This window comes from Stenotrophomonas sp. FR010 (assembly GCF_047520755.2).
GTDB lineage: Bacteria > Pseudomonadota > Gammaproteobacteria > Xanthomonadales > Xanthomonadaceae > Stenotrophomonas > Stenotrophomonas sepilia.
The window spans coordinates 34,303-91,302 of sequence record NZ_JAXBQT020000012.1; the positions used below are offsets into that span (position 1 = coordinate 34,303).

51 protein-coding genes and 1 pseudogene (1 of these 52 only partly in view) are annotated in these 57,000 nt (G+C 67.0%); 12 read left to right on the forward strand and 40 right to left on the reverse strand.

Annotated features, from left to right (window positions below; all coding sequences use genetic code 11):
- Positions 1-95: 95 nt before the first annotated feature.
- The 3 genes from ACM0PK_RS12300 to ACM0PK_RS12310 form a co-directional block, all read right to left on the reverse strand.
- Complete coding sequence (locus ACM0PK_RS12300) at positions 96-1,004, reverse strand: manganese catalase family protein (protein ID WP_414607256.1); 909 nt, start codon at positions 1,002-1,004, stop codon at positions 96-98.
- A gap of 39 nt (positions 1,005-1,043) precedes the next feature.
- Positions 1,044-1,565: a ferritin-like domain-containing protein gene (locus ACM0PK_RS12305; RefSeq protein ID WP_414607255.1), complete on the reverse strand. Its 522-nt coding sequence runs from the start codon at positions 1,563-1,565 to the stop codon at positions 1,044-1,046.
- Positions 1,566-1,723: 158 nt separating this feature from the next.
- A complete protein-coding gene (locus tag ACM0PK_RS12310) occupies positions 1,724-2,065 on the reverse strand; it encodes a hypothetical protein (RefSeq protein WP_080376901.1) in 342 nt (113 codons plus the stop codon).
- A 205-nt stretch (positions 2,066-2,270) separates the two neighbouring features.
- Here ACM0PK_RS12310 and ACM0PK_RS12315 point away from each other — a divergent pair, with 205 nt between their 5' ends.
- Complete coding sequence (locus ACM0PK_RS12315) at positions 2,271-2,663, forward strand: response regulator (RefSeq protein WP_072167057.1); 393 nt, start codon at positions 2,271-2,273, stop codon at positions 2,661-2,663.
- A gap of 15 nt (positions 2,664-2,678) precedes the next feature.
- On the opposite strand, the gene ACM0PK_RS12320 is transcribed toward ACM0PK_RS12315, so the two are convergent.
- The 8 genes from ACM0PK_RS12320 to ACM0PK_RS12355 form a co-directional block, all read right to left on the reverse strand.
- Positions 2,679-3,077: a BLUF domain-containing protein gene (locus ACM0PK_RS12320; protein WP_414607254.1), complete on the reverse strand. Its 399-nt coding sequence runs from the start codon at positions 3,075-3,077 to the stop codon at positions 2,679-2,681.
- Positions 3,078-3,215: 138 nt separating this feature from the next.
- Positions 3,216-3,644 carry a BLUF domain-containing protein gene (locus tag ACM0PK_RS12325; RefSeq protein ID WP_111201027.1) on the reverse strand — a complete coding sequence of 143 codons (429 nt, stop codon included), beginning with the start codon at positions 3,642-3,644 and terminating at the stop codon, positions 3,216-3,218.
- Positions 3,645-3,822: 178 nt separating this feature from the next.
- Positions 3,823-4,512: a glycosyltransferase family 2 protein gene (locus ACM0PK_RS12330; protein ID WP_414607253.1), complete on the reverse strand. Its 690-nt coding sequence runs from the start codon at positions 4,510-4,512 to the stop codon at positions 3,823-3,825.
- Positions 4,509-5,096 (reverse strand): class I SAM-dependent DNA methyltransferase, encoded by a 588-nt coding sequence (locus ACM0PK_RS12335; RefSeq protein WP_414607252.1) that lies wholly within the window; start codon positions 5,094-5,096, stop codon positions 4,509-4,511. Before ACM0PK_RS12335 ends, ACM0PK_RS12330 begins: the two co-directional genes overlap by 4 nt.
- Positions 5,093-5,851: a PIG-L deacetylase family protein gene (locus ACM0PK_RS12340; protein ID WP_414607251.1), complete on the reverse strand. Its 759-nt coding sequence runs from the start codon at positions 5,849-5,851 to the stop codon at positions 5,093-5,095. The genes ACM0PK_RS12335 and ACM0PK_RS12340 overlap by 4 nt, the downstream gene beginning before the upstream one ends.
- Positions 5,839-6,780 carry an acyl-CoA dehydrogenase family protein gene (locus ACM0PK_RS12345; protein WP_414607250.1) on the reverse strand — a complete coding sequence of 314 codons (942 nt, stop codon included), beginning with the start codon at positions 6,778-6,780 and terminating at the stop codon, positions 5,839-5,841. Before ACM0PK_RS12345 ends, ACM0PK_RS12340 begins: the two co-directional genes overlap by 13 nt.
- Positions 6,781-6,889: 109 nt before the next feature.
- On the reverse strand, positions 6,890-7,387 hold the full coding sequence (locus ACM0PK_RS12350) for a hypothetical protein (RefSeq protein ID WP_111201024.1): 498 nt from the start codon (positions 7,385-7,387) through the stop codon (positions 6,890-6,892).
- Between the two features lie 10 nt (positions 7,388-7,397).
- Positions 7,398-8,561, reverse strand: coding sequence for a zinc-dependent alcohol dehydrogenase (locus ACM0PK_RS12355; RefSeq protein WP_111201023.1), 1,164 nt, complete (start codon positions 8,559-8,561; stop codon positions 7,398-7,400).
- 148 nt (positions 8,562-8,709) lie between these two features.
- Here ACM0PK_RS12355 and ACM0PK_RS12360 point away from each other — a divergent pair, with 148 nt between their 5' ends.
- The 3 genes from ACM0PK_RS12360 (at position 8,710) to ACM0PK_RS12370 (ending at position 10,191) form a co-directional block, all read left to right on the forward strand.
- Positions 8,710-8,898: a hypothetical protein gene (locus ACM0PK_RS12360; RefSeq protein WP_053496592.1), complete on the forward strand. Its 189-nt coding sequence runs from the start codon at positions 8,710-8,712 to the stop codon at positions 8,896-8,898.
- Between the two features lie 99 nt (positions 8,899-8,997).
- A complete protein-coding gene (locus ACM0PK_RS12365) occupies positions 8,998-9,636 on the forward strand; it encodes a DUF6766 family protein (protein ID WP_227836715.1) in 639 nt (212 codons plus the stop codon).
- Between the two features lie 3 nt (positions 9,637-9,639).
- Complete coding sequence (locus ACM0PK_RS12370) at positions 9,640-10,191, forward strand: cysteine hydrolase family protein (RefSeq protein WP_111007730.1); 552 nt, start codon at positions 9,640-9,642, stop codon at positions 10,189-10,191.
- Between the two features lie 15 nt (positions 10,192-10,206).
- On the opposite strand, the gene ACM0PK_RS12375 is transcribed toward ACM0PK_RS12370, so the two are convergent.
- From ACM0PK_RS12375 to ACM0PK_RS12385, 3 genes are all read right to left on the reverse strand, one after another.
- On the reverse strand, positions 10,207-10,440 hold the full coding sequence (locus ACM0PK_RS12375; RefSeq protein ID WP_111007731.1) for a metallothionein: 234 nt from the start codon (positions 10,438-10,440) through the stop codon (positions 10,207-10,209).
- Positions 10,441-11,027: 587 nt separating this feature from the next.
- Positions 11,028-11,714 (reverse strand): hypothetical protein, encoded by a 687-nt coding sequence (locus ACM0PK_RS12380; RefSeq protein WP_414607249.1) that lies wholly within the window; start codon positions 11,712-11,714, stop codon positions 11,028-11,030.
- 54 nt (positions 11,715-11,768) lie between these two features.
- Complete coding sequence (locus ACM0PK_RS12385; protein ID WP_088497165.1) at positions 11,769-12,752, reverse strand: LacI family DNA-binding transcriptional regulator; 984 nt, start codon at positions 12,750-12,752, stop codon at positions 11,769-11,771.
- A gap of 157 nt (positions 12,753-12,909) precedes the next feature.
- Here ACM0PK_RS12385 and ptsP point away from each other — a divergent pair, with 157 nt between their 5' ends.
- From ptsP to ACM0PK_RS12405, 4 genes are all read left to right on the forward strand, one after another.
- Positions 12,910-15,423 (forward strand): phosphoenolpyruvate--protein phosphotransferase, encoded by a 2,514-nt coding sequence (ptsP, locus tag ACM0PK_RS12390; protein ID WP_414607248.1) that lies wholly within the window; start codon positions 12,910-12,912, stop codon positions 15,421-15,423.
- Complete coding sequence (locus ACM0PK_RS12395) at positions 15,420-16,376, forward strand: 1-phosphofructokinase family hexose kinase (RefSeq protein WP_065186396.1); 957 nt, start codon at positions 15,420-15,422, stop codon at positions 16,374-16,376. Before ptsP ends, ACM0PK_RS12395 begins: the two co-directional genes overlap by 4 nt.
- Positions 16,377-16,462: 86 nt before the next feature.
- The gene (locus ACM0PK_RS12400; RefSeq protein ID WP_414607247.1) at positions 16,463-18,169 is read left to right on the forward strand and encodes a PTS fructose transporter subunit IIC; all 1,707 of its coding nucleotides are present in this window, start codon (positions 16,463-16,465) and stop codon (positions 18,167-18,169) included.
- Positions 18,170-18,183: 14 nt separating this feature from the next.
- Positions 18,184-19,437 (forward strand): carbohydrate porin, encoded by a 1,254-nt coding sequence (locus tag ACM0PK_RS12405; protein ID WP_111201016.1) that lies wholly within the window; start codon positions 18,184-18,186, stop codon positions 19,435-19,437.
- 113 nt (positions 19,438-19,550) lie between these two features.
- Here ACM0PK_RS12405 and ACM0PK_RS12410 read toward each other — a convergent pair whose 3' ends face one another.
- From ACM0PK_RS12410 to ACM0PK_RS12440, 7 genes are read right to left on the reverse strand one after another with little or no spacing between them, the layout of a single operon-like run.
- Positions 19,551-20,396: an aldose epimerase family protein gene (locus ACM0PK_RS12410; protein WP_111201015.1), complete on the reverse strand. Its 846-nt coding sequence runs from the start codon at positions 20,394-20,396 to the stop codon at positions 19,551-19,553.
- Positions 20,386-21,423 (reverse strand): glycoside hydrolase family 43 protein, encoded by a 1,038-nt coding sequence (locus tag ACM0PK_RS12415; protein ID WP_111201014.1) that lies wholly within the window; start codon positions 21,421-21,423, stop codon positions 20,386-20,388. Before ACM0PK_RS12415 ends, ACM0PK_RS12410 begins: the two co-directional genes overlap by 11 nt.
- Positions 21,424-21,439: 16 nt before the next feature.
- Positions 21,440-22,924, reverse strand: a complete 1,485-nt coding sequence (locus ACM0PK_RS12420) for an MFS transporter (protein ID WP_065196305.1) — start codon at positions 22,922-22,924, stop codon at positions 21,440-21,442.
- 59 nt (positions 22,925-22,983) lie between these two features.
- Positions 22,984-25,677, reverse strand: a complete 2,694-nt coding sequence (locus ACM0PK_RS12425; protein WP_414607246.1) for a glycoside hydrolase family 3 protein — start codon at positions 25,675-25,677, stop codon at positions 22,984-22,986.
- On the reverse strand, positions 25,674-27,368 hold the full coding sequence (locus tag ACM0PK_RS12430) for a glycoside hydrolase family 43 protein (RefSeq protein WP_414607277.1): 1,695 nt from the start codon (positions 27,366-27,368) through the stop codon (positions 25,674-25,676). Before ACM0PK_RS12430 ends, ACM0PK_RS12425 begins: the two co-directional genes overlap by 4 nt.
- Positions 27,369-27,421: 53 nt before the next feature.
- Positions 27,422-29,374: a sialate O-acetylesterase gene (locus ACM0PK_RS12435; RefSeq protein WP_235646174.1), complete on the reverse strand. Its 1,953-nt coding sequence runs from the start codon at positions 29,372-29,374 to the stop codon at positions 27,422-27,424.
- A gap of 32 nt (positions 29,375-29,406) precedes the next feature.
- Positions 29,407-31,581, reverse strand: coding sequence for an alpha-glucuronidase family glycosyl hydrolase (locus ACM0PK_RS12440; RefSeq protein WP_414607245.1), 2,175 nt, complete (start codon positions 31,579-31,581; stop codon positions 29,407-29,409).
- A gap of 92 nt (positions 31,582-31,673) precedes the next feature.
- Between ACM0PK_RS12440 and ACM0PK_RS12445 the strand changes: the two genes are divergently transcribed.
- On the forward strand, positions 31,674-32,732 hold the full coding sequence (locus tag ACM0PK_RS12445) for a LacI family DNA-binding transcriptional regulator (RefSeq protein ID WP_414607244.1): 1,059 nt from the start codon (positions 31,674-31,676) through the stop codon (positions 32,730-32,732).
- An 8-nt stretch (positions 32,733-32,740) separates the two neighbouring features.
- On the opposite strand, the gene ACM0PK_RS12450 is transcribed toward ACM0PK_RS12445, so the two are convergent.
- The 8 genes from ACM0PK_RS12450 to ACM0PK_RS12485 form a co-directional block, all read right to left on the reverse strand.
- The gene (locus tag ACM0PK_RS12450) at positions 32,741-35,299 is read right to left on the reverse strand and encodes a glycoside hydrolase family 3 protein (protein WP_414607243.1); all 2,559 of its coding nucleotides are present in this window, start codon (positions 35,297-35,299) and stop codon (positions 32,741-32,743) included.
- A complete protein-coding gene (locus ACM0PK_RS12455) occupies positions 35,296-36,705 on the reverse strand; it encodes a sugar porter family MFS transporter (protein WP_072167080.1) in 1,410 nt (469 codons plus the stop codon). The genes ACM0PK_RS12450 and ACM0PK_RS12455 overlap by 4 nt, the downstream gene beginning before the upstream one ends.
- A 31-nt stretch (positions 36,706-36,736) precedes the next feature.
- A complete protein-coding gene (gene xylA / locus ACM0PK_RS12460; protein ID WP_414607242.1) occupies positions 36,737-38,071 on the reverse strand; it encodes a xylose isomerase in 1,335 nt (444 codons plus the stop codon).
- Positions 38,072-38,114: 43 nt separating this feature from the next.
- Positions 38,115-39,608 (reverse strand): xylulokinase, encoded by a 1,494-nt coding sequence (xylB, locus tag ACM0PK_RS12465; RefSeq protein WP_414607241.1) that lies wholly within the window; start codon positions 39,606-39,608, stop codon positions 38,115-38,117.
- Positions 39,609-39,771: 163 nt separating this feature from the next.
- Positions 39,772-41,301: a tryptophan halogenase family protein gene (locus tag ACM0PK_RS12470; protein WP_414607240.1), complete on the reverse strand. Its 1,530-nt coding sequence runs from the start codon at positions 41,299-41,301 to the stop codon at positions 39,772-39,774.
- 14 nt (positions 41,302-41,315) lie between these two features.
- On the reverse strand, positions 41,316-42,338 hold the full coding sequence (locus ACM0PK_RS12475) for a cupin-like domain-containing protein (RefSeq protein WP_414607239.1): 1,023 nt from the start codon (positions 42,336-42,338) through the stop codon (positions 41,316-41,318).
- Positions 42,339-42,341: 3 nt separating this feature from the next.
- On the reverse strand, positions 42,342-43,100 hold the full coding sequence (locus ACM0PK_RS12480; RefSeq protein WP_095377571.1) for a SapC family protein: 759 nt from the start codon (positions 43,098-43,100) through the stop codon (positions 42,342-42,344).
- 125 nt (positions 43,101-43,225) lie between these two features.
- Positions 43,226-46,354 (reverse strand): TonB-dependent receptor, encoded by a 3,129-nt coding sequence (locus tag ACM0PK_RS12485; protein ID WP_312249936.1) that lies wholly within the window; start codon positions 46,352-46,354, stop codon positions 43,226-43,228.
- A 415-nt stretch (positions 46,355-46,769) separates the two neighbouring features.
- Between ACM0PK_RS12485 and ACM0PK_RS12490 the strand changes: the two genes are divergently transcribed.
- On the forward strand, positions 46,770-47,330 hold the full coding sequence (locus ACM0PK_RS12490) for a fasciclin domain-containing protein (RefSeq protein WP_414607276.1): 561 nt from the start codon (positions 46,770-46,772) through the stop codon (positions 47,328-47,330).
- 97 nt (positions 47,331-47,427) lie between these two features.
- On the opposite strand, the gene ACM0PK_RS12495 is transcribed toward ACM0PK_RS12490, so the two are convergent.
- From ACM0PK_RS12495 to ACM0PK_RS12505, 3 genes and pseudogenes are all read right to left on the reverse strand, one after another.
- Complete coding sequence (locus ACM0PK_RS12495) at positions 47,428-47,640, reverse strand: hypothetical protein (RefSeq protein ID WP_049411161.1); 213 nt, start codon at positions 47,638-47,640, stop codon at positions 47,428-47,430.
- 106 nt (positions 47,641-47,746) lie between these two features.
- Positions 47,747-47,986 (reverse strand): annotated as a pseudogene (locus ACM0PK_RS12500) (penicillin-binding protein); the annotation flags it as partial.
- Positions 47,953-48,144, reverse strand: a complete 192-nt coding sequence (locus tag ACM0PK_RS12505) for a hypothetical protein (RefSeq protein ID WP_072167087.1) — start codon at positions 48,142-48,144, stop codon at positions 47,953-47,955. The pseudogene ACM0PK_RS12500 and the gene ACM0PK_RS12505, both read right to left, overlap by 34 nt.
- A 294-nt stretch (positions 48,145-48,438) precedes the next feature.
- Here ACM0PK_RS12505 and ACM0PK_RS12510 point away from each other — a divergent pair, with 294 nt between their 5' ends.
- Positions 48,439-49,686 (forward strand): arsenic transporter, encoded by a 1,248-nt coding sequence (locus tag ACM0PK_RS12510; protein ID WP_414607275.1) that lies wholly within the window; start codon positions 48,439-48,441, stop codon positions 49,684-49,686.
- A gap of 24 nt (positions 49,687-49,710) precedes the next feature.
- Here ACM0PK_RS12510 and ACM0PK_RS12515 read toward each other — a convergent pair whose 3' ends face one another.
- From ACM0PK_RS12515 to ACM0PK_RS12540, 6 genes are all read right to left on the reverse strand, one after another.
- Positions 49,711-51,144: a porin gene (locus tag ACM0PK_RS12515; protein ID WP_180884347.1), complete on the reverse strand. Its 1,434-nt coding sequence runs from the start codon at positions 51,142-51,144 to the stop codon at positions 49,711-49,713.
- 134 nt (positions 51,145-51,278) lie between these two features.
- Positions 51,279-51,719, reverse strand: coding sequence for an ABC transporter permease subunit (locus ACM0PK_RS12520; protein WP_495498530.1), 441 nt, complete (start codon positions 51,717-51,719; stop codon positions 51,279-51,281).
- Positions 51,617-52,054 carry an ABC transporter permease gene (locus ACM0PK_RS12525; protein WP_414607238.1) on the reverse strand — a complete coding sequence of 146 codons (438 nt, stop codon included), beginning with the start codon at positions 52,052-52,054 and terminating at the stop codon, positions 51,617-51,619. The genes ACM0PK_RS12520 and ACM0PK_RS12525 overlap by 103 nt, the downstream gene beginning before the upstream one ends.
- A complete protein-coding gene (locus ACM0PK_RS12530; RefSeq protein ID WP_053496569.1) occupies positions 52,038-52,871 on the reverse strand; it encodes an ABC transporter ATP-binding protein in 834 nt (277 codons plus the stop codon). The genes ACM0PK_RS12525 and ACM0PK_RS12530 overlap by 17 nt, the downstream gene beginning before the upstream one ends.
- Positions 52,872-52,885: 14 nt before the next feature.
- Complete coding sequence (locus ACM0PK_RS12535) at positions 52,886-53,944, reverse strand: ABC transporter substrate-binding protein (protein WP_134970759.1); 1,059 nt, start codon at positions 53,942-53,944, stop codon at positions 52,886-52,888.
- 75 nt (positions 53,945-54,019) lie between these two features.
- Entirely contained in the window at positions 54,020-55,141 is a 1,122-nt protein-coding gene (locus ACM0PK_RS12540; RefSeq protein WP_088497594.1) for a 4-oxalomesaconate tautomerase, read from the reverse strand.
- A 109-nt stretch (positions 55,142-55,250) separates the two neighbouring features.
- On the opposite strand from ACM0PK_RS12540, the gene ACM0PK_RS12545 reads away from it, so the two are divergent.
- The gene (locus ACM0PK_RS12545; protein ID WP_010485668.1) at positions 55,251-56,153 is read left to right on the forward strand and encodes a LysR family transcriptional regulator; all 903 of its coding nucleotides are present in this window, start codon (positions 55,251-55,253) and stop codon (positions 56,151-56,153) included.
- A gap of 68 nt (positions 56,154-56,221) precedes the next feature.
- On the opposite strand, the gene ACM0PK_RS12550 is transcribed toward ACM0PK_RS12545, so the two are convergent.
- Together ACM0PK_RS12550 and ACM0PK_RS12555 are read right to left on the reverse strand one after the other, a co-directional pair.
- Positions 56,222-56,602, reverse strand: coding sequence for a hypothetical protein (locus ACM0PK_RS12550; protein WP_414607237.1), 381 nt, complete (start codon positions 56,600-56,602; stop codon positions 56,222-56,224).
- A 108-nt stretch (positions 56,603-56,710) separates the two neighbouring features.
- A protein-coding gene (locus tag ACM0PK_RS12555) for a DUF6622 family protein (protein ID WP_414607236.1) crosses the window boundary here: on the reverse strand, positions 56,711-57,000 show its 3' portion. The gene runs 238 nt beyond the window's last position; only the last 290 of its 528 coding nucleotides appear in the window; the start codon falls outside the window, past its right edge — the gene reads right to left on this strand; it ends in the stop codon at positions 56,711-56,713.

Here is a 57,000-nt window from a genome sequence, read left to right on the forward strand (position 1 = left end):
GGGGGGGGGGCGGTCCGGCCCCCCCACTTTCGTGCGCCCTCGCGTCACTCACGGGCGTTTCAACTGGGGCGCCGCAGGCGCGCGCCCCAGGTTTTTCATGGCTCGCGTGGCGGCAGGTCCAGTGCGCCCGCGCCCGGGCCGGCCCCCAGCTCGGCCCCGGTGGTCGGCCGCGCTTCCGGGTCGGAGAGCGTGCGCAGGGTCATGGCCTGCACCGCGGCCTGTTCGCGTGGATCGAGGTCCACCGTGCCGCTGCCGTCGCCACCGTCCACCGCACCCTGTGCCTCGCGGTCGCTGACCCGCTCCCAGAGCTCGCCGCTGTTCCAACTGCCCTGCAGGTTGTCGGCGCCGTCGCCCTGCGACATGTCCATGTACAGATCGGTGAACGCGGGATCCCCCGGCAGCTTGCCCGGTGGGAAGTTGGGCTGGATGCTGTGCAGCGCCTTCTCGAACGACTTCATGTGCGCGATCTCGCGCGTCATCAGGAAGCGCAGCGCGTCCTTGATGCCCGGGTCGTCGGTGACGTTGATCAGGCGCTCATACACCAGCTTGGCGCGCGCTTCGGCCGCAATGTTCGAGCGCAGGTCGGCGCTGGGGTCACCAATCGAGTCGATGTAGGCGGCTGTCCACGGCACCCCGCTGGAATTGACCAACGCCGGGCCGCCGCCGTACAGGATCTGTTCGGTGTGGCTGCTGCTGTTCTGCCCCAGCAGCCGCATGTCCTCGGCCTCGGCAAGCCCTTCGGACTGGATTGCCTTGGGCCCGCGGTTGAGCATGGCGATGATGGTGCCGATGATCTCCAGGTGGCTGATCTCCTCGGTGGCGATGTCCATCAACAGGTCCTTGCGCCCGGGATCGCATTCGCCAAGTCCCTGGGTGAAGTAGCGCATCGCAGCGGCCAACTCGCCCTGCGGGCCGCCGAACTGCTCAAGCATGAGGCTGGCGAGCTGCGGATTGGATTCGCGGACGCGCACGGTGTACATGAGTTTCTTGTGATGAAAGAACATGAGGATTTCTCCAGTGGCTGGCGTGGGCTGGCTTCGCGGTCAACGCTTGGCCTGGGCGCCAGGCGTTTCGTCACGGTTGAGGAACGCACCGACCAGGCCGTCCTGGTGGTCCTCCAGCCAGCGCGCCATGGCAACCTCTTCCTGCAGGATCTGGCCACACACCGCCGCAATGTCGGGCGCGCCGGCGCGCTCGGCAGCGATCACCAGCGCCCGGTACGTGGCGATCTCGGTGTTCTCGAAGCCGAACGAAAGGCCCACGCTCTTGACCACCTCGTCTTCCATCAGCGTGTTGCCAGCGGCGTGGATGACGGCGGTCATGCTGGCGAACAATCCCTTTGCGGTGGGCACGCTTCCTCCCAGCGCCTCGATGCACTCCCGCAGGGAAGCGGCCTGCCCCTGTGTCTCCTGGACGTGCTGGCCTATCCGGGCAGCAAGCTGGGGGTAGTTCTCGATCCGCGAAGCCATGGCCTTCATCATGGTTTCCGCTTCCTGTTCCATGGCGTAGGCATCCTGCAGCCATTTCAGCAGGCGTTCGCGTCGGGTGTCGTTGTGGTCCGCCATCTCGATCTCCGGTCTGGGGCGACATGCCTCCGGAGAACATGGTGGAGCGCTGGCAGTCACCGCCTTGTCGGGCGGTGTGAACCGCTGGAGGTGGCCGCTGCACGCGGCCCTGATGCGGCGATAACATGCAGGGACTGCGGGTTGGCCCCGCTCCGCGGTCAGGGCATCGGGCTGGACAGTGCCGCGCCGCCGGCTCGACCTTGCAGGCTGCCACCCGACGCGCGCGGAGCGTCCGTCGCCACCAGTGCCTGTACCACACGGTGTTGCATACGATGAGCACCGCCCTCCACGCCCACGACATACACGAAGCGCCCATCGAACTTGGCGTGCGCGCCCTCAAGGAGATCGTCGGCCTGCAGGGCTCGCTTGAGCGACTTCATCCACGTGCGCTCAGGCATGCGGTCCAGTTCCACCACGATGGCAGTGCCACCGCAGTCCAGCGGCATGCACTCGACACGCAGCACGCGTGGAGAAGCAGAATCGGTTCCAGATAGCGGCATGAGAGAAGCTCCAATGCGGGGGACGGCGGCAGTATCCATGCCACGTGCCAAGGCGCCGTCAACGAGCTCCATGCGGCCCTGCACGCTGCCTCGACGGTGCTGGAGGCGCGCTTCACGGGCTTCGCGCCGGGCTGACAACCCGCACGCACCATATTGATGCTGCACAGCACAGACTGGCACTCCCGAAGCAATACAGGCTGCACACATGCAATCCGGAATGAGCCAGCGCAGATGCAACCTGCTGCTGGTGGAAGACCAGCTCGACCTGGCAGCACTGATGGAACATGCACTTGAGGACGCCGGCGACCAGGTGACGCACGCGTACAGCGTGTTCGACGCGCTGGGACTGCTGGACACCCAGCGATTCGACGGCGCCGTGCTGGATGTCGAGCTTCGCGACGGCGTGGTGTTCCCAGTCGCTGATCGCCTGGCGGAACTTGGCATTCCCTTTCTGTTCGTCTCTGCGGTCTATGACCAGCTGGTGCCACAGCGCCACCGCCGCGCCGCCTTCGTGGCCAAGCCGTTCCACGTCGACCAGCTGCAGGAGACTGTGCGGCGCGTGGTGGGCGACGCCTGCGCACCCTCTTCGGCACGCTGACCCCAACCGCAGCGGTCAACCCAGGTGCGGGGCCACCACCAGGCTCAGCTGGCGCAGCGCACCACCACGGGAGAGCCCGTCCCAGTTGCCACGCGCCACGCTGCGGATCTCGGAGGCCTCAACCCACAGCAACCGCATCGACCAATCAGGAAAGAAACGGCCTGAAACCCTGCCACGGCCCAGTTCGATCAGCTCGCGATGGCTGCGGGCACTGAGAATGCGGCTGTACACCACGTTGATGCTGTCTTCCGGTCCCTCGATGTACTGGAGGAAGCGGAGCCCATCGTAAAGAAGCACACCGGTAACGCCGGATTCGAAGTTGAAGCCGGCGGCGGCCCAGGCGAGGTCGTCCACATGGTCCATGGAAAGCCCCGGTATCGCCTCACTTGCGTAGGCGATCGCGCGGAGGGGCACATTCGTTCCTTCTGGCGCAGGAGGTTTCCTGCACGGCAATGATCGCTGCCCCGTTGTAGGCGGCGATGAGGGCCTTCAGGCGCTGAGGCACCGCCGCCTCTCCTCGGCTGCACACTACGCTAACACCCGTCCCGGACTTCAAGCGGCGTTCGCGTAGGGCTCAACGATTGCAAGCAGCTTCTGCATCGCTTCGTCTTCGTCCTGGCTGGTTACCGCCCGCTGGATGAAACGGCTCCAGTCCGCAAGGGCGATCATCTGCAGCTCGCCCGCGCTGACCGACAGGCAGCGCATTGGCCAGAACGGCAACCGCCGCTGCCCGACACGGCCACGCCCGAGTTCGGTCAGTTCGGTGTGGCTGCGGGCGCCGTTTACGCGGGAGAAGGCAACATCCAGCCCGTCGGCGGGGCCTTCCATGTATTGCAGGAAGCGCTGCCCGTCAAACAACAGGACCCCGGTCACGCCCGCTGATCGATTGAAGCGGGCCGCATCTTCCATCAGTGCAGCCAGGCGTTCCGGCGTGAACCCGGGGGCAGCCCGGCTGGCGTAGACAATCGCGCTGTTCGGCATCGGCTGCTCCTGCTCTCCCAGCCGATCAATGTAAGGTAGGCAGCGTTCACGCGCCGTAAACGCGTACAGGGCACGCGTCACACATCGGCCGATGTGCCCGGGTTTCATGGGATTCGGCCTGGATCGGAGACGCCTGACGGCGCGACCGCATGCTGCGGTGCGGCGAAATGGCCGGTGTTTACACAATGACCGGCCCGGTCAGCACGGCAGGGGCACCCGCCGCCCCAATCTCCGCCAGATAGGCTGAAAATCCCCCTGCGGCGCGCCCTTCCAGACGCGCACTGGTGAAGACGACGGGAGCACCGGCCCAGCGTACATCCGCGCCGCAGGCCTGCAGCGCCCTCACCATCTGAACGTCTTCCCCGCAGCGCAAGGCAGGAAAACCGCCGACCGCACGATAGAAATGGGCAGAGACACCCAGGTTGGCACCATGGATGCGCCCGTGACCTTCCCCCCACTGCTGCCGCCCCTGGAATACCCTGCGCAGGCGATGTTCGGACGGGCAGCGCGCCGCAATGTCCACCAGTCCGCAGAAGGCGTCACACGGCTGCTCCAGTTGTCCAACCAACCAATTGCCAGGGACCTCGCTATCGGCGTCGGTGCTGGCCAGCCACCTGGCGCCGCGACCCAACAGCTCGACGGCGGCCGCTGCGCGGGCAATCCCCACGCAGCGTGCATCCAGCCGCACAATGCCGACGCGCTGTTGGTGGCAGATGGACGCCGTCGCATCCGAGCAAGCGTCCAGTGCAACCACCACTTCGACCGGTTCGCCGCCCAGGCCCGGGTGCAGGGCCGCCCTTCGGATCGATTGCAGGCAGCGCGCCATGCTGGCTGCCTCGTTGTGCGCGGGGACCAGAACGCCTATCACCGCAGGCCCTCGTTGCGGGCCAGTGACAGCGTGCCGCGCGTCCAGCCCTGCAGCACGAAGTCCGCATCGCGATAGTGGAAGGCTTCGTGCAGGCCGTGGCCCAGGCACCGATGCGCGACTTCGGTCCGGCTCACCCGCCCGGGGAACGAGGGCAACCAATGGCACGCGACCAGCAATCCGTCGTCACGAAGTGCTTGATCGATTCCGGCACGCAGCTCGCGAAGGGCGCTCGTCCCCAGGTAGTAGCCCATCTCACCGCAGACGATCAGGTCGAAGCGCCCCGGCGGCCATTGCTCGGGGTGGCTGGCGCAGTGGACCTGCACGTGCGGCAGGTGGGCCAGGTTGCGGCGGGCCCGGAACGCTGCGCGCGGGCTGATGTCGGTGGCCAGCAGGCGCTCACAGCGGGCCGCCAGGGCCTCGGTCAGCACGCCGTTGGAGCATCCCAGCTCCCAGCCACGATTGAACTGGCGCTGGCTCAGGCTGGCCAGCAGCAACGCACGCTTGCGTTCTTCATACCACCGGCTGCGGTAGCCAAAAGGGTCTTCCTGCTCATGCAGTTCATCGAAGTACGGTTGCGCGCTCATGCCAGAAATACCTCGTAATCGCGGAAAAATCGGGCCAGTACATGGGAAGGCAGCACCGGCGGGCTGTTCAGGCCCGGCACGTTGCCCGTCTGCGTCCGGAACCGGGCGATCGCACTTCGTTTCACCGACGCCACTGCGGAAATGTCGACAAGCTGCGGGAACTCCCACGCCATATGCGCGCAGGCCGGATCCAGCCAGTGCCAGCCCCATACCGGGTACTCCAGGCGACGGCAACCCACTGCGCGCGCGGCGCGGCAGGCTGCACGCCCTGCCGCTTCGTGATCGGGATGCCCATCGAAGCGCCAGGGCGCCAGTACCAGATCGCCCGGCTGCAGGTGCTGCTGCAGCCAGTCCTGCAAGCCCTGTTCGTGCTTGCTGACCGCGCCATCGCCGATGCCGAGATGAAACGTCGCGTCGGCCGCAATCCCAAGTTCCGCCAGCGCCGCTGCAAGCTCTGCCCGACGCGCCGACCGCAGGCGGTCCGGTGTCCACCACGGCTCACCCGGATAACACGCTTCACCATCGGTCACGGCAATGACGCCAACCTCCATGCCCTGTGCCGCGGCATGATGGAGCAGCCCACCACAGCCAAGAATCTCGTCGTCGGGATGCGGCGCAACGACCACAAGGCGGTCGTGGCCGGCGCACAGTGAACGGGCGGGCGTGGACGGTTGCTGCCAGAGCCAATCGCAGCGCAGCCAGGCCTGTTCCTGAGTTCCCTGTCCTTGCAGGGGTGTGCTGGCTACAGCGCCCATGCGGTCTCCTCGGCTGCCCGCTGCTCACCCAGCCACTGCCAATCGCGATCGGCATGGCACTGCCTGAGGAACACCGTCAGGTCCGCCCAGCGGCGGGCGTGACCGTCTTCCAGGCACATCGGCGCCGGACCGAGCGCCCGGCCTGCAAGGTCCAGGACGCGCGTCGCCGCCCGTTCGACCACGCAGCGCAGCCGCACTACGTCTTCCCGATGCGCCGATTGAGGCGCGTCGTCGATGCGTGCGGCCACTTCGCGAAGCAGCGCCGCAGCCGGCCCCAGCACAAGGTCCGCTGCACCCAGCAGCCGTGCGCGGTTGCCGTCGCTGCAGGCCGGCCGCATGCGTTCAGCCAGTGCCACCGCTGCGCCAAACCAGACCGCCGCGATACCGGCTCCGCCATGCCAGAAGCCCGGCCGTTGCAGGTAGGCGTCGCGCGGTCCCAGAATCGTCATCGGTGCGCCGTCGAAGCGCACCGTCGTGGACGGAATGCCGGCCATGCCAGCCGCCGGCCAGGGCTCACCCGAAAGCGTGCACCAACGCTCCGCCGGCACATGGCACAGCCACACGCCGTGTGTGTTCCGCACGGTTACCAGTGCCGCATCCACCCACGCGCTGCCTGAACACCAGGGCTTGTCACCATATAGTCCACCGCCGGCGTCGATGCGCAGGGTGTTGGCTGGGCCTTCTGCGGCCCACACCGCCAGCAGCTGCCCTTCAGCAACCCTAGGCGCGTTCAGCTCGGCAATGATCGACTGGGCGTCGTAATGCGCTTCCAGTACCTTGGCCAAGCAGAGGTCCTCTGCCCCCCACGCCGCCAGCGCCCGCCAACGCTGCAGCGTGTGGCCACTTCCGGGCGAAGGCAGTGCGGGCTGCTGGGCGAGAACCTGGCGCGCGCGGTTGAACAGCGAAGAAGGCGACGTCACATCCTGCATGGCCGGTCTGCAATGAAGATAGGTCATGAACGTAGGCGCCCTGCGGTCACATCACTGTCTTGGCGATGTGGCGGCCACATGAATACCTGGCGCAGTGTTCCTCACGCGGTCACCGCTGGCGCTGTTCGCTTGCACGCACGCACTGGCGCAGTTCCCATAGCCACGGCAACACCACCAGGCCAAGCGCCGGCAGCAATACAAACCCCCACAGCGCCGGTGCTGCCGGTGCCACATTGACTGCCCAACGAGGCTCGGCCTGCCACGCCACTCCGCCCAGCAGCACCCAGGGAGCGGCGTCGAGCACACTGTGCACGTGCTGCTCGGCCGGGCTGATGCGTCGCCGCCCGTCCGCGCTGACGGTGTCGAGGTAGCCGGCGATTGCATGCGCGATGACCAGGACTGCCAGCAGCGTGACGAGCAACCACGTGCTTTCCAGCACGAGCCACGCCAGCACGCCGCTGCCGATGAGCAGCAGCTGCAGCCCATGCAGCAGGCTCTCGCGCATCGCGGACGTGTGCGGCAGATCGGTACGCCGGTGAAAGTGGAAGTCCAGCGCACCGGCGGCCAGCCAGACTGCGTAGACACCGGCCATGACAATCCAACTCATGACGGCCTGCTCAGGGGGTCAATACGATCTTGCGGCAGTCGTCGTCCTTGGCGTCGAACATCGCATAACCTTGCGCCGCGTCGGCCAGGCGCATCCGGTGCGAGATGATGTCCCCCGGATCCAGCTTTCCTTCCAGGATTGCGTCCAGCAGCTCCGGCATCAGTCCCTGCACGTGAGTCTGCCCCATCTTGAATGTCAGGCCCTTGTCGAACGCATCGCCCAGCAGGAACCCGTGGATGAAACCGGCATAGACACCGGGAATGCTGACCACGCCGCCGCGGCGGGCGGCTGCGATGCACTGACGGATGGCCACGCCGCTGCTGCCTTCCAGTTTCACGGCGGTCAGCGCTGACTCCAGGGCACTGCCCTCGGCCTCGAAACCGACGGCCTCGATGCAGGCATCCACGCCGCGTCCACTGGTCTGGGTCAGGATGTAATCGGCCGGGTCCTCGATCTCCTTGAAGTCGATCGGCGTCACACCATATGCACGGCGCGCGTAGTCCAGGCGGTAGCGAAGATGGTCGACCATGAAGATGGTCTCCGCTCCCAGCAGCCGGCAGCAGGCCGCGCTCATCAGCCCAACCGGACCGGCACCGAAGATCGCCACTGTCGAGCCCGGCTTGACCCCTGCGTTCAGCGCGGCCTGATAGCCGGTCGGCAGAATGTCCGACAGGAACAGAACCTGTTCGTCGGCCACGCCTTCCGGAATGCGCAGTGGGCCCACATTCGCCTTGGGCACGCGCACGAATTCGGCCTGTCCGCCTGCCACGCCGCCATACAGATGGCTGTACCCGAACAACGCCGCCGGAGGCAGAAGGCCCTTCTGGTTCAGCGCAGCGCCCTTGCCCGTGTTGGTGGTTTCGCAGGCGGCATACTCGGCCAGCCGGCAGTGGAAGCACTCGCCACAGGCGATCACGAAGGGGATCACCACGCGATCACCCGGCCTCACCTGCGTTACGCCGCTGCCGACCTCCTCCACCACGCCCATGAATTCGTGGCCCAGCACATCGCCGTCGTGCAGATCGGGAATCTTGCCCCGATACAGGTGCAGGTCCGAACCACAGATGGCGGTGGCGGTAACCCTCAGGATCAGATCGTCCTCAGCCGCCAGCACCGGGTCCGGCACGGTCTCGACGCGCACATCCTTGCGGCCGTGATAGGTCAATGCCTGCATCGTGCTTCTCCAGAAGATCGGAACGACAGCATCGCAGGGACGTCCTCCCGCCCCGGTGACATCCAGGTGTGCACAGCGTTCATTCCGCGGCGTCGTAGCGTTAACCCCGACCGGGTCACGCTGCGAACACCCGCCACAGGAGCCCACCATGAACGACAAGCTGCCTTTCAATCCAACAACAGACGTGGACGATCAATCGAAGGCGCACACCCCGGACAAGCGGCGCAATGATCGAGCGAAGTGGAAGGCGCACGACATGCCGGACGACGGCGATGGCCCCAAGGCCGTACCTGAGGACTACGAACGTCCCGACCCCGATCCGACGGGCAAGCGTTGAGGCCGCCTCACATCCTGGATGCGCCGGATTCACGCGTCATGGTGCGCTGCCGGCGCAAGCTGCATGCACGGTTTCTGGTCAGGCTGAAAGAGGTGTTGCATGTGGAAACGCAACGGTCTCTCGCTGGTACTGCTCGCACTCACTGTCGTCTTCATTGTCGGGCAGGCAGTTGCGGGACATGACGTGCACAATCAGGAGTTGACACAGCACGGGCGCGCGGCGATCGACCTCTGGCACTACCTGGCGACCGGGCATTTCGTGAGCGCTACATTCGAGAACTGGGAGAGCGAGTTCCTGCAGATGGGAATGTACGTTCTTCTGACCGTCACCCTGCGCCAGCGTGGCTCGGCCGAATCCCGGCCCCTGGACCCGGCGCAGGAGCAGAACCGCGTCGAGCCGGGCCCTGCGCCGTGGCCGGTTCGTCGCGGCGGCGCATGGAAGGTGCTTTACGGTCACTCGCTTGCGATTGCCTTCGGGCTGTTGTTCCTGCTCAGTTTTGCATTGCATGCATTGGGTAGCTGGCGCGCCGAGCAGGTCGAGCAGCAGCTGCAGGGGTTGCCGGTGCCGGGTTTCCTGGAGCATCTGGGCAGCAGCACGTTCTGGTTCGAATCGATGCAGAACTGGCAGAGTGAGTTTCTTGCGGTGCTGTCCCTGGTTGTACTTACGATCTTCCTGCGGCAGAAGGACTCACCGCAATCCAAGCCGGTCGAAGCTCCGCACGCGCAGACAGGGGATTGAACCATGGGAAATGCTCCGTCAACCGCCTTGCTGATCATCGATATGTTCAGTCGCTTCGACTTCCCAGGCGCGCAGGCGCTGGCGCCAGCAGCGGAGCGGGCGGCCGCACAGATCCGACGCTTGAGAAACCACTTTGATGGCCACGGATGGCCGGTCATCTACGCCAATGACAATTTCTCGGACTGGAAGCGTGACTTCCGCCAACAGGTAGCACAGTGCCAGCGGGATGGAGGACCGGCCGGGCGGATTGCCGACCTCCTCTCTCCCCTGCCCGGTCACTACTTCGTGCTCAAGCCCAAGCATTCGGCGTTCCTGGCCAGCCCGTTGCCGATTCTGCTGGCCAAGCTTGGCGTGCGCAGCCTTTGGCTCAGCGGGATGACGGCCGATTCATGTGTCCTGGCTACCGCGCTGGACGCCAACGCCAGGGAATTCGACGTAGTGGTGGCACGGGAGGCCGTGGCGGGGACGCCGGCCCGGAAACAGCGTGCGATGGCGCTGCTCGCCGATTCGGGTGCAGCCCGGGTCGCACGGCTCGCCTCGCTGGTCCCGGCATGACCGGCCGGAGCGGGCTCAGGCCCGGTCTGCGATTCCCTTTACACCGGCGTGACCGGCGCAATGTGCGCAGCAGAAGATCTGACCGTTTCCTTCAACGCCATGCCCGATGATCGCGCAGTCGCAATGTGCGCAGCGCGGTGCGAACGCGTGGATGGCGCACTCGAACGAATCGAAGGTGCCGCTGCGTCCACCCTGCTGGAGGGTGAAGCTCTTGTCGTAGTCATTGCCGCAGACATCACAGGTAGCCATGGGGCACCTCATGCGGAGAAAGGAGCATGCAGTGTCGCGGGCGCGGGTGTCGGCGGTCGTGAATGCATCGTGTCGCCAGCGTGCAGAACACCGATGTGTTCATTACGCAGGCTGCAGCCCGCGTTGCCAACGCCCAGCCCACGCGTCTCAGCGTGCCTTGCCGGGCTCGGCACTGCCACCAGGCGATGTGCCGCGACCACAGGGAAACGCCGCGCGCAGCCCTTCGACAACCAGGGGAGACGCATCCTGTTGCAATCGCACGCGGGGCAGCTGCCGGAGATGGGAAGACACCTGCTGGCATCGGCGACACCCAGGATATAGCTGCTGGCCCGGGCGCTGGACAGCCCCCGGCAGTGTTCGCCATCGCAGAACCCGTCAGCGCCTTTGCCCTGCAGCAGCGTGATGAGCTCCGCACCACTGACAAACCAGGTGCGTTCCGGTTGCGTTGTGCCTGCCACGGCGGGTCCCACCAGGGCGCCTAGGCACAGTGTCAGGAGCCAACGCATGCGGCGGTGCGCGCGGCGGGCTTGATGTCCTTTCATATCGGGGTCCTGGCTGTCGTTTTTCTGGATTCCACGCGGCGCCGGTCAGAGTTGATCAAGCTGGTTGCGTGGTTGAAACGCCGGGTCGTCCTCAGCTTCCAGCATGGCATCCACCAAGGCGTCGAAGGGCGCGGCAGCGGTATCCAGGTCCGTGGAAGAAAGGAATCCGGATTCCCCCTGGCCGGCCAGGGCAATCGCGGCAACGGTCTCGCGCTCACCTTCCTCTGCCCAGAGATAGTCGTGGACCAGTGCCACCCCGTGGTCGCCCGCCTTCAGGAAATCGGCCGCGCCCCGTGCCACAGCCAGAAACGCGATGAGATCGTAGAGGCTTTCCGAATACGTCAGCGATCCCGCAACAAAGTGCGTACCAGTGCGGTCATAGGCGGCAACCTGGATATTCTCGGCCTGCGCGGATGCAAGGAAGGCCTTCAATGCGGCGCGATTGTCGGGGTAGCGGGCCAGCAGGGCCTGGCAGTCTATGAGCAGTTCATCCAACGCCTCGTCGCTTGAAGACGCCAGGCATTCACCGTTGCGCAAGCGCCACGGCCCGGCGATGCATCGCCAGTCGGACCATCGGGATGGCGAAGGCAGGGGCGCCGCCAGCCATCTGGAGAGATCTTCGTGGCGCAACTGCAGGCGCAACAGCGCTGAATAAGGCTCTGACAAGGCGATGACCCATCCGGTCTGCGTGTCCAGATGGCTTTTAGCAGACAACGCGCGACCCGCCAACACCCCAGTGCCAGCCTCATGGACTGCGACTGCTACTGCCGCAGACGCGGCGCCGGACTATCGCGCAGCCGTTGACCCTCTCACCACGCATCTTCCCGTCATCACCAGTCTGCGTACCGGCAGCTCCGGCATGCGCAGGCGCTCCAGCAGCAGCGACATCGCGGCCCGCCCCATCTCTTCAACCGGCTGCTCGACCACGGTAACCCCGGGTTCGACCAGTTCGGTCCATCGCTCATTGTCGAAGCCTGCCAGCGCCAGCTCTCCTGGAATCGCAAGCCCAGCGCTGCGGGCCGCTTTCAATGCGCCCATGAGCAGCAGGCTGTTGCTGGCGACCAGCGCATCGGGACGCGAAGGACTGGTCAACCACTGCTCGACCGTTGCGATGGCGGCCTCGGCCGTGGGCTCTACCTCGCGGTAGTCCGGTTCCAGCCCGTGCCTGCGCATTGCAGCGATATAGCCGTCGCGGCGTTCGGCCGCCGTGGTACTGGTGCTGCCGAACAGGCCACCGATGCGGCAATAGCCGCGCTCGGCCAGGTGTTCGACCAGGCCCGCCATCGCCGCTGCGTTGTCGAGGACCACGCTGTCGATCGAGCCACCGGGTGCGGCACGATCGACCAGTACCGTCGGGTAATCCAGCGTGAGCCGGTCCAGCCGCCCCACCGTGGTCCGGGTGGGCGCAAAAATCAGCCCACTGATGCGTTCCTCATGCATCAACTGCAGATACAGCGCCTCGCGCTCGGGGTCCTCATCGGTGTTGCAGAGGGTGACGCGAAGGCCTTCCCGGTACGCGACTTCCTCCACGGCGCGGATCAGCGCGGTAAAGAACGGGTTGCGGATATCGGCCACGATCAGGCCGATGATGCCGGTATGCCGGGCGCGCAGGCGTCTTGCCTGCAGGTTGGGGTGATATCCGGTCTGGCGGATCGCCGCCTCCACCCGGCCGCGCACGGCCTCGCTGACCGGGCCGCCGCCGAGCACCCGCGACACCGTGGACTTGGATACCCCCGCCACGCGTGCGACGTCATTGATGCTGATGCTCACTGGTAACGTTCCCGGAATCGAGCGCTTTTCTGGGCCGGACGGCCCTCCAGCACCATGTTAACGCCAAAGGACTATTGGATTTTTGTGCGCTGCACATTGAAATGGCGAGTGGGAACGTTCCCAATACATCTCAGCCACCCCTTCCGCGGAGCCCCCTTTGTCGCCCCAGACCTTCCCTTCCCCGGCCAGCCGGGAACTGATCCGCCTGGACGCGCGGGCGCAGGACAAAACCGATGCCATTGCCCAGGTCGCGCAGATGCTGGTCGCGGCCGGCTGCGTGGCGCCGGGGTACGAAGCCAGCATGGGGCGGCGCGAAACGCTGGCGAACACCTTCCTTGGACACGGCGTAGCAATCCCGCACGGGCTTGGCGAGGACCGCCATCTGGTGCACCGCGATGGCATCGCCGTGCTGCAGTTGCCGCAAGGCGTGGAATGGAACCCGGGACAGATCACCCGTCTGGTGGTCGGCATCGCTGCCCAGTCGGATACCCACATCACGGTGCTGCGCCGCTTGACCCGGCTGATCCAGGACGAGTCCACGCTGCAGCGGCTGTTCACCACCACCGAGGCGGGCGAGATCGTGAACGCGCTGGCCGGCGATGTTGCGATTGCCGCCACCCACGCGCCAGCGGTGGATCTGGCCGAGCGCTTCGAATGGACCATCGCTTACCCCAACGGACTGCACGCCCGTCCTGCCACGCGCTGGGCCGAGACGGCGCGCGGCTTCGCAGCCCGCGCGCAGGTCCGCGCAGGCGATCAGGCGGCCGATGCCAAGAGTCCGGTAGCGCTGCTTCAGCTCGGGCTGCGTGAGGGCGATGCCGTGCGTGTTTCTGCCGAGGGCGCCGATGCCCCCGCGCTGCTGGCTGCGCTGCGCAAGGTCATGAATGGATTGGTCGCACAGGAAAGGGCTGATGCCGAGCGTGCAGCCCAGCGCAAGGCAGCAGCCCCTGTCGCCGGGTGGAAACCGCCCGAAGCGCAGGCGACGATCATTGGCATCGGCGCCAGCCCCGGATTGGCGATCGGCCCGGTGCATGTGCTGGCCAGCACGCAGACGGAAGTCACTGACCGTCCTACCCCGCTTGGCGAGGGCGGCGCACGCCTGCAGGATGCACTCGGCCGCACCCGCCAGCAGCTGGCCGCCCTGCAGGACGACACCCAGCGCCGCCTTGGCGCTTCGGATGCGGCGATCTTCAAGGCGCAGGCCGCGCTGCTCGACGACACCGACCTGATCACCCGCACCTGCCAGCTGATGGTCGAAGGCCATGGTGTGGCGTGGTCATGGCACCAGGCCATCGAGCAGATCGCCTCCGGGCTGGCGGCGCTGGGCAATCCGGTGCTGGCCGGGCGCGCGGCGGACCTGCGTGATGTCGGCCGACGCGTGCTGGCGCAGCTTGACCCTTCTGCTGAAGGTGGTGGCCTGGCGGATCTGCCGTCGCAACCATGCATCCTGATCGCCACAGATCTGTCGCCTTCGGATACCGCCAATCTCGACACCGGTCGCGTGCTCGGCCTGGCCACCGCGCAGGGCGGGCCGACCTCGCACACCGCCATCCTCTCGCGCACGCTGGGCCTGCCGGCGCTGGTGGCCGGCGGCGCCGGGCTGTTGGCGATCCAGCCAGGCCGCGAAGCGATCATGGACGGCAGCAGCGGACGGCTCTACCTGTCCCCCTCCGAAGCCGATCTCGCCTCGGCACGCGAATGGATCGCCGAACAGCAGCAGATCCGCGAGCGCGAAGCCGCGCAACGCGCGCAACCCGCCCAGACCCCCGACGGCCACCGTATCGACATCGGCGCCAACGTCAACCTGCCCGACCAGGTGCCACTGGCACTGGAACAGGGTGCGGAAGGCGTCGGCCTGATGCGCACCGAGTTCCTGTTCCTCGAACGTGGCAGTACGCCCAGCGAGGCGGAGCAGTACACCACCTATCTGGCGATGGCCAAGGCACTCGACGGCCGCCCGCTGATCGTGCGCGCGCTCGACATCGGCGGCGACAAGCAGGTGGCGCACCTGGAACTGCCGCGCGAGGAGAACCCGTTCCTCGGCGTGCGCGGCGCGCGCCTGCTGCTGCGCCGCCCTGACCTGCTGGAGCCGCAACTGCGTGCGCTGTATCGCGCCGCCAAGGACGGTGCACGCCTGTCCATCATGTTCCCGATGATCACGTCGGTGACCGAGCTGGTCGCACTGCGCGCCATCTGTGAGCGCCTGCGTGCCGAGCTGGAGGCGCCGGTGGTGCCGATCGGCATCATGATCGAAGTGCCGGCTGCCGCCGCTCAGAGCGACGTACTGGCGCGCCATGCCGACTTCTTCTCGATCGGCACCAATGATCTGACCCAGTACGTGCTGGCGATCGACCGCCAGAACCCGGAACTCGCCGCCGAGGCCGACAGCCTGCAACCGGCGGTGCTGCGCGCGGTCCGCGCCACGGTTGAAGGCGCACGGCTGCATGGGCGCTGGGTCGGCGTCTGTGGCGGCCTGGCCGGCGACCCCTTCGGCGCCATGTTGCTGGCTGGCCTGGGCGTGGACGAACTGTCGATGACTCCGAACGACATCCCGGCGGTGAAGGCGCGCCTGCGTGGCACCGCGATGACCGAACTGCAAGCGCTGGCCAGCACCGCACTGGGGTGCGAAACCGCCGAGCAGGTGCGCGGCCTCGATGGAGCGCGCGCATGACTGCCCGCGCCGTCACCGTGACCCTGAACCCGGCCATCGACCAGACCGTGCGCCTGGCCCGCCTGCAGCCAGGCCGCGTGCATCGGGCCGGCAGCTCCCGCGACGACGCAGGCGGCAAGGGCATCAACGTGGCGGCCTGCCTGGCCGACTGGGGCGTGCCGATCACCGCGCTGGGTGTGCTGGGCGACGGCAACGACGGCGTGTTCCGCACGCTGTTCCGTGAGCGGGGCATCATTGACGGCTGCCTGCGCGTTCCGGGCCATACCCGCACCAACATCAAGCTGGTCGAAGAGGCCAACGGCGAAACGACGGACATCAACCTGCCGGGCCTGGCCGTGGACGCTGCCGATCTGGACGCGGTGTCGCGCCAGCTCGGCGCCCTGCTCGCGCCCGGCCTGCCGGTCGTGCTGTCCGGCAGCCTGCCGCACGGACTACCGGCCGATGCATGGGCGCGGTTGCAGGCGCAGGCCGGAACGGCCGGTGCGCGCGTGCTGCTGGACACCAGCGGCGATGCGCTTGCAGCTGCGCTGGACGGCGCGCGGGGCGCGCTGCCCTACGCCATCAAGCCCAACCGCCACGAACTGGAGGCTTGGACCGGCACGTCGCTGCCGGATCGCAGCGCACTGCGCGCTGCAGGCCAGGCCTTGGTCGAACGCGGTGTCGCACTCGTTGCCATCTCCATGGGGACCGACGGCGCGCTGTTCATTGATCGCGCCGGTGCCCTGGTCGCGCGACCGCCGCGTCTGGCCCAGGGCAGCACGGTGGGCGCCGGTGATGCCATGGTCGCCGGCATCGCCGCCGCGCTGTTGGAGCGCTCCCTCGACCTGGCCGCCTGTGCACGACTGGCCACGGCGTTCTCGATGAGCCGGCTGGATAGCGGAGACGCGCGGCGGCTCGATCCGGCGCAGGTGCGCGCCGGGGCCGGCGATGTACTGATCGAGCGGTTGGATTGAAACACCTTCCGGAGGAGCAGCGGTTGGCTTCGGGCCACCCGCGATGCCTCCGGCAAGGACGAACCCGAAGCATTCCAGGAGTTCCCATGCACGCTTCCACCGTAGTCATCGCCGCTGGCGAACGCAGCATCGAGGCGGTACTTGCCGCCGAGGCCCTGCGTCGCGCGGCCCGCCAGCGCGGGCTTGAGCTGATGATCGAAATCCGCAGCGACCAGGGCGTGACCGGCGCGCTGCCCGCCTCGGACGCCGCCTCCGCGACCCAGCTGCTGCTGGTGGGCGATAGCGAGGCAGACATCGCACGCTTCGGCAATGCCCGGATCGTGCATGCCAGCCTGGGCGAGGTATTGGACGATCCGGTCGCCGCGCTTGCACCGCTCGCAGCTGCGCCGGCCAGTGCCCCCGCCACCGGGGCTGGCAAGCGCATCGTTGCCGTCACCTCCTGCCCCACCGGCATCGCTCACACCTTCATGGCAGCAGAAGGCCTGCAACAGGCTGCCAAAGCGCTGGGCCATGCGATCCGGGTTGAAACACAGGGCTCGGTCGGCGCGCAGGATGCGTTGAGCGATGCGGAAATCGCCGCTGCCGATGTGGTGCTGATCGCCGCCGACCGCGAAGTCGATCTTTCGCGTTTCGCAGGCAAGCGCCTGTTCAAGAGTGGTACCAAGCCGGCGATCAATGACGGCCAGAACCTGATCCGCAAGGCGCTGGCCGAGGCCGGCCTGCACGCGGGGACAGCGGCTTCGGGCCGTACCGCAGAAAGGAACAAGAGCACCGGTCCTTACAAGCACCTGATGACCGGCGTGTCGTTCATGCTGCCGTTCGTGACAGCCGGCGGCCTGTTGATCGCCCTGGCGTTCGCACTCGGCGGCATCTATGCCTTCGACGACGCACACAAGGGGACGCTGGCCTGGTCGCTGTTCCAGATCGGCGCCAAGTCCGGTTTCATGCTGATGGTGCCGGCGCTGGCCGGCTACATCGCCTACTCCATCGCCGACCGCCCCGGCATCGCGCCCGGCATGATCGGCGGGCTGGTTGCGGTCAACATGGACGCAGGCTTCATCGGCGGCATCCTGGCGGGCTTCATCGCCGGCTATGGCGTGCACTGGATCAACCGTGCGCTGCGCCTGCCGCGCAGCCTGGAAGGCCTCAAGCCGGTGCTGATCCTGCCGGTACTGGGCACGCTGCTGGTCGGCCTGCTGATGATGTACGTGATCGGCACGCCGGTGGCCGCACTGCTGGCCTGGCTGACCGACTGGCTGCGCGGCATGGAGGGCAGCAGCGCGATCCTGCTCGGTTTGCTGCTGGGCGGCATGATGGCCGTTGACATGGGTGGACCGGTAAACAAGGCGTCCTACGCCTTCTCCACCGCCCTGATTTCCAGCCAGGTCTACACGCCGATGGCGGCGACCATGATCGGCGGCATGACGCCACCGCTGGGCATCGCGCTGGCGACGTGGTTGTTCAGCAACCGCTTCACTGCCGAGGAGCGCGGCACTGCCGGTGCCGCCGGCGTGCTCGGCCTGAGCTTCGTGACCGAGGGGGCTATTCCCTACGCGGCACGCGATCCGCTGCGCACCATTCCTGCGCTGATCCTCGGCTCGGCCGTGGCCGGTGCGATCTCGATGGCCGCAGGCGTCGAGTTGAAGGTGCCGCACGGCGGTGTGTTCGTGCTGCCGATCCCGAACGCGGTCACCCATCTTGGTGTCTACCTGCTGGCGCTGTTGGCCGGCGTGGCGGTCACCGCGATTGCACTGCGCATCCTCAAGAAGCCGGTCACAGCCCCCACCCTGTAAAAGGAACCCCGCCCATGACCTGCCCTTCCTGCCGCCTGGTGCCGGTAGCGATCCTGCTGACCCTGCCCTCACTGGCCGTAGCTGCCAACGCGAGTGATGTCTTCACTCCCAAACTGGCTTACACCGGCGAGGCGGCCGCTACGCTCGATGGTGGCAAGCGCAGCGGCACCGCTTACGCCGGCCAGCTGATGTTCGGCGCCGATGTTGACCTCGACGCTGCGTTCGGCTGGCGGGGGGCCACGATCAAGGCCTATGGCATCAATCGCCACGGCACCAACCTCGCCAACAGCAGCACCGGCAACAGCACCTCGGTGCAGGAAATCTACGGCGGCCAGGGGACCCGCCTGGCCAACCTGACCCTGGAACAGAAGCTGTTCAACGACCGGCTGGTGCTGGAGGCCGGTCGCAGCGTCGCCAACATCCACCACCTCGGGTCGGAGCTGTGCCAGTACTTCCAGGGCAACTCGGCGTGCGGCAACCCGACCTACGTTTTCCGCACCAGCAACTTCACCTGGTGGCCGGTGTCGAGCTGGATGGCCAACGCCACGGCCTGGGTGACGCCCGATGTCTATGTCCGCATCGGTGCCTACCAGGTCGATCCCAGCCAGGCCGAGGATGGCCAGCATGGCCTGAAGTGGAATACGAACCAGGCCACCGGCTGGATCGTGCCCTACACGATCGGCTGGCGCAGCCCGGCTTCGGCACGACTGAAAGCCCGCTACGAACTCGGTGGCTGGCAGGACAACTCGACCTATCGCGATCCGCTGCGCGATGCCAACGGCATTCCCGCGCTGCTCAGTGGCCAGGAGTACACGGCACGCCACGGTCGCTCCGGTGCGTTCGCGCGCTTCGAGCAGCAGCTTACCGGCGATGGCAATGGCCGCGGCCTGACCCTTTTCGGCGCCGCGCTCAAGGGTACCTCCGGGCAGCTGATCGAGGATCACTTCCTGCAGGCCGGGCTTGTGCAGAAGGGCACGTTCGCCCGCCGGCCGCAGGACAGCATCGGCTTCGTCGTCACCCGGCAGAAGTACAGCGGCATCGCGCTGGAGAACCTCCGCCTGGCCCGCGCGGCCGCCGGCGGCAGCGGCACCCCGCACGGAAGCCAGGTGATGATGGAGCTGAGCTATGGCATCCAGCTCACCCCGCAGCTCAGGATTGCACCGAACCTGCACTACATCGTGCATCCGGACCCGTTCAACGAACCTGCGCGGCAGCGGGACCTGCCGAATGCACTGATCGCGGGCATGCGGGTTGACTGGAACCTGTAGCAGATGGCACGTGTCGGTCAGGCGCAGCCCGTGTCAGGCACCAGGGTCCACAACCGGTCCAGGCGGCGTACCGATACTCCGGAACCAGGGCGATTGCGGGCCCTGGCCGGGCTTCAGCTGCTGTCCGCCACCCACGCCAGTTCGAACGTCAACGCGAGGCGCTGGCCAGGCTCCAGCCGGTGCGGTGCCAGCGTGAAGCCGTCCGGCGGGCCACTCTGCGGTTCGACACAGGTGGCGTGCGGCGCAGCGTCGTAGACCACCCAGTGGTCGTGGTCCGACCTCAGCCGCAGGCGTTGGCCTTCGCGTACCAGCGTGATGTCACCGTCGGCAACGAAGCAGTCATCCCAAGGGCCGGTGGTGGGCTCCACGTGGGGCAGCGTGGCAATACCTTCCCTGTCCCGCGGATACATCGCGCGAGGATTGAACAGCAACCGGTCCGGCTTCCTGAACCAGGGGTGCCAGCCCAGCACCGCCGGCATCGCCTGCTCGCCGGCCTGGACCGAAAGGCGCAGCTGCAGGGTGTGCCCCTGCAACCGCAGTTCCAGCATGGCAATGCCACCGAAGGGCCAGTAGCTGTCGCGCGGCAGCTGCAGCGACACCTCGGCTGCGGCCGCATCCAGCCGGTCGATCTGCCAGGGTCGCGAGAAGCCGACCCCATGGATGGCATGCCCGTCGAAGTTGAGCGGCAGCCGATGCGGCATGCCGTCAAAACGGAACTGTCCACGGCGGATGCGCCCGGCCCACGGCACCATCGGGTAGCAGCCCCAGGCGATCGCCGCCGCCCCGGTCTCCTGCGCGTCCACCAGCCATTCCACGCCCCGGTAACGTAGGTGCGCGATGCGCCCGCCCGCCGCTGCGGCGAGCGCAACCTCCAGTTCGCCGCATCTCAGCCAGTGCAGCTGACCGGCCGGCAGCGGGGCCAGCGCATCATCCCTCGGCAACATGCGCTCAGGCCCCATAGGGATTGATCGTGCGGATGCTTCCGTCCGGCTCCATGTGCAGCGGCGTGCACTTGGCTGAGCGCAGGTGGGTAATGCCGCCGGACATCAGCGCATCGTGATAGAACAGGTACCACTGGCCCTGGAACTGGCAGATGGAGTGGTGGGTGGTCCAACCGACCACGGGGGTGAGGATCACGCCAGCATAGGTGAACGGCCCGTACGGGCTGTCACCCACGGCGTAGCACAGCTGGTGGGTGTTGCCAGTGGAGTACGACAGGTAGTAGCGACCCTGGTACCTGTGCAGCCACGGGCCTTCGAAGAAGCGGCGCGCATGGTCGTCCGCACGCAGCGGCTGGCCATGCTCATCCAGGATCTGCACTTCGCGGGTGGGTTCGGCCAGCTCGGTCATTCCAGCATCCAGGCGGCCCACGCGCGGGCCCAGGGCCGGCGCGCTGCCCTCGGGTTCCTCGTGCGCTTCGCTGTACTGGTTGTCACGATACTTCTGCAGCTGCCCGCCCCAGATGCCACCGAAGTACAGGTAGTGGCTGCCATCGTCGTCTTCGAACACGGCCGGGTCGATCGAGTACGCGCCCTTGATCGGCTCCGGCTGAGGCACGAACGGGCCCTCCGGTCGCGCACCGATTGCCACGCCGATGCGGAACCGGCCCCCGGCGTCCTTGGCCGGGAAGTACAGGTAGTAGCGGCCATCGCGACAGGCGGCATCGGGAGCCCACATCTGTTTCCGCGCCCACGGCACGTCGCGCACGTGCAACGCCATGCCGCAATCGACGGCAGTGCCGTTGGGCGTATCCATCTTCAGCACATGGTAATCCTGCATGCCGAAGTGGCCGCCTTCATCGTCGAAGGGCTGGCCACCGTCGATGTCGTGCGACGGATAGATGTACAGGCGTCCCTCGAACACGTGTGCCGAAGGGTCGGCGGTGTAGATGTGGGTCACCAGCGGTTGCGAAATGGCGTGTGCGCTGAGCTGCGCAAGACGGGCTTCGCTGGCCTGGCCGTCTTCACCGGCAGAGAGGTCGATCATGGTTGTCATCTTGGCGTTACGCGGAGGCGTCGGCGGAACGGCGACGCAGGTGGAGATCCTGCTCGATGCGCGTTTCCGCGCGCTTGTCGATCCGGTAGAAGAACAGCAGCGCCACGGCGAGCAGGAACGGAAGGGAGCAATAGACGCTTACGGTCAGGCGGATGCCCTGCACCACGGCCTCAGGCTGCTGCACCAGGCCTGCCTGGTAGCCGTAGTGGGCAAGGATCGCGGCGACCAGTGCGCCACCCACGCTGAGGCCGATCTTCAGGCCGCACAGCATCGCCGAGAAGATGATCGCAGTGGCCCGGCGATGGTTCTTCCACTCGGAGTAGTCCGCGACGTCGGCGATCATCGCCCACAGCAGCGGGATGGTGATGCCATAGCAGAAGCCATGCAGCATGAAGGCTGCGAACGCCACCGCCACCGCCGTGGGTGGGAACAGGTAGAAGGCCAGCAGGAACAGGGTCGAAACAAACAAGGCGCCACCGAAGACATCGCGCTTGCCGAAGCGATCCGCCAGCCGCCGTGATGCACCAATACCCACGATCATGCAGAGGATGCCGCACGCGTTGAACAGGCTGAACGCCGAGGTGGCCGCGTCCTTCGGCCAGGTGAACGCCGCGAAACCGGCGCTGGCGAGGGCGCCATTCAATGCACTGATCAGGCCGTTGAAGCCTGAGTTTTCCAGGAAGCTGGCCAGCGCCGCTTCGCTCATGTAGTACTGGAAGTAATAGATGTAGGTGCCGCCTTTCAACGCCAGGTTGATGAACACCAGCACGGTCAGCGCCAGCATCACCTGCCACGGGCGGTTGTGCAGCAGGTCCGACAGGTCCTGCACTATGCCGCCGGTCTGCTCGCGCGTCGGCACGATGCGTTCGCGGGTGGTGGCGAAGGTGATCAGGAAGAACACTGTTCCGATCAGTGCGAAGGCGGTCATGACCTGTTCGAAGCCGCGCACCCGGTCGCCGTCACCCAGAATCAGCACCAGCGGCATCAGCAGCACCTGGATGATGAACTGCGCGATCATCACGGCCACGAAGCGGTACGCCGAAAGGCTGTTGCGCTGGGCCATGCTGCCGGTCAGCACGCCGCTCAGCGCCGAGTACGGCAGGTTGTTCGCGGCGTAAACGCAGACCAGCAGCGCGTAGGTGCCCAGTGCATAGATCACCTTTCCGCGCTCGCCCAGGTCCGGGGTGCTGAACGCCAGCAGGGACAGTACGCCAAAGGGGATGGCCGTCCACAGGATCCACGGGCGGAAGCGGCCCCAACGGGTGGACGTTCGGTCAGCCGCAATGCCGATCAACGGCGTGAACACGAACGCTCCCAGCAGGCCCACCACAAAGATGATCGTGGCCGCGGTCGCCGCTGGCAGGCGGTAGACGTCGGTGTAGAAGAATGCCAGGTAGGTGATCAGGGTCTGGAAGATCAGGTTGGCAGCGAGATCGCCCAGGCTGTAGCCGAGCTTCTCGCGTACCGATAGCGCGTGTTCAGTGCTTGCCATGCAGCGGACGTCCTGGAAAAGGAATCTGGTCGAAGGGGAACCGATGCCAACGAGGGCGATCAGTCATGCGCGGACACCACGCTGAACCTGCCCTGCGCACGTATATCGGCACTGGACGCCCCTACCCTGACCTCGTAGGCACCGGGCTGCACCGCGTACGCCGCACGCGCTTGGTCATAGTGGCGCAGGGCCTGCGCCGCCTGCAGGGTGAACGTCACCGTGCGGCGTTCGCCCGGGGCCAGCTGGACGCGCTGGAAGCCACGCAGTTCCTGCACGGCATCGCCGCTGCCGGCGTGTTCGCGCCGCACGTACAGCTGTACCACTTCGTCACCGCTGCGTGTGCCCGCGTTGGTCACATCCACCGCAACGCCCAGGCGGCCATCGGCGCCGATGGTGTCCGCATCGAGGCGGAGCGCACCATAATCGAAGCGCGTGTACGAGAGCCCGTGACCAAACGGGTACAGCGGCGTGCCGCGGAAGTAGCGGTAGGTACGGCCCTCCATGGCGTAGTCGTCGAATGCCGGCATCGCTTCGCCGGCCTTGTAAAACGTGACCGGCAAACGGCCGGCCGGATTGACGTCGCCGAACAGCGCCTGGCCGACGGCGGTGCCGCCGCGCTGCCCGGGGTACCAGCTCATCAGGATCGCCGGCAGATGCGCCTGCGCCCAGTCCACGGCGATAGCCGAGCCGCCGGTGAGTACCATCACCACCGGCTTGCCGGTAGCGTGCAGGGCCTCCAGCAGGGTGCGCTGCGGCACGGGCAACCGCAGGTCGGTGCGGTCGCCACCGGCAAAGCCCGGATAGTTGACCGTCATCTCTTCGCCTTCGACATCGCCGGTGAGTCCACCAACGAATACCACCACATCGGCCTCGCGTGCGGCATCGAGCGCTTCATCGAACGGCGCCTTGGCACCGGGCATGCGCCACCCCAGGCGCACGCCGGCATCGCGCTGGTCGTCGTAGTACTCCAGCTTCAGGTCATAGGCACGCCCCGCCTGCAGGTCGAGTTCGACACCCTCGGCATGCAGGCGATCCGTGTTCACCCAGTGATCGATCACACGCTTGCCGTCCAGGTACAGGCGGTAGCCATCATCGCCGGCCACCTCCAGCCGGTAACGACCGGACACGGGGGGCAGCAGTTGGCCGCTCCAGCGGATGCTGAAGCGGTCGTTGGGAATCCCCTGCCCCGGTGCCGCTTCGCCGCGTGCCAGCAGGTTGTCGGTCGGCGAGCCGCGGTCCCAGCGGAAGCCGATCTGCGCATCGGTCCGCACCAGGGCCGGAGTGCCAGACAGGTCGGGCGTGCGGAAGTACTCGCCGCGCAGGCCGCGCTCGGGCGAGTCCGCCGAGGGCCGCAGGAAGGTCGGCTCGATCAACGGCGTGGCACCGGGATCGTCGCGCCCTTCCACCAGGTCCACGCCACGCGCATACCGCACCTCAGCGCCCTTGGCCGCCTCGCGTATGCCCTGCAGGATCGTGACCGGCGCGGCCGGTGTGCCGAAGTAGTTGCCGAGCAGCGCCATGGTGTCGTCGGCGGTGGGTCCAACCACGGCAATGCGCCTGGTGTCGCGCGACAGCGGCAGGATGCCATCGTTCTTCAGCAGCACCAGCGATGCCTGCGCGGCCTTGAGCGCGAGCGCATCATGGGCCGGCGCCTGGCTCACCGAGGCCGGAATGCGCGCCCAGCGCACCCGCTCCGGCGGATCGAACATGCCCAGGCGCATCCGTGCGGTGAACAGGCGAGTCACCGCATCGTCGATCTCCGCTTCGCTGATCAGCCCCTGGCGCACTGCCGCAGGCAGCGTTGCGTACTCCTGGCCGCATTCCAGCTCGGTGCCGTTCCTGACCGCCAGCGCCGCGGCGGCTTCGCGCGTGCCGACGATATGGTGGTGCTTCCAGATATCGACGATGGCCCAGCAGTCCGAGACCACGTAGCCCTTGAAACCCCAGTCGCGTCGCAGCACATCACGCAGCAGGAAACGGCTGGCACTGGCGGACTCGCCGTACACGCGGTTGTAGGCGCCCATGACCGCATCCACTTCGCCTTCCTTCACCAGCGCCTCGAACGCCGGCAGGTAGGTGTCGTAGAGGTCGCGCCGGCTGGGGCGTGCATCGAAGTGATGGCGGTCGGCCTCCGGCCCGCTGTGCACGGCCAGATGCTTGGCGGTGGCGTCCAGCTTGCGGTAGACGGGGTCGTCGCCCTGCAGGCCGCGCACGAAGGCCACGCCCATGCGCGCGGTGAGGTAGGGATCCTCGCCGTAGGTCTCCTGTCCGCGACCCCAGCGCGGGTCGCGGAAGATGTTGACGTTCGGCGACCAGAAGGTCAGGCCCTGGTAACGGCCATGCGCGCCTTCGCGGAGGAACTGGTGGTGCTTTGCGCGGGCCTCGTCGCTGATGGTCGTGGCCACCTGCCCCATCAACGGTACATCGAAGGTCGCGGCCAGGCCGATTGCCTGCGGAAACACCGTGGCCTGCCCTGCCCGTGCCACGCCATGCAACCCCTCATTCCACCAGTCGTAGGCGGGCACACCCAGCCGTTCGATTGCCGGCGCGGCATTCTGCATCTGCGCGGCCTTCTCTTCCAGGGTCATCTGCGCGACGAGTGCGGCGGCCCGTTGCTCGAAGCTTGCCGAGACATCCAGCCAGGGCCGTGGCGCGGCCGCGGATGCGGCGGCCGCCACGCAGCTCAGGACGAACACGGTGGCCCGTCCACGCCACGTACGGCGGCGGGACCTGGACGAAATCGACAGTCTCATTTGCTTCTCCCGGTGCGCTCGTCGCGCGCGAAGGGACCCAACAGTGCGCCCACGAAGCCGCCTGCCCGGTCCGTACTCAGAACGGTGCCGTCCACGTCGCCTGCGAGCAGTTGCCAGCCCTGCCCGTCGCCGATGTCGAACGAGAACGCGTAGTCGCCCTCGTTGCCGGCAATCTTCAGGCGCAGCGCTGCAGACGCCGGCACGTCATGGCTGGCCAGCGTCCGCGTGCTGCCACCCCCGTCACGCGCTTCGAGGAAGAGCGAGAGGCGCCCCCCGCCAAGGTCACGAACGCCGAGGAAGTACCAGTACGCCTCGCTCTGGAACGCCGCCAGACCGGCGGCGACACCGGGGGCTGGCGGGGTCATCGCGGTGCTCGCCTCAAAGCGCAGGTGCTGCTGGCGCCGGCCGAGAAATGCCGGATTGCGCAACGTGTCCAGATCCTCGGCAAGCGGGTGCACGGCCAGCATGCCGGGGCGCTTGTGCAGGTCAGCCCAGGCATGCCTGGGCACGCGCACGCGCAGCCACTGGCGATCGAGCGCTGGGCCATCAAAATTGTCGCGCGCCACGAAATTGCCGGTCGACGGGGCCTGCGATGCCTCGCCCTGCATCCATGACGGCGCCTCGGCCACGTAGGGAATGGCCTGGTCGGTCGGCAGGATCTGCGGCCAGCCATCCTGCCAGCGCACCGGCAACAGGTAGGTCTCGCGCCCGGTGTTGTAGTGGCGCTTCTGATAGTTGCGGCTGGCCAGGAACACCGCCCACCACGAGCCATCCGGGCCTTCGACCAGGTCGGCGTGGCCGGCATTGGTGATCGGAAGCGGACGGTCGTCCGGCAGTTCGCGCTGGGTCAGGATCGGATTGCCCGCATAGGCAACGTAGGGTCCCCACACCGTGCGGCTGCGCAGCACCACCTGCGAATGCTGCGGCCCGGTACCCCCTTCAGCGTCGGACAGGTAATACCAGCCCTCCCGCTTGTAGATGTGCGGTCCCTCGATCCAGATCGGATTCTTCGCTGGCTCCACGCCTCCATCAACCAGCACCCGGCGTGGCCCGACCGGCTTGAATGCCGCCAGATCGATCTGCTGCATCCAGATGGCGCGGTGCCCGTCGTAGCGCGGCGGACCGGGCGGTGCATCGTTGTTGATCAGGTACACCTTGCCGTCGTCGTCGAAAAACAGTGATGGATCGATGCCATCGATGCCGGGCAGCCAGTGCGGATCGGACCACGGCCCGGCCGGGTCGCGCGCAGTGGCAATGAAGTTGCCGCCGCTGTCGGTGGCCGTGGTCACCACGTAGAAGACCCCGTCGTGGTACTCGATTGTGGGGGCAAAGATGCCGCGCGAGACGCTCAGCCCGTCGAAATCCAGCTGCGTGGGGCGGTCAATCACATTGCCGATCTGCTTCCAGTGCACCAGGTCAGCACTCTCGAACACCGGAATGCCCGGGAAGTAGGTGAAGCTGGAATTGACCAGATAGAACCGGCCGTTCGCGCGCACGATGCTGGGATCGGCATGGAAGCCGGCCAGGACGGGATTGCGGTAATGGCCGGCCGGCAGCGGCACTTCAAACGCCTGGTCATCGCCGCGGTACTCGAACCAGTCGAAGTACACCGGCGGAGCGTCCGGCGGCGCGCTGGCCCGGGTGGCAGCGGCCGACAGCAGGAACAACGCCCCCAGCAGGCGGCGCGCCATCGACCTCAGGCCGGCCCTGTCGCGGGCCAGAGGGGACTGCGTGGACAACGTCATCATCGTCGGGCCTCGGCTTCGGCAATGGGAAGTTCGAACGGGCCGGCCGGCGCCCCGCTGCGATCGCGCAGCGTGCACACCGGGCCATCGGCCCAGCAGTAGCGGACGTGCGTTGCGTGCGTCGACCGTGGGCCGCGCAGCAGGATCCGGCGCGCATCCAGTTCGGCGTCGGCGTACTCGCAGTGGCGCGCATGGCCCTTGGCCTCGCACAGTTCAAAGCCGATCGGACGCAGCGAACCGCTTGCGGTGAGCGCGCCTTCGACATCCTCGAACGCAATGGCCACGGCCGTGGGCGTCCGCACGGCCGTTACCGCCCGCGGACCTGACGGTGCCAGATCCTGCTCGCCGTACACCACGTGGCGGGCCACGCGCGCCAGGCGGCGCCCGAGCTCCTGCTTGTTCGGCGGGTGGATGTCGTAGGCATCGCCGATGTCGATGGCGATGGCGAGCCCGCTCTGCGCATCCTCGGCTGCGACGCGCCGCTGCGCCTCGCGCACCTGCGCCCAACCGCTATCGGCGGGCGAAACCGGTGCCTGGCCATAGCTGGCCAGCTGCGCGAGCAGCAGTGGCGTGCGCGCACCGAACTGACGCCGCCAATCGTCGCGCAGCGCACGCAACCGCGCCGCGTACGCCGCGCCATCACCGGTGTTCGATTCACCCTGGTACCACAGCATGCCGCGCAGCCCGAAAGCGCCGAGCGGTGCGATCATTCCGTTGTACAGCGTCGACAACCCGGTGGCGGCCTGCCAGGGGGCGAATGGCGGCGCCTGTTGGCCCGGCGCCACCCGGTACTTCCACGGACCCTGCAGTGCCACCCGATCGCCGTTGTCGAACTGCAGGCCGTATGCCGTGGCGGGGCCAGCCAGGCCGCCTTCACCGTAGGTGTCGAGCACGTTGACCGCAATGCTGTTGGACCCTGCCTTCAGCAGGCCGCTGGGCAACGGGTAGCGCCTCTCGCCGGTGCCGTACTGGCTGCCCACGGAGACGCCGTTCACCCAGGTCACGTCCGCCTCGTCGGCCGATCCCAGCTCCAGGGTGGCGCCGCGTGCAGCCTGTTCAGCGCTCAGCACCACCTGCGTGCGATACCAGACCATACCGTTGTAATCGGCAAGCGCGGGCACGTTCCAACGCTCCCATGCGCCCAGTGTGGCCGGTGCGCGCGACCATCCTCGGTCATCGGCATCCGCGCGCCATGGGGCGTCGCCGGGCAGCGTGCCCTCGCGTGTGGCCCACCAGTGCTGCCAGTAGCGGCCCCAGGCTGCGCGTGCCTCCAGCGGATCACGCGCAGACCGCGCGAGGATATCGAGGGCCTCGTCCAGGCCGCCCTGCCCGCGCAGCGCACCAACGCTGGTCCAGGCCTCGATCCGCGAGCCACCCCACGCTGCCTCGATCAGCCCCATCGGCACGTCGACCGTGCGCTGCAGTTCGCGCGCGAAGTAGAAGCAGGTGGCGGAGAAATCGCGCGCCGTATCAGGCGTTGCCGATGTCCAGGCAGTGCTGCCGTTGAAGCTCTCCTGTGCCTGCACGGCGGCGTGCTGCGGCACGGTGAACAGCCGGATCCGTGGCATCGTGGCTGCGGCGATCTCGCTGGCTGCGTTGAGCGAGCGCCACACCGGCAACTCCATGTTCGACTGGCCCGAACACAGCCATACGTCGCCGACCAGCACATCGCGCGCCATCTCCCGACGTGTCCCGGCGCTTACTTCCAGCGTGTGCGGACCGCCCGCGGCCACCGGGGGCAGCGTTGCCTGCCAGCCGCCTGCGGCGTCCGCCCGGGTGCTTACCGCCTGCCCGGCAAACGTCACGGAAACCGGCTGCCGAGGGCCTGCGTGCCCCCAGACCACAATGGGCCGGTCACGCTGCAGGACGGCGTGATCGCTGAACAGCGGATGCAGCAATCCCGTCGTTTCCCGCGCCGCGGCCGGCATCGCCACCACTGCCGCAGCCATCATCAACAGCGCACACCCGACTGCTCCGAACCTGCTCATCGGCCATCCCCCGGTGCGGACGGAAACTGCAAGGCCTGGTAGTACGACAATGGCTGCGGCGGTGGCTGTTCGCCGGCGGGCAGCGGGCGGCCACTGAGCGACTGGAAGTACGCCACGCTGGCGTCACGCCACCATTGCGCTTCATCGTGCTGGATCTGCAGGAACGCCGCGACGTGCCGATGCCGCTGCGGATCGATCCGGTCGCGCAGGGCTGCCCAGGTGTCCTGCATCGAGCGCACCTGGCGCACACCGCGCGAATAGCGCCCGACCAGCTCATCCCAGAGCGTCCTGCCCGAGCGCATGCGGCGGTCCCACGGCACATGATGGAACCACAGCAGCAGCGACTCGGGCACCCGCGCGGAATCGCCGTAGATCTCGGCGACCTGCGGGGCGTACTGGCCTACTGCGTTGCTTCCGCCGGCGCTGCGGTCAAAACCGATGCCCTGGCTGTCTGCGCGGTGGTAGTACACCGACGTCCAGTCCGCACGTGGGCCTCCGTCCACCCAGGGGCCGGGGCCGTAGTGATGGCCGCGTGCCATCAGGTGGTGCAGGCCCAGCGGCGTCATGTAATCCACTGCCGCCTCGCGCGAGTCCATCATCATCCGCACGATCGGGCCGGTCACCTGCGGGTCGGGCGAGAACGTCAACGCTGCCCAGTCTTCGGCAATCGCGCGCGCGGATTGCTGCGGGTTCCAGGCCAGCCGGCCGAAGGCGTACCAGTTGGCCTGGTCGAAGTGCGAGCCACTCCAGGTACGGTCCATGCCGATGTTGGCGACGCCGGCGATACCGGTCAGTGCGTGGCCCTCCAGCGAACCATCGACCACGCGGGCAACCGTGGAGCCTTCGCCACGGGCATGCGTGTCGGCCTGCAGCACTTCCTCGTAGAGCGTTCCCAGGTAGACCAGGTGCGTCGCAAAACCCAGGTATTCCTTGGTGATCTGCAGTTCCATCATCAGCGGCGTGCGTGGCATCGCGCCGAACAGCGGATGGAACGGCTCGCGCGGCTGGAAGTCGATGGGGCCGTTCTTCACCTGCACGATCACGTTGGGCCGGAAGGCGCCGTCCAGCCCGACAAACTCGCTGTACGCCTGCTTGGCGCGATCCTCGGGGACCTCGTGCGAATACACGAAGGCCCGCCACATCACCACGCCGTTGTAGGGCGCCAGCGCGTCGGCCAGCAGGTTGGCGCCGTCGGCATGGGAACGACCGTAATCCTGCGGGCCGGGTTGCCCCTCCGAGTTCGCCTTGACCAGGAAACCGCCGAAATCCGGAATGCGCGCATGGATCTCATCGACCTTGTCGCGCCACCAGCGCCGCACGTCGGGATCCATCGGGTCAGCCGTCGCCAGGCCGCCGAGCTCGATGGGCGCACTGAAGCGTGCGCTCAGGTAGACGCGGATGCCATAGGGGCGGAACAGGTCAGCCAGCGCGGCGGCCTTGGCCAGATAGCCCGGCGACAGGCTCAGCGCACTGGCGTTGACGTTGTTGAGGACGGTGCCGTTGATGCCGAGCGAAGCGTTGGCACGGGCGTAGTCGGTGTAGCGCGGGTCACGCCATTGCGGCAACGTCTGCCAGTCCCATAGCGAGCTGCCCGCATAGCCACGCTCGACGTAGCGGTCCAGGTTGTCCCAATGGTCGAGCACGCGCAGTGCGACCCGCGGCGACTCCCGCACGTCCAGGCCCTGCAGCGGCATGCCACGCTGCAACAGGCGCAGCAGGTGGAACATGCCATACAGCACGCCGACATCCCGGCGTGCCGCCACCAGCAGCACATCGCGCCCCCCGGTCCGGACCTGCTGGATCAGGAAGCCCTCGTCGCCCAATGTGGCGATCTCGTTGCCGAACGCGGCAACCAGCGCCGAAGACTGCGGCGTACCCAGCACCAGGGCATGGTCAGTAGTGATTGCCGTTCGCATTGGCGGGGCCGTTCCAAGCAATCCAGAAAGGCTCCGCGCAAGCTCGTCGCGGGTGGCGCGCTGCATCGGCGTGCCATCCGGGGCCACCACTTCGGCCAGCTGCCGCCGGTAGTCGGCAGCGACCGTTGTGGCAACCGGCTGGTAGCGCATCCACAGCCTGTAGCCATCCTCCGCCCGTGCCCCGCCAGCACAGGCCAGCAGTGCGAGCACGGCGCACAGGCGCGTGCCGACAGCACGCAACAACGGCGTTAACATGCGCCTTTGTAAACTACGTTCGGGCCCGGGGCAGCGCATCATCGTCCTTCGCACCCGCGCGGCAGCGCCACCAAGAACAAAGGGATCGTGCATTGGACAAGCCGAAGAAATCGGTTCGCCGCAGAACCGCAGGCGTGACGATCGACGAGGTTGCGGCCCTTGCCGGCGTTTCGCCGATGACCGTGTCGCGGGTGATCAACCAGGGCAAGGTGCGCGACGTCACCCGCGAGCGCGTGCTGCGCGCCGTGCGTGAGCTCGGCTATACACCCAATCTTGCCGCCAGTTCGCTGGCCGCCGCACAGCACACGCGCATTGCGCTGATCTACACCAACCCCAGCGGCGCCTACCTGCGCGAACTGCTGGTGGGCCTGCTGCGCGTCGCCTCCAGTTCCGCCATCCAGCTGGTCATCGACTACTGGGACAACCTGGATGCCGAATCCGAACGCAAGGCGGCGCGTGCGCTCGCCGGACGCGTCGACGGGGTGATCCTGCCGCCACCCCTGTGCGAATCGCAGGCCGCCGTAAGCGAACTGGTCAAGGCAGGCATTCCGGTCGTGGCCATCGCATCGGGGCGCCTGAGCGAGGCCCTGTCCTGCGTCCGCATCGACGATTTCAGTGCCGGCAAGGAAATGACCGATCACCTGCTTCGGCAGGGACACACCCGCATCGGTTTCATCCGTGGGCGCGATGACCTGAGCGCAAGTGCGCTCCGCTACGACGGCTTCGTCACCGCCCTGCGCGAGGCCGGGCTGGCGGTGGATCCTGGCTTGGTCCAGCACGGTGACTACACCTACCGGTCCGGCCTGGCTGCCGCCGAAAAGCTGTTGTCCCAACGCCGCCCACCGACCGCGATTTTCGCCAGCAACGACGACATGGGCGCTGCCGCCATCTCCGCCGCGCACCGGCGCGGGCTGGAAGTGCCGCGCGACCTGTCGGTCGTGGGTTTCGATGACACCTCGGCCGCCACCACCGTGTGGCCGGAACTGACCACGATCCACCAGCCCATCGCCTCGATGGCCAACGCGGCCGTCGACATCCTGCTGCGCACCATCCGCCGTCCGGCGGCGGACGCAACGGTGCTGCGCGATCATGTGATGCCGCATCGGCTGATCGCACGCGATTCGGTCGCCGCGCCGCCCCGGCGGCGGTAGCGCAGGCATCATGCTCCGCATCCGAGGGTGACCTCGGCTTCGTTCAGCGCACCCAGCGCGACGCGTGACACGGAGATCGTCATCGCATCGCCCGTCACCACCGACCACGGTCGGTCGATCGCGTCCATCCTTGCACCCGCCCTGGCCAGGCACTTCAGCGGCACGCCGACACGCTTCCACTGGCCCTGTGGAAGCGCCGCCAACGCCGGCCCGATGGCGACGCGCGCCGAGCAGCCCGCACTGCAGCCCACCGACAGCCACGCCTCACCCTTCGGGGCTGCGTCCACCCGTAGCGTGGTCAGCAGCATCAGGTCGCCGTTGGATTCGCGCTGCAGGTCCAGCGCCGTGTGCGACTGCAGTGCAGTGACGGCCTCGCCCTTGCCCGACCAGGCCAGGCGTCGCCCATCCTCCTGCGCCAGATGATCCACGCCGGTGATCTTCAGCCGATCATCGGGCAATGCATCCGGCACGCGGGTCACGGTCAGGCCCTGGCCTGCGGCCTGCTCAAGGCGCAGCGCCATGCCGGGACCTGCATCACCGCGCGCGAAGAACACGCCGGTCGCGCCCTCGTTGCCGGTCACGCCCGATGCTTCCGGCAGCGCGGCCAGGTTGCCGTTGTCGGCGTAGGTCAGGCCGAAGCCGAACGCAAACAACGGATCGTAGTCCTTCTGGCCCACGTTGTTGGCGTACTGGGTGGCAGTGCGCGGCCAGCTGAAACTGAGCTTGCCCTTGAAATCGTGCTGCACGCGGCCATCGCTTCCGCGCAGCAGCACATCGGCAATGCCGGCGCCTTCCGAGCCCGGCAGCCATGCAGCCACGAAGGCATTGGCGGCATTGATTTCCCGGTTCACCCAGAGCGGTCGCCCGCTCAGGAAAACCGCAACAACCGGTATGCCTTCGGCCTTGAGCCGCTTGAGCAGCGCCAGGTCCGTTTCGTTGCCGGGCTTGTAGGCCAGCGTCGGCCGGTCTCCCTGGAACTCGGCATAGGGGTCTTCGCCAAACACCACCACCGCCACGTCGGGCTTCACTGCATAGCGTCCGTCGACGGCAAGCACGGCTTCACCACCCGCCGCGCTGGCCTGGCGCGCGATGCCCTCGTAGATCGTGTCCGCATTGGGGAAGTCCTTGCGGGTGGTGCCGGTGCCCTGCCAGTTGAGCGTCCAGCCGCCGGCCTGCTTGCCGACATCGTCGGCACCGTCGCCGGCCACGAGGATCCGCTGCTTCGGCGACAGCGGCAGGAGGCCGTTCTGGTTCTTCAGCAGGACCAGCGACTCGCGCACGGCCTGCCGGGCAACCGCGCGATGGGCCGGCGCGCCGATCAGTGCGAACTGCCCGCCGACGGCCCGCGTGGATGGCCTGCCGGCCTCGAACAGCCCAAGGCGGAACTTGACCCGCAGGATCCGGCGCACCGCATCGTCCAGGCGTTGCGGCGTGATCCGCCCATCCTTCACCGCAGCCAGCGTCGTCTCGTAGAACCCTTTCCAGCTGTCCGAGGCCATCGCCATGTCCAGGCCCGCGTTGATCGTGGCCGGGCAGTCTGTGGTGGTGCAGCCCTTGACCTGTCCATGACCATTCCAGTCACCCACCACGAAGCCACCGAAGTTCATGCGGCCCTTGAGCACATCGGTGAGGTAATGCCGGTGCCCATGCATCTTTTCGCCGTTGACACTGTTGAACGACGCCATCGCGGTCTGCGCGCCGGCGGCGATTGCCGGCGGATATCCGGCGGCGTGGATGCGCACCAAATCTGACTCGCTGATGTGGGTGTCGCCCTGGTCCTTGCCGTCAGTGGTGCCCCCATCGCCCAGGAAGTGCTTCACCGAGGCGATCACATGGCGGCCATCGAGGAACTCCGGGGTTCCCACCCTGCCCTGCAGCCCCTCCACCATGGCGGCGGCATAGCTGGCCACCACGTCCGGCGATTCGGAGTAGCCTTCGTAGGTGCGTCCCCAGCGATCATCCTGGGGTACGGCAACGGTCGGCGCGAACGTCCACTCCATGCCGGTAACGCGGGTCTCCAGCGCGGTGATGCCACCAATCTGCCGCAGCAGCTCCGGATTGCGCGTGGCGCCCAGCCCGATGTTGTGCGGGAACAACGTGGCGCCAATGATGTTGCTCTGCCCGTGCACGGCATCGATGCCGAACAGCAGCGGAATGGGCTTGCCGCCTTTCGACGTGTCCATCGAGGCGTCGTAGAAGGCGTCGGCCAGCGCCAGCCATTCGGCCGGCGAGGCGTCATAGCGGCCACCGGGATCGGAGTTGCCACCGGCCAGGATCGAGCCAAGCCGGTAGCGGCGCACATCGTCGGGGGTGACGCTGGCGATGTCACCCTGCACCAGCTGGCCGACCTTTTCCTCCACCGTCATGCCGGCCATCAGGTCGGTGATGCGCTTCTCCAGCGCCGGGTCCGCAGCCAGGGGCCAGATGACCTCCGGCCAGGGATCCTTGTCGGTGGCTGCGGCGGCGGCAGCCCGGTCCTGGCCGCGGCAGCCGAGCAATCCCAGCATCAGTGCGGCGACCAGCGCGCCGCTGCGGATGACGAAGGCCTGCGATGTCATGGTGCTCATCCTTCCATCTGCTCCAGTTCCTTGCCCTTGGTCTCGTGCACATGCCGGACGACGAAGATCACCGAGATCACGGCAGCCACCAGGTAGATGCCGTAGGTGGCCGCCAGCCCTGCCGCGGCCAGCAGCATCGGGAACGTCACCGTGACCACGAAGTTGGAGGTCCACTGCGCCGCGCCGGCGACTGCCAGTGCCGAACCGCGGATCTGGTTCGGGAACATCTCGCCCAGCATCACCCACATCACCGGTCCCCAGGACAGATTGAAGAACACGACATAGGCATTGGCCGCCACCAGTGCCAGCGTGCCCATGCGGCCGGGCAGCTGCAGATGCCCGTCGGCCAGCGAACCGCTGGCAAACGCCACCACCACCAGTGCAAGCGACAGCGACATCCCGGCCGAGCCGAACCACAGCAGGGGTTTGCGGCCGATCCGGTCGATCAGCAGCACGGTGACCACGCAGGCACCGATGCTCAGTGCGCCGGACAGCACGTTGATCAGCAGCGCGTCGTTCTCGGAAAAGCCGACTGCCTGCCACAGCACCGCGCCGTAATAGAACACCACGTTGATGCCGACCAGCTGCTGGAAGCAGGCCAGCCCGACGCCGACCCACACAATCGGGCGGATCCGCCCGGTCGCCCGGCTCTTCAGATCGGACAGGCGCGGGCGATGATGGTCGTTGGACAGCGAGGCATCGATCTCCTCGAGCGTGGCCCTGGCCTTGTCGCTGCCCAGCAGCCGGGTCAGCACCCGGAGGGCGTCTTCCTTGCGCCGTTTCACCACCAGGTAGCGCGGGCTCTCCGGAATGGTCAGCAACAGCAGCAGGAACACCAGTGATGGCGCGGCCTGCATCCAGAACATCCAGCGCCAGGCGGCCTGCCCGCCCCACAGCGGTTCGGTCGACGCGCCCGCTGCAGCCGCCAGCAGGTAGTTGGACAGGAACGCGGCGGTGAGCCCGGTGATGATGGCGATCTGCTGCACCGTAGCCAGGCGGCCGCGATAGCGGGCCGGAGCGACCTCGGCAATGTAGGCCGGCGAGATCACGCTGGCCGCGCCGACCGCGAATCCGCCCACCACCCGCGCCGCAATGAACCAGCCCGACGAGACCGCCGCCCCGGCACCGAGCGCCGACAGCAGGAACATCACTGCCGAAAGGATCAGTACGTTGCGACGGCCGAGCCGGTCGGCCAGCCGTCCAGCACTGAACGCGCCCACCGCACAGCCCAGCAGCATCGACGCGATCTCGAACCCCTGCATCCATTCGCCGGACCGGAACGCCTGGTGCAGGCCATCCTGGGTACCGTTGATCACGCCGCTGTCGAAGCCGAACAGAAAACCGCCAATCGTCGCCACCACGCTGATCAGTACGATCAGCCGCGTGTTCTCACCGCTGCCCGCTGCCTGGTTCATCCCCATCCCCTTGAGTGCACCGTGGCCGCGCTCAGCGCAGCAGGTACTGGTTGAGCAGGTTTTCGTAACGCTCCTGCTTGCCGCTGGCCTGGCGCGGTTCGCCGAGGCGGGCGGCCAGTGCCGCAAGGTCCGGCAGGCTGAGCGTGCCACGCTCGAAATCCTGGCCGGCGCCGGAATCGAAGCTTGCGTAGCGCTGCGCACGCCATTGCTCCCACGGCGACTCGGTCAGCAGTGCATGGGCAACCTCCAGCCCGCGTGCGAACGCATCCATGCCGCCGATATGGGCAATGAACAGATCCTCCAGGTCGGTCGACTCACGGCGCACCTTCGCATCGAAGTTCAACCCGCCCTCCAGCCCGCCCTGGCGCAGCACGACCAGCATCGCGCCCACGGTGTCGTACAGATCGCTGGGGAACTGGTCGGTGTCCCAGCCGTTCTGCGCGTTGCCGCGGTTGGCATCGATGCTGCCGAGCAGGCCATGATCGGACGCGACCTGCAGGTCGTGCTCGAAGGTATGGCCGGACAATGTGGCGTGGTTGGCCTCGATGTTGAGCTTGAAGTCCTTGTCCAGCCCATGCTCCTTCAGGAAACCCACCACCGTGGCACTGTCGAAGTCGTACTGGTGCTTCATCGGCTCCATCGGCTTGGGCTCGATCAGGAAGTTGCCCTTCAGGCCGATGCTGCGGCCATAGTCGCGGGCCATGGTCAGGAAGCGTGCGAAGTGCTCGATCTCGCGCTTCATCTGCGTATTGGCCAGCGACGCATAGCCCTCGCGCCCGCCCCAGAACACGTAGTGCTCGCCACCGAGTTCGACCGTGGCCTCCAGGGCGGCCTTGACCTGCACCGCGGCGCGGGCCACCGCGGCGAAATCGGGATTGGTCGATGCACCGTTCATGTAGCGCGGGTGCGAGAACAGGTTGGCCGTGCCCCACAGCAGCTTGACGCCGGTGGCCTCCTGGCGCGCCTTGGCCAGGCCCACCATGTGCGTGAGGTTCTTCTGGTACTGGCCGATATCATCGGCATCCGGCGCCAGGTCGATATCGTGGAAGCACCAGTACGGCACGCCCAGCTTGGTGAAGAACTCGAACGCCGCGTCCACTTTCGCTTCGGCCGTGGCCAGCAGCGAGCCCGCCTCCCACGGGAACTGCCGGGTACCCGGGCCGAACGGATCGTGCCCGGCATTGCAGAAGGTATGCCAGTAGCACACGGCGAAGCGCAGATGCTCCTGCATGGTCTTGCCACCGATGACCCGGCTGGCATCGTAGACCTTGAAGGCAAGCGGATTGTCCGAGCCCTTGCCCTCGAACGGAATGCGGCCGACGCCGGGGAAGTATTCCTTGGCGCCGATGAAGGGCTGCGTGCTCATGGTGCGTGCTCCTGTCGTTGTACGGGGTGTCGTGGAGGAGCCATCAGCCGCGCTGCAGCGGCGTGATGGCATCAAGATGACTGAGGAAGCGTGCGTAGGCCCGTGCATAGGCATCGCTGCGGTCCGGATCCGGGCGCGCGGAGAGCGTGGGATCGACGGTGACGTGCCGTGCGGTGATGTCGCTGATCGAAGTGGCGTTGCCCTGCGATCGGGCGAGCGCCCACAGCGCCTGCAGTGCCGCGCCAAACGCCGCGCCTTCGGCCTGCACCGGGACCTCCACCGGCAGGCCGAACACATCGGCCACCAGTTGACGCCAGGCAGCGCTGTTGCTGCCACCGCCGGTGAGCACGATGCGATCGAACTGCATGCCCGCGCGGACGAAGGCGTCGTAGCCGTACTTCAGGCTGTAGGTCGCGCCCTCCATGGCGGCGCGGTACACATGCGCCGGGGTGAAATTGGCAATGTCCAGGCCAGCCAGCACGCCCTTGCCCAGCGGCAGGTCAGGGGTACGTTCGCCATTGAGGAACGGCAGCATCACCAGGCCCCCTGCCCCCGGCGGCGTTGCGCGAAGATGCGCGTCGCCATCGCGGGTGCTGAAACCGAAGGCGCTGGCCACGCGTTCGGTGGCCACGGTGCAGTTCATGGTGCAGATCAGCGGCAGCCAGCCCCCCGTGGACGAGCAGAACGCCGCCCACGCGCCATCCGGATCGATCACCGGCGAGCCGGAATACGCAAACAGCGTTCCGGAGGTTCCCAGGCTCATCGCCAGCCGCCCTTCCGTGACGCAGCCGGTGCCGATCGCCGCCATCATGTTGTCGCCGCCACCAACGGCCACCTTCACCGCCGCTGCAAGCCCGAGCGCGGCCGCAGCCTCCGGCGCGATATCGAACAGGGCATCGGGCGCAGCGATCGGCGGCAGGCAGGCAGCAAGATCACGATCAGGATCGGTGGCGCGCAGCAGTTCCTGCGACCAGGTGCGCGTGCGCACGTCCAGCCAGCCGGTGCCGGACGCATCGCCAAGCTCGCAGAACCGCTGCCCGCTCAACACGAAATTCAGGTAGTCGTGTGGCAGCAGGATGGTCGCCAGCCGCGCATAGGCGTCGGCACGGTGGGTGCGGGTCCAGGGCAGCTTGGACGCTGTGTAGCCGGCCAGGATCGGGTTGCCCGCCAGCGTTATGGTTCGTTGGAACCCGCCCACGGCATCCATGATCTGGATGCATTCGGCCGAGGTGCTGGTGTCGCACCACAGCTTGGCCGGTGCCAGCACCTCGCCAGCATCGTCAACTGGCACGAATCCATGCTGCTGGCCCGATACCGCCAGCGCAACGATGCGTGCGCGCAGCGAGGGATCGATCCGGGCAAAGCAGTCGCGCAGGGCCGACACCCAGTCGGCCGGCGCCTGTTCACGGCTGCCATCGGCACCGCTGTCCAGCGCGAGCGGCGCGCTGGCCGAGGCCACCACCGCCTGCTTCCGCGGGTCATAGACCAGCACCTTCAGGCTCTGCGTCCCTGCATCGATCCCTGCAACCAGACCCATCGAAACCGCCTCCGATCAAAAAAGGTAGCGCTAACATTCCGTGGACTCAAAAAGGGGGCGTGGTGTCCGGCCCCCTCGTTGCCACCGCGCGCGTCATCGCCTGCGGTGTTGCCGCACTGTAACCAGCCGCAGCGGAAAAAGCGTGCTGCAACGCAAAACCCTGCTACGCGCTTGCTTCCGTCGAACGCCACACGTCCACGCCGGACCTGCAGTACTGCGCGATGAACTCCGCCTGCGCCGGCATCTGCGCGGCGGCCTGCTGCACAGGCCGTTGGATGCCCTTCAACAAGGTGCGCAGATCGACATCACTCACGGCCCGCGCCAGCGGGTGCGCAGGACCGGGCGCGATGCCCTGCCCGAGCAGCACGCTGGTCCAGGATTCGACGCGGAACAGCTCGCCGGGGTCCTGCCACGCATGCGCACGCTCGCGCCACGCCTGCAGCCGCTGCTGCAGCGACTCGGGCACGCGCATCTCGCGACAGGCCTTCCACATCGGTTCGCTGCGCTGCGTGGCGTGGTAGTGCAGGATGATGAAGTCGCGCACGTGCTCCATTTCCTGGCGGCTGACATCGTTGTACAGCTGCACCAGCGATGCACTGATGCCGTCGAACGGGAACAGCTGGATCAGGCGCACCACTGCGCTGATCGTCAGATGGATGCTGGTCGACTCCAGCGGTTCGATGAAGCCGCTGGCCAGCCCGAGCGACACCACGTTCCTGTTCCAGGCCTTCAGCCGGCGTCCACTGCGGAACGGCACCTTCCATGGATCGCGCAAGGGTGGAGCCCCGGCATCGCGCAGCAGTTTCGCGGCGGCCTCGTCATCGGACAGATGGCGGCTGTCATACACCAGCCCGCAGCCAACGCGGTGCTGCAGCGCGATGTGCCAGCGCCACCCCGCCTCGTGGGCGATCGCCCGGGTATAGGGCGCCGGCGGCGCCACCGCTTCGGTCTGCACCGCCACGGCCCGGTCGCACGGCAGCCATTCGTGCCAGTCCTCGTAGCCGGTGCACAGTGCCTGCTCGATCAGCAGGCCGCGGAAGCCGGTGCAGTCGATGAACAGATCGCCCTCGATCACCTGGCCGTCGTCCAGCACCAGCGCCTGCACCGAACCGTCGTGCGCGTGCTGCCTGACCTGGGCGATCCGGCCTTCGATCCGGCGCAGGCCGTGGGCCTCGGCCCTGCCGCGCAGGAACCGCGCATACAGACCGGCATCGAAGTGATACGCATAGCTGGCCTGCGGCTGGGTGTGCAGCGAAAAGCGGTCGCCACGCGAGGCGATGCTCTCCAGGCAGAAGTCGCCCAGGTCCGAGGGCATGCCGCGGCGCAGGCTGTCCAGCCAGAAGTGATGGAAGGGGGCCGCCCAGGTGCCATGGCCGATGGTGCCGAACGGATGGAAGAAGCGATCGCCCGGCAGGCGCCAGTTCTCGAACGAGATCGACAGCTTGAAGGTGCCGGCCACCGCGCGCAGGAACTCCTGCTCGTCGATCTGCAGGAAGCGGTGGAAGGTGCGGATCGGCGGCACAGTGGACTCACCGACACCGACCGTGCCGATCTGCTCGGACTCGACCAGCGTGATCTGCAGCTGGTCACGGAACTGGTGCGCAAGCGCGCAGCCGGCCAGCCAACCCGCCGTACCGCCACCGGCAATGACCACCTTGCGGATGCGCCCTGCGAGCGTGCTCTCGGTATCCAAAACGGCGCCCTCTCTCAACGGTTGAGCCTGCCCAGCAGCATCGCGCGCATGCGGCGGGCGCGCTGCTCGTCGAACGGTGCCAGATCCCCGCGCGCGGCGTCAGGCAGGTGCTGCCCCGCGCGCTCGCCAGGGCCGAATGCGTAGTAGCGGAAGAGCCCTTCCCAGGCCTGCTTTTCGCGCGCCGGCAGATCACGCACGGCCCACATCGCGTGGTGCAGCGCCGCCAGCGCGGATCCCAGCCAGGCCGGCGAGCTTCGCCACCAGTAGTTCACCAGCACGTTGAACGGTTCCAGGCTGCGTACATGGTGCCACCACATGCTGGGAATGAAGATCGCATCGCCGGGCCCAAGCACCGCGCGGCGCGCGTGCGCCAGCGCCTCGCGGAAACGTGGATGCCGATCGAAGTCGGGCTGTTCGAAGTCCACCACGCTGACCACCTGTCCCCCCGGCGTGGGATCGAGCGGGCCCGGATACAGATTGTCGATCTGGTCGGGCGGGAACAGGGTGAACTCGCGCTGCCCCACCGCGCAACAGGCGAGGTTGTCGGGTGTGTCGAAATGGCACGAGGCCGTCACCCGGTTGCCGATCCAGATGCTGGCGGTGGCGTCGATGCCCTGCTTCGCCAGACCGGCGTCGTTGGCCTGCGCGAATGCCGGCAGCAGTGCCCGCGCAATCGGCAGCGAGGCCACGTAGTAAGTGGGCGGTTGCGGTGCATGCAGCGTCATGGCGATCTCTTCCAGCACCTGGGCCAGCACGCCGCGCCGCACTTCGAAGTTCAACCGGGTGAAGTCCGCGCTGTAGAACGGGCGCCCCCCGATCTCGGCGCCGCCGAACGAGTACTGGATGGGTGCACCCGCATCGACGCTGCACAGGTACGCCATTGCGTCCTGCACCCCGCCCAGCCCGGCCTGGACCAGTGGCCAATCGGTGGCGATGCCGCGCAGTACGACCGGGTCACCGGCCTCCACCAGGGCAGCCAGTGGCAAGGCGGCAGGATCGATGCCTTCCAGGATCCGCATCGGCAGGCTGGCGTGCACCGGTCAGTTCCTGGCCGCCTGCGCGGTGCCGTGCTGGACGCGGAGACGGCGCTGCTTCTCGGCGATCAGGCGGCGCATGTTATGCAGCGAGGCAAGCATCAGGTACGCACCTTCCAGGTAGCCGGCGCGGTTCAACGCAGCCAGGCGCGAACTGTCCAGCGCCGCCAGGCGCTCGCGGTCGATGCCGTGCAATCCGCTCACGCTCACCCGGTGGTGCGCCGCGATCTGCACGTCGAGCGTGACCGGCTGGATGAGGCCACAGTCGTCGAGCATCGTGAACATCCCGGCCGCGAAGGCACTGCCCTCGTGGATGCCGCGCAGCACGCTGGCGATGTGGTCCAGGTAAGGGGTGTTGCCGCCCTGCGGCAGGAACACCGGCTCACCGCCCCCGTCGGTGACGCGCGGATGGTCCAGGTCCACGTGCATCACCGCATCCTGGGTGAGCAGGCCATCCACGTAGTGCTCCTGGAAGCCGATCAGGAACGGCCCTTTGGCCGCCGCGCCAGGCAGGTAGGAAGCATTCCAGCGCCCGTCCTGCAGGAACAGGTTCTCGTGTTGCTCGAAACCCAGCAGGGCCACGGACTGCCACGCTTCCGTCCCGGTTTCCCTGCGCAGGAAGATCGGATACTCACGCTGCAGTTCTGCGAACTCGCTGGGATAGGCCGGCACCATGCCCACGGCATCGCCGAACTGCGGCCCGAATCCGGTGGCGACCTTCAGGTCCCGATGCGCGATGTTGTTGAGCATTTCGTAGCGGGCCATCAGGGTATCCAGTGCGGGGTGGCTGGCCGGCAGCGTAGCGCAGGCGCGACAGCTGCGGCGACACCGTCCCGGCACGGCACCGCTGGCGGGCAGCGGTGCCGTGCCGGACGCATCGGCAGCCAGGCTCAGAACTTGTAGCGGACGCCCAGCATGTAGCGCGGGCTCTGGTCAGCCAGCTTGACGATCATCTGCGACGTGCGCGAGCGCCACCGCACATCCTCGCCGGTCAGGTTGATCGCCTCCAGGCTGAAGGACCAGTGGTCATCCAGCGCGTAGTTGACGCTGAGATCCCACTGCTCGTACGGCTCCACATAGTACGGATTGCGGCTGGAGCCCTGGTTGGCCAGGATCAGGTACTGGTCGCGCCAGTTCCATGCCAGGCGCACCGACCACCCGTACTTCTCGTACATCAGCATGGCGTTGGCGGTGTCGCTCAGGCCGGTGAGCGAGAACTGGTCGATGCCCGGATCGCCGCCATTGTTGTAGCCGACATCACCTTTGACCACGGTGTAGTTGGCCAGCACGCCGAAGCCGGTGTCACCGAAGAAGTACTGGCCGCCCAGCTCCCAGCCATGCAGCTTGGATTTGTTCTGGTTGATCGGGCGATTGACGTTGAACTGGTACAGCGGATCGTTGGGCTGCCCATACAGATCGTAGGCTGCTTCGGTGGCCAGCACCTGCGCATCGGTGCCGTTGTAGGCGCCGAGGCCGGCAGGATTGTTTCGCAGCAATGCCAGCGCGGTGAACAGCGAGGTGTCGTTGGCCGAGCAGGCGGCCGCATTGGCCGGCCCGACCTGGGCGACGCAGGCGCCGCTGGTCAGGAAGTCCAACGCCGCCCGCGCATCCGGCCCGGAGGTCGGGTCGGTGAGTCCGTAGAGGCTTTCCTGGACGACGGTGTTGCCGATGAAGTTGCTGACCGACTTGTTCCAGTAGGTCAATGACACGTAGCTGGCATCGGCGAAGTACCACTCCAGCCCCAGGTCGAGGTTGTCCGATTCCAGCGGCTTCAGGCTCGGGTTCTGCGAATTGCCGCTGGCGCGCGACGAGGGATCGATCAGCACCGAGCCGAACGGCTGCTGGGCCCCGGGTCCTGCATAGAGATTGCCGTACGGCGCGCGGGCGATGCTTTTGCCGAACGAAACGCGGCCCTTCAGCTCCTCGGTGAGGTCGATGCTGAAATCAAGGTTGGGCAGGATGTAGCTGTAGCGCGCCTTCTCTGTGAAGGGCTGCTGCTCATCGGACAGCACGATGCGGAAATCGTTGTTGGCCTGCCACTCGATGGACTCGGGGACGGCAATGACCGAGGTCGACACCACGTCAGTGGTTTCATAGCGCACGCCTAGGCGGGTGTTGGTGCGCATGCCACCCAGCTCCCCGTCCAGCTCCACCTGGAAGTACGCCGCCTTGGTCTTTTCTTCGACGAAGTTGTCGGCCGCGCGTTGCGGGTTCACACCCAGGCCGACGCCGTACTCGCGCGATGCCCATTGCGCGAGCTGCCCGGCATTGCCGCGCCAGGCGGGCCAGCTGTTGGCACTGTAGTCGTCGAACAGGCCGACGATGCTGACCGGCTGCAGCAGGTCCATCAGGCCTGCGGCGGTATCCCGGTCCACGTTGGCCACGCCCCAGTCGCCCAGGGTCGAGTAGGCCTCGGCGGCCTGGATGCGGTGGGTGGTGGACTTGTTGGTGTCCACGCCGAACTGGAAGCGCCCGTGGTCGAAGTTCCATTCGCCATCGACGCGCGCCTGCTTGATCTCGCTGATCTGGGTCTGCGCGTTGACGCGCAGCACCTGCGTGCCAACCTCGCCTTCCTGGAAGCCCGGATTGACCACGCCATTGGTCCCGGCGAGCGCATCGGCGGTGCTGGGATACCAGACCTGGGTGCCAACCGGCAGGCCATTGTTGAAGTTCAGCTCCTGCACCCAGGAGCCACCGCAATGCGGGCCACGGGTACAGTTGTTGGTGCCGGCGATGCTCATGAAGATCGAACCACCGCCGGTCAGCGGATCATTCGGTCGGCTCTCGTTCTTCGAGTTGTGCGCATCGAAGCTGAGCTTGAAGCGGTCGCTGACATTCCAGACGGCGTTGAAGCCCAGCGAACCCAGCTTGTACTCCTGCATGCTGCGCTGCTGCTCCAGGCCGAAATCCTTGGTGCCGGCGATTTCACGGATGTAGACCGGCGTCGCGACGGCGCCACTGGTGTCGAACTCGACGTTGGTGTAGTTACTGTTCTGCAACCACATGCCCTGCTCGCCACGATTCTCGGTGATCTCGTTGGTCGAGTAGGTGTAATCCACGGTCAGGGTCAGGCTGTCCGTCGGTGCGAACTGCAGCACGGCCTGGCCGTTGACGCGTTCGCGCTCGAATTCGGAGAACGCGTAGCGCAGGTCGTTGGGCCGCGCGTAAAGCTGGCCGACGGCCGGAGCATTGACCACGGTCGGGTTGCCCGGCATCGACCCTGTCCACGGCTGCACGTTCCAGTAGTTCTCCGTGGCCTGCACCGAGCCACCCTTGCGCTTCTGCTGGCTCGCGCTGAGGCTGACGCCAAAGGTCTTTTCCGGATTGCTGTAACTGAAGATGCCCGACAGCTCCGGTGTCAGGTCATTGTCGAACGGCTGGCTCTGGTCGGACACCAGCTTCGCCCCGGCGCTGGCCACGATGCCGGCGTGATCGAGCGGACGCGAGGTCAGGATGTTGATCGTCGCACCGATGCCACCGCTGGGCACCTGCGCCTGGCTGGTCTTGTAGACCTCGATACCATTGATGGCCTCGGCGGCCAGCTGCGCGAAATTGAAGGCGCGGGTGCCGCCGTCGACACCGCCGATGGCGACCTGTCCAGAGGCACCGAATGCATCGGCACCCGGCATCTGCCGACCGTTGAGCGTGACCATGTTGAACTGGGGGCCGAAGCCACGCGCGGTCACCTGCGCGCCCTCGCCGTCACGGCGCTCGATGGAGATGCCGGTGATGCGCTGCAACGACTCGGCAAGATTGGTATCGGGGAACTTGCCGATGTCCTCGGCACTGATCGCGTCGACCACGCCCGCCGAGTCGCGCTTGATGTCCATGGCCTGGCTCAGGCTGTTGCGTATGCCCGTGACCTGCACTGCATCAAGCTGGGTGGGTTGCGACTGGCTCTGCGGCTGCGGCCCGGTCGCCGGTGCGGCGTCCTGCGCAAAGGCGGGATTGATGACCAGGGCCCCCCCCACGAAGGTGAACATGGCCCGGGACCGGAACTTCGCCAACGCGCGGCTCATGAACCGGACCTCGGGCCCGGGGTGCCACGGAAACTGCAGGTGCTCATGAAAGTCCCCTCTGACATACGATCGAATGGATGTACCGCCCCCTCCCAGGGGCACGCACGGGCGTGGCCCGCATTCCAAACCGAACAGCACGGGTGCTCGGGCACGCCGCGACTTACACTTGCTTTTCAAGCCTGCCAGGACAAACACGCGGCAAAGAAGGCAGCCTCCCGGACCCTGGATCCCCGTCCGACTGGTAGCGCTACCATCGCGTTGCAGCGGAGAGTAATCACCGAGGTTCGCCGTTGTCACCATGCAGCGCAGCAAAACCGGCAGCGCGCCAATGACTCGGCCGTTGCTGCATCCGGTCACGCTCACCCGACGTAGGAAAGATGCCCGCACTTGCGGGTCATCCAGAAAGGAACGCACCGTGAACGCTCTTCAGCGCATCGCCGCCGCAGTCGGCTTCGCCGTACTCGTTTCGTCCGGCTCCTCGGTTTTCGCCGCCAACACCGTCATCGTGGGCGGGGCAGAAATGTACCCCACCAGGACCATCGTCGAGAACGCCGTCAATTCCAAGGATCACACCACGCTGGTTGCAGCGGTCAAAGCAGCCGGCCTGGTCGACACCCTCAACGGCGCCGGGCCCTTCACTGTTTTCGCGCCCACCAATGCGGCCTTCGAAAAGCTGCCTGCAGGCACTGTCGATACACTGGTGAAGCCTGAAAACAAGGCACAGCTGACCCGGATCCTGACCTACCACGTCGTCCCGGGCAGCTACAGTTCGGCCCAGCTTCTGGCCGATGCCCGCAAGCACGGCGGCCAGGCCACCCTGAAGACCGTGCAGGGTGAGCCTCTCACCGTGGCGCTCCACGATGGCAAGCTCTGGGTCATCGACGCAAAGGGTGGAAAGGCAGGCATCAGCATTGCAGATGTCGGCCAGTCCAACGGCGTCATCCACGTGGTCGACACCGTGCTGATGCCCAAGTAAGCGGCCTCACGCAACGGGCATCCGGCGCGATGCCCGTTGCCCGGGCCCGGTCATCCCGACGTCACCATGCGGATCCCTGCCCGGCATGGCGTCGTGGCTACCACTCCGGCCCGAGCAGCTTGGTCACTTCGGCCTCCAGTTTCTGCGCGGCCTCGTCCTGGGAGGCGACCTTGATGCACAGCCCCGACTGCGCCGGCCCCGGCACCAGCTGGTAGCGGTTGATGGTGCCGCCACCGTCGCCGTCCAGCGCTACCCGCGCCACTACCGTTCGGCCATTGGCGTGGAAGGTCCAGTCCTGATAATCAAACATGCCTAAGTTGGTGTGCGGCCAAGATGTCATCCCACTTTAGGCGGCACGCCAGTGAAGAACGCTCCAGGAAGATGTTCAGCGCGCGTGGACATGATGGCGACAGGGCCTATCGCAGTGTCCGCGCCGACTGCAGGACATCGGCGAAGAAGGAGGGATAGTCGTCCTGTGGAGCGCTGTGGGTCTCGCGCCGGTGGACCAGACGCACGGCGACCACCCGCTGTTCCGGGACGATCATCAGGTATTGGCCCAGGTAGCCGTTGGCGGCAAAGCCGACGACCGGTCCCCGTGTGATGTCGTAGAGATCGGCGCGCTTCAGTCCGCGCGCGGAGATCTGGCTCCGGCGGCGGGCTTCAACTCAAGCAGCGTCTCCCGGTCGTGCATCACCAGGACCGCGTCGGAATGCGCGCCGCGCGCGTTGCGCTCGATCGCGGCGAGGGCTTCGGCACGCGTCGCCGCTTGGCTGGGCCCGGCGATGCCGAACACCAGGGCCAGGGCGCAGGACAACCAGCAGGATCCTGGCATCGCAATCTCGTCCAATGAGTGTGCGTGCAGTGTGACTACATGCGTAGTCACACTGCAGTGGCTGAAGTGATGGCGCGCTTGCGTGCTGAACGTGGGCTGGGCGCCACCCCCGGCCCACCTGCAACGCGGTCGACCGCAGCGGTCGCCATGCAGCGCCGCACGGTATGATGCGGCGACCCGGAACCTGCGATGATTGCAGCGGCCGCCCATCCGCTGATCGCGCGCCAGGCCCCCCCTGCGCCGGGGTCGGTGCAGGTGCCGCTGAAGCCCCACTCCATGCTTGCCTCCCAAGCCCCCCTCCTGATCTGGGCAGCGGTCGCCATTGCCACCCTCGGCCTGCTGTTCCGTCCTTTCCGCATCCCCGAATATGTGTGGGCGCTGGGCGCTGCCGCCGTGTTGCCGCTGCTGGGCGCCGTGTCGCTGCACACCGCATGGGGCGCAGTGGCCGAAGGCCGCGACGTCTACCTGTTCCTGGTCGGCATGATGGTGCTGGCCGAACTGGCGCGGCGCGAAGGCCTGTTCGATTGGCTGGCGTTGTACGCGGTGCGGCATGCGGGCGGATCCGGGCGACGCCTGTTCGACCTGGTGTTCCTGGTCGGCACGCTGGTGACCGTGTTCCTTTCCAACGATGCAACGGCCGTAGTGCTGACGCCGGCGGTCTACGCCGCCTGCAAGGCGGCGCGCGCCAACCCCCTGCCCTACCTGTTTGTCTGTGCCTTCATCGCCAATGCGGCCAGCTTCGTGCTGCCCATTTCCAATCCGGCCAACCTGGTGGTGTACGGCCAGCACCTGCCGCCGCTGCTGCAGTGGCTGGCGCAGTTCGCGCTCCCGTCGGCGGCGGCGATCGGTGCCACCTATCTGGTCCTGCGCTGGGTGCACCGGCGCGAGATCGCCCAGCCGCTGGTGGCCGCGCCGGCGCATCGCCCGTTGACCGACGGCGGCCGGCTGAGCGCACTGGGCGTGCTGTTCACCGGCACCGTGTTGCTGGTCACGTCCGCCTTGAACGGGCCATTGGGCCTGACCACGTTCTGTGCGGGCACGCTGAGTGTGGCCGTGGTGGCGATCCGCCAGAGGCGCAGCCCGCTGCCACTGCTGCGACACGTGTCCTGGGGCGTGCTGCCGCTGGTGGCGGGACTGTTCGTGCTGGTGGAAGCGGTGGCGCAGACCGGTGTCATCCAGAGCGCGGCCAGCGCGCTGCAGGCTCTGGCGCAGGCATCTCCCCGCCAGGCCAGCTGGCTGGCCGGTGGCGCGGCTGCGCTGCTGAGCAACGTGGCCAACAATCTGCCGGTCGGCCTGGCCGCCGGTTCGCTGGGGCAGATGGCCGACCTGCCGGCGCAGACCCGTGCCGCATTGCTGGTCGGCGTGGATCTGGGGCCCAACCTGTCGGTCACCGGTTCGCTGGCGACAATGCTGTGGCTGGTGGCGCTGCGTCGCGAGGGCGAGCATGTCAGCGCGCTCGACTTCCTGCGCGTCGGCGCGCTGGTGATGCCGCCGGCGTTGATCGGAGCACTGCTGCTGCTCTGATCGGCGCGCAAGTGGCATGCGCTGCTAGAAGGCCACCTGCAGGCGGGTGTTGAAGGTGGTGCCTTCATCCCTGCCCTGGCCGGTGCCGCTGCGGTTGCGGGTCTGCCAACGGATCGCCTCGAACATGACGCGGCTGAAGTCGTTGAGATACCAGTTCGCACCCAGCGTCCACGCGTGGCCGGTACCGCCACTGGGCAGCTCGGCATAGTCCACGTCTTCGTAGCGCCCTTTCAGTTCCCATGCCCCGGCGCCGCCGCGGGTGACAGGATCGGCCACTTTCACCCGGCCCCAGGTGCCGGCCTTGCCCGAATAGGCCGGCCTTGCACCGGCCAGGAACCAACCCGCCGAAATCGCCCAGGCCTGGTGGTCCAGATCGTAGCGCCCGCTGGCGTCGGCCCCGCGCAGGTTGCGCGTACCCCATTCGCCGGTCGCCCAGGCCGGCCCGAAGAAGCCTGCCAGTTCCGCGCCATAGGACGTGCTGCGCTCGGCGCCCAGCAGTGTGCCCGGCGCGATCTTGACCAGGTCGTTGAAGTGCCCGGCGATGGCCGAACTGCGGACGACGCCGCTGGCGCCTGCCGCAATCTCCTCGTGGAAGGCCCAGGCCCCCAGGTGCACCGTGACTGCGTCGTTGGCCACCGGGTTCCAATGCACGCGCGTGGCCCAGGTCTGGCTGTCGTTGTCGGTGCCGGCGTTGTTGAGATCGTTGCCGGCCACCGACAGGCTGGCATGCCAGTTCTTGCCGTACACGCGCTCGGTCAGGCCGACACCGAACAGGCCGCGCTGCGGCAGCATCAGCGTGCCGACCACGTTGCGGTCCTGGAACGGCGTGTTGGAGGTGCTGCTGGAGCCGTCGATACCCCGGTCGTTGAGGCGGTTGCCCACGGTCAGGTCGGCCGGCAGCCCGAACAGGCGGTGGTCAACGGTGGCGTAGACCGACTTCCACGCCACCGCGTTGTCGGCGAAGTCACCTTCCACCGCCCAGCCGAGGATGCCGTAGCGGCCTTCGGCGCCCAGCCGCACCGAGCGGATCTCGGTACCGGAGATGTTGCGGTCACTCACTGACGATCCATCGGTGCTGGATGCGTCGACGAACAGGCGTCCGCGCGGACGGAACACCACGCTGCCATCGGCACTGCTGAACTCCGGTGCGCCCTTGGACCAGGTGACCTTGGGCGCCTTGGCCTGGCTGGATTCCAGTGCGGCGACGCGGGTGTCCAGCGCGGGGGGCTGCGTTGCGGCCGCCGCACCGGCGGTGCTGTGCCCGCCCTCCACGGCACGCAGGCGCGCCTCCAACTGCTGGATCTGCAGCGCCTGCTCCTGCACCAGGCGTGAGAGTTCGGCCTGGCTCAGTGGTGCGGGAGGGGACGAAACAGCCTGGGCGCCAGCATGGCCACTGGCCAACAGCAGGCCGAGCGCGACCGACAGCGCTGCCGGTGGCAGCACGGTGGAATGGTTCATGGACTCTCTCTCCGGCCAGCCGGCCCCCTGGCCCGGCGCTGGCCTGTTGCGGTGGTGCGGGGGAAGATCGGGGGAGGAAGCGCGCGCCGCCGGATCGGCCCGGCGGCGCGGCAGGCGGGCTCAGCCCGGCCCGGTCAGCTGGTGGCCTGGGCCTGGGCGTTGGGACGCCAGGTGATCAGCTTGTTCTCGACCACGTCCAGCAGCGCGTCGATGACCAGCACGAAGGCGGCCAGGATGATGATGCCGGCAAACACACCGACGGCGTTGAAGTTGCCTTCTGCCTGCGCAATCAGGTAACCCAGGCCCGCCGAGGCGCCGAGGTACTCACCGATGATCGCGCCGACCACGGCGAAGCCCACCGAGGTGCGCAGCGAGGACAGGATCCAGCTGGCTGCTGCCGGGAAGTAGACATGGCGTAGCAGGTCGCTGCGGCTTGCGCCCAGGATGCGGGCATTGGCCAGTACCACCGGATTCACCTCGCGTACGCCCTGCATGGCATTGAAGAACGTGGTGAAGAACACCAGGGTGACCGCCAGCGCCACCTTCGACCACAGGCCCAACCCCAGCCACAACACGAAAATCGGGGCCAGCACCACGCGCGGAATTGCGTTGAAGCCTTGATGAAGGGATCGAGGATGCGCGCCGAGCGGCGGCTCAGGCCCAACCAGACACCGCCGGCCACGCCGAGGCCGGTGCCGATGATGTAGCCCAGCGCGGTTTCGGTCAGGGTGATGTAGACGTGCTGGTAGAACGACGTATCGGACAGCCAGGTCCAGGCCTGCTGCACGATCGCCGTTGGCGAGGGGAAGAAGAACGGATCGATCACGCCCAGCGCGATGCCGCCCTCCCAGCCGCCGAACACGGCCACAACCAGGGCCAGTTGGATGAACTTGTCAGTCTTGGCGTGCATAGCTCTTCTCCACTTCGCCGCGCAGGCAGGCCCAGATGTCGCGGTACAGGTCGGTGAAACGGTCATCCAGCTTGATCTCGGCCACGTTGCGCGGGCGTTCCAGATCCACGTCGAAGCTGCGCACCACGCGGCTGGCCGGACCGGATGACAGCACCACCACGCGGTCGCCCAGGGCGATCGCTTCTTCCAGATCGTGGGTGATCAGGATCACCGAGCGCCGGTCCTCCTGCCACAGGCGCAGCAGTTCGTTCTGCATCAGGTGCCGGGTGTGGATGTCCAGCGCCGAGAAAGGTTCGTCCATCAGGATCACCTTCGGCTCGACGATCAGCGCCTGCGCCATCTGCACGCGCTTGCGCTGGCCACCGGACAACTGGTGCGGATAGCGGTGCTCGAAACCGGCCAGGCCGACCTTGGCCAGCCACGCGTTGGCCTTGGCCTTGCGTTCGGCTTCGGGCACGCCACGGAAGCGCAGGCCGAGTTCAACGTTCTGGTAAGCCGTCTTCCACGGCAGCAGCGCGTCCTGCTGGAACAGGTAGCCGACCGACTCCTGGACGCCGCTGACCGCACGGCCATCGATGCTGACCTGGCCCGACGACGGCTTCAGCAGGCCCGCCACGGAATTGAGGATGGTGCTCTTGCCGCAGCCGGTCGGCCCGACGATGGCAAGGAACTCGCCGTCCCCCACCTGGATGTCGACATCACGGACGGCGGTGAATTCGCCGAAGGACATGGTCACCTTGTTGAGCGCGACCATGGTCTGTGCAGGCTCCAGCTGCGGTGCACCATTGAGGTGGCGCACGGTGGCATTGAGGGCCATGGGGTTACCTCCGCTTACGGTTGGGCAGCCGGCGCCGCAGCGTTGGCACGCTCGACGAAGGCATTGGTGTAGGTGCGGGACAGATCGATGTTGGCCTTGGCCACATCCGTATTGAACTCGCGCAGCACCTTCAACGGCGTTTCCAGATCAGCCGGCGTGAAATGACCGTTACGGGTGAAGATCGCGCGGGCGTTCTCCACCGCGCGCGCATAGGTGGCGCGGTCGCCAGAAACGTAGCTGTCCGGCAGCGCCGCAACGATGTCTTCAGCACTGTTGTCGGCGATGAACTTCAACGCCATCTGTTCGGCGCGGGCGATCTTCTCGGCCGCTTCGGGGCGCTTGTCCAGGAAGCTCTGGTTGGCGTACATCACCGAGGTCGGGTACAGGCCGCCATAGACCTGGCGGGCGCCGTCATCGCTGCGCGCGTCGAGGAGGATCTTCCCGACCTTGCGCTCGGTGATCAGGGTGGCGGCCGGGTCGTAGTTGACCAGCAGGTCGATCTTGCCCTGCTCCAGCGCGGCCACCGCTGCGGCGCCCGAGCCGACGCCGATCAGCGAGATGCTGTCAGCCGGAATATCGTGCTGGGCGAGGAAGTGACGGACGAAGAAATCCGACGATGAGCCCGGCGCGGTGATCCCGACCTTCTGGCCCTTGATGGTTTCCGGGCGTGCCGGATCGAAGCTGGCATCCTCGCGGCCGGCCATCACCAGGCCGGAGTTGCGCGAGAGCAGCACGAAGGCCACCACGTCCTTGCCCTTGGCCTGCATCTGGATGGTGTGGTCGTAGAAGCCGACGGCCACATCGGTGGAATTGGCCACCAGCGCCTGCAATACCTTGGAGCCGCCCTGGGCGAAGTTCTCGGTCTTCACCTGCAGGCCGACGTCCTTGAAGTACCCCTTGGCGTCGGCGATGAAGAACGGCAGGTTGTTGAGGTTGTAGGAGCCGACGCTGATGCGTACCGGTGCATTGTCACCACCGCCGGCGGATGCGCCTTCGGTGCGCCCGCTGTTGCTGCATCCGGCCGCGGCCAGACCAGCCGCGCACAGCGCGGCCATCAAGAACTGCTTGTACATCATCCCTCCCAGGAGTGAAGCATCTACGTTGTAATGGCGGGCATGCGCACCTGCGCCGGCCCGTCCGGGTTCAGATCATGCCGCTGACGTCCATTGGCGGGCTTGGGTGGAACCGGCCACGGCAAGTGCTGGCGTGGTGGCAAACACGCGTCCTTCGAACAGCCGGCGTGCGGTGCGCACGACGCTGGCAACGACCGGCGCGTCCTGCGAGCTGCGACTGAGGCCCACCTCCAGGGCCCCGCTCGGATGTTCGAGGGTAATGCTGCCGGGAACGGACAGGCATCCGACCAAAGTGTGGGCCAGCGTGCCCGGCGTAACGGCGGCGGTGGCCAGGCCGACCGCGCCGGTAATGGCCAGCGCGGTGTGGCATTGATGCGGCATGAAATAGCGCACCTGCAGATCGCCCCCATGTTGCGGCGCCGACAGCAGCACCGGCTTCGGAATGACCTTGTTGCCGGCGTCGGCGATGCCCATGCGGGCGCCCGCCTCGATGCGCAGCGCTTCCAGCCGGCGCATGAATACCGCGTCCGCGTTCAATTCGGCGGGCGGGGCATCACCGCGCACGCCCAAGTCTTCGGCACGCACCAGCATCATCGGCATCGCGCAGTCCACCAGGCTGACCGGCACGCCATCGATGGTCTCCTGCGCGTGGCCGCTGGGCAGCAGCTTGCCGGTGCGGGCGCCTGCCGCATCAAGGAAAGCGAGCCTGACCGGCGAGGCCGAGCCCGGCGCGCCGGCAATTCGCGTGTCACCTCGGTACACCACGTTGCCGCCGGGCGTTTCCACCGTGGCGATGATCAGCTTGCCGGTGTTGACGTTGTGGATGCGGACCTCGGTCTGCGGATCCTGCGCCTGCACCAGCCCACGCTCGATGGCATACGGGCCTACGGCCGCCAGCATGTTGCCGCAGTTCGGCGAGGTATCCACCACCTGCTGCTCTACCCGTACCTGGGCGAACAGGTAGTCGACATCGGCGTCCGGACGGCTGGAGCGGTCGATGATCGCCACCTTGCTGGTCAGCGCGTTGCCACCGCCGATGCCGTCGATCTGCAGCGGGTGGCCCGAGCCCATCACTTCCAGCAGCAGGCGATCGCGTTCAGCGATGTCCATCGGAAGGTCGCTGGCCAGGAAGAACGGGCCTTTGGAGGTGCCGCCGCGCATGAGGACGCAGGGAATGCTGAGCAGGTCGTTGGACATACGTGTGCTAGATTGATGCGTATAGGGGATGAATGACCCCTCTGTGATTCGATACTGGCATGGCCCCAATTGATCTGTGAATTGCTGATTTTTGGATGATTGATACCCCATGAGCATCAATTGCGAAATCCTGGATCTACGCGCCTTCCTGCTGGTCTCGGAGACCCGCAGCTTCCATCGCGCCGCAGAAATCCTGCACGTATCACAGCCAGCACTCAGCCGCCGCATCCAGAAACTGGAGCAGGCCGTGGGGTCGCCGTTGCTGGAGCGCACCACGCGCAGCGTCAGTACCACCGCTGTCGGCGAGAACCTGCTGCCGCTGGTGCGCCGCATGCTGGAGGAGTTCGATGGCTCGCTGTTCTCACTGCGTGGCCGCGAAGACACCCGCGGCGCTACCGTGACCATCGCGTGCCTGCCGACGGCGGCGTTCTACTTCCTGCCCAGCGTGATGGCGCGTTTCCACGAAGCGCACCCGAACGTGCGCTTCCGCATCCTGGATATCCCGGCCACGGAGGGTCTGCAGGCAGTGGAACGTGGCGAAGTGGAGTTCGGCATCAACTTCATGGGTGCCAACGATCCGAATCTCGATTTCGACGTGCTCGCTGAAGATCCATTCGTGCTGGCATGCCGGCGCGATCATCCTCTGGCACGCAAGCGCAAGGTGGAATGGGCCGATCTGGCCGAGCACCAGCTGATCACCGTGCACCGCACCAGCGGCAACCGCACGCTGCTGGATGGTGCGCTGGCGCGCGAGAACCTCAAGTTGAGCTGGCACTACGAAGTGACCCACCTGTCAACGTCACTGGGCATGGTCGAGGCGGGCATCGGCGTGTCGGTGCTACCGAAGATGGCCACGCCGGACGGGGATCACCCCACCCTGGTGACGCGCGCGATCGGCAACCCGGTGGTGTCACGCACGATCGGCATCGTCCGCCGCCGCGGCGCCCTGCTCTCGCCCACGGCGGAGCGATTCCTGCAGATGCTGATGAGCCAGTGGCGCGGGGAGGCGTGAGCAGTGAGCAGCCCCGCAGTTCACGCACCCATCCGTTCCGGCACACTGGGCGCTGACAGGGCCGCCCTTCATGACGAAGCCGCGATGATCGACGCAATACCTGCAAGCGATCCCACGGCCACCCATGAGAGCGTGGCGAATGCAACCAGCAACACCTTCCGGTGGACGACCTGCGCTTCGTTTTGGGACTCCGGCCACCGCGCATAGGGCCTGGAGAAACCCAGGAGTTCGCCGGTGACTGTCAGCGCTCCCATGAAGATCAGTGCGGTCACGCAGAAGCCAAAAATGGAACCAATGAGGGCCACATGCTGGGCATCGCCAATAGCCGGCTGAGTGCCGGCCAAAGCCTCTACAAGCTGGCCCGTCCACCGTGCGGGCAGCCAGGCCAGGGCTGCGACAATACCGAAGTGACTGGCCACGTTGATCCAGAACCAGGATATGGTCTTCATGACGTCAACGTTTCCGATGTTGGCCAGTGGTGGGCATCGTGACGCCTGCATCAGCCCCGCACAACCCTGCATGGGGAAGCCGGCCAGCGGCCGGCACTACCCGGGCGATCAGCCTGCGGTTTCCAGTTTCTCGCCTGCCGCATCCATCCGCAGCGAGGCCAGGTATCGGCCGTACTTGCCGACGAAGATGCCGGTGAATCCGCCTGCCAGCAGCAGGTAGGCGGCACTGAAGCCGGCACTGGCGGACAGCGACGGCGACACCGCAAACGCGACTTCGAACCCGTACTTCACCAGGAAGGTGACCAGCAGCAGCGGCAGCAGGCTGAAGTCCGCGCTGCGCCAGAGCTTGCCGGTGCTGCGGTCCAGCGTCAGCTTCAATCGACTCAGCAGCAGCCAGG

Coding starts and splice junctions, on each gene's coding strand:
- ACM0PK_RS12480 (WP_095377571.1), bottom strand. CDS start 43,100: ATGGCCCGCTACGAAATGCTCAACAACATCGCGCATCGGGACCTGAAG.
- ACM0PK_RS12335 (WP_414607252.1), bottom strand. CDS start 5,096: ATGAGCGCGCAACCGTACTTCGATGAACTGCATGAGCAGGAAGACCCT.
- ACM0PK_RS12325 (WP_111201027.1), bottom strand. CDS start 3,644: ATGCCGAACAGCGCGATTGTCTACGCCAGCCGGGCTGCCCCCGGGTTC.
- ACM0PK_RS12515 (WP_180884347.1), bottom strand. CDS start 51,144: ATGAACCATTCCACCGTGCTGCCACCGGCAGCGCTGTCGGTCGCGCTC.
- ACM0PK_RS12510 (WP_414607275.1), top strand. CDS start 48,439: ATGCTTGCCTCCCAAGCCCCCCTCCTGATCTGGGCAGCGGTCGCCATT.
- ACM0PK_RS12315 (WP_072167057.1), top strand. CDS start 2,271: ATGCAATCCGGAATGAGCCAGCGCAGATGCAACCTGCTGCTGGTGGAA.
- ACM0PK_RS12300 (WP_414607256.1), bottom strand. CDS start 1,004: ATGTTCTTTCATCACAAGAAACTCATGTACACCGTGCGCGTCCGCGAA.
- ACM0PK_RS12375 (WP_111007731.1), bottom strand. CDS start 10,440: ATGGCTACCTGTGATGTCTGCGGCAATGACTACGACAAGAGCTTCACC.
- ACM0PK_RS12340 (WP_414607251.1), bottom strand. CDS start 5,851: ATGGGCGCTGTAGCCAGCACACCCCTGCAAGGACAGGGAACTCAGGAA.
- ACM0PK_RS12545 (WP_010485668.1), top strand. CDS start 55,251: ATGAGCATCAATTGCGAAATCCTGGATCTACGCGCCTTCCTGCTGGTC.
- ACM0PK_RS12430 (WP_414607277.1), bottom strand. CDS start 27,368: ATGGCGCGCCGCCTGCTGGGGGCGTTGTTCCTGCTGTCGGCCGCTGCC.
- ACM0PK_RS12370 (WP_111007730.1), top strand. CDS start 9,640: ATGGGAAATGCTCCGTCAACCGCCTTGCTGATCATCGATATGTTCAGT.
- ACM0PK_RS12455 (WP_072167080.1), bottom strand. CDS start 36,705: ATGAACCAGGCAGCGGGCAGCGGTGAGAACACGCGGCTGATCGTACTG.
- ACM0PK_RS12525 (WP_414607238.1), bottom strand. CDS start 52,054: ATGCACGCCAAGACTGACAAGTTCATCCAACTGGCCCTGGTTGTGGCC.
- ACM0PK_RS12410 (WP_111201015.1), bottom strand. CDS start 20,396: ATGGGGCCTGAGCGCATGTTGCCGAGGGATGATGCGCTGGCCCCGCTG.
- ACM0PK_RS12415 (WP_111201014.1), bottom strand. CDS start 21,423: ATGATCGACCTCTCTGCCGGTGAAGACGGCCAGGCCAGCGAAGCCCGT.
- ACM0PK_RS12400 (WP_414607247.1), top strand. CDS start 16,463: ATGCACGCTTCCACCGTAGTCATCGCCGCTGGCGAACGCAGCATCGAG.
- ACM0PK_RS12395 (WP_065186396.1), top strand. CDS start 15,420: ATGACTGCCCGCGCCGTCACCGTGACCCTGAACCCGGCCATCGACCAG.
- ACM0PK_RS12540 (WP_088497594.1), bottom strand. CDS start 55,141: ATGTCCAACGACCTGCTCAGCATTCCCTGCGTCCTCATGCGCGGCGGC.
- ACM0PK_RS12530 (WP_053496569.1), bottom strand. CDS start 52,871: ATGGCCCTCAATGCCACCGTGCGCCACCTCAATGGTGCACCGCAGCTG.
- ACM0PK_RS12550 (WP_414607237.1), bottom strand. CDS start 56,602: ATGAAGACCATATCCTGGTTCTGGATCAACGTGGCCAGTCACTTCGGT.
- xylA (WP_414607242.1), bottom strand. CDS start 38,071: ATGAGCACGCAGCCCTTCATCGGCGCCAAGGAATACTTCCCCGGCGTC.
- ACM0PK_RS12360 (WP_053496592.1), top strand. CDS start 8,710: ATGAACGACAAGCTGCCTTTCAATCCAACAACAGACGTGGACGATCAA.
- xylB (WP_414607241.1), bottom strand. CDS start 39,608: ATGGGTCTGGTTGCAGGGATCGATGCAGGGACGCAGAGCCTGAAGGTG.
- ACM0PK_RS12435 (WP_235646174.1), bottom strand. CDS start 29,374: ATGATGGCTGCGGCAGTGGTGGCGATGCCGGCCGCGGCGCGGGAAACG.
- ACM0PK_RS12450 (WP_414607243.1), bottom strand. CDS start 35,299: ATGAGCACCATGACATCGCAGGCCTTCGTCATCCGCAGCGGCGCGCTG.
- ACM0PK_RS12495 (WP_049411161.1), bottom strand. CDS start 47,640: ATGTTTGATTATCAGGACTGGACCTTCCACGCCAATGGCCGAACGGTA.
- ACM0PK_RS12420 (WP_065196305.1), bottom strand. CDS start 22,924: ATGGCAAGCACTGAACACGCGCTATCGGTACGCGAGAAGCTCGGCTAC.
- ACM0PK_RS12365 (WP_227836715.1), top strand. CDS start 8,998: ATGTGGAAACGCAACGGTCTCTCGCTGGTACTGCTCGCACTCACTGTC.
- ACM0PK_RS12425 (WP_414607246.1), bottom strand. CDS start 25,677: ATGAGACTGTCGATTTCGTCCAGGTCCCGCCGCCGTACGTGGCGTGGA.
- ACM0PK_RS12440 (WP_414607245.1), bottom strand. CDS start 31,581: ATGTTAACGCCGTTGTTGCGTGCTGTCGGCACGCGCCTGTGCGCCGTG.
- ACM0PK_RS12405 (WP_111201016.1), top strand. CDS start 18,184: ATGACCTGCCCTTCCTGCCGCCTGGTGCCGGTAGCGATCCTGCTGACC.
- ACM0PK_RS12535 (WP_134970759.1), bottom strand. CDS start 53,944: ATGTACAAGCAGTTCTTGATGGCCGCGCTGTGCGCGGCTGGTCTGGCC.
- ACM0PK_RS12305 (WP_414607255.1), bottom strand. CDS start 1,565: ATGGCGGACCACAACGACACCCGACGCGAACGCCTGCTGAAATGGCTG.
- ACM0PK_RS12345 (WP_414607250.1), bottom strand. CDS start 6,780: ATGCAGGATGTGACGTCGCCTTCTTCGCTGTTCAACCGCGCGCGCCAG.
- ACM0PK_RS12310 (WP_080376901.1), bottom strand. CDS start 2,065: ATGCCGCTATCTGGAACCGATTCTGCTTCTCCACGCGTGCTGCGTGTC.
- ACM0PK_RS12485 (WP_312249936.1), bottom strand. CDS start 46,354: ATGAGCCGCGCGTTGGCGAAGTTCCGGTCCCGGGCCATGTTCACCTTC.
- ACM0PK_RS12355 (WP_111201023.1), bottom strand. CDS start 8,561: ATGCAGGCATTGACCTATCACGGCCGCAAGGATGTGCGCGTCGAGACC.
- ACM0PK_RS12350 (WP_111201024.1), bottom strand. CDS start 7,387: ATGAGTTGGATTGTCATGGCCGGTGTCTACGCAGTCTGGCTGGCCGCC.